This window comes from Paenibacillus oryzisoli, assembly GCF_001653565.1.
Lineage (GTDB): Bacteria > Bacillota > Bacilli > Paenibacillales > NBRC-103111 > Paenibacillus_E > Paenibacillus_E oryzisoli.
In genome coordinates, this window is sequence record NZ_LYPB01000069.1 from 173,015 (window position 1) to 230,685 (window position 57,671).

42 protein-coding genes (2 of these 42 running past the window's edge) are annotated in these 57,671 nt (G+C 44.2%); 3 read left to right on the forward strand and 39 right to left on the reverse strand.

The genetic code is table 11. The annotated features are described in order from the left end of the window. From A8708_RS15445 to A8708_RS15455, 3 genes are all read right to left on the reverse strand, one after another. Nucleotides 1–557, reverse strand: the start of a protein-coding gene (locus A8708_RS15445) for an S-layer homology domain-containing protein (protein ID WP_068664901.1). Its footprint begins 4,774 nt before the window's first position; the window shows 557 of its 5,331 coding nt (coding positions 1–557); its start codon is at nt 555–557; its stop codon lies off the left edge, out of view. Nucleotides 558–849: 292 nt separating this feature from the next. Continuing rightward, complete coding sequence (locus A8708_RS15450; RefSeq protein WP_068664903.1) at nt 850–2,850, reverse strand: methyl-accepting chemotaxis protein; 2,001 nt, start codon at nt 2,848–2,850, stop codon at nt 850–852. A gap of 50 nt (nt 2,851–2,900) precedes the next feature. Beyond that, on the reverse strand, nt 2,901–3,710 hold the full coding sequence (locus A8708_RS15455; protein ID WP_239696704.1) for a putative bifunctional diguanylate cyclase/phosphodiesterase: 810 nt from the start codon (nt 3,708–3,710) through the stop codon (nt 2,901–2,903). 556 nt (nt 3,711–4,266) lie between these two features. On the opposite strand from A8708_RS15455, the gene A8708_RS15460 reads away from it, so the two are divergent. Then, entirely contained in the window at nt 4,267–4,611 is a 345-nt protein-coding gene (locus A8708_RS15460) for a Na-translocating system protein MpsC family protein (RefSeq protein WP_068664907.1), read from the forward strand. A gap of 46 nt (nt 4,612–4,657) precedes the next feature. Next, nucleotides 4,658–5,008 (forward strand): Na-translocating system protein MpsC family protein, encoded by a 351-nt coding sequence (locus A8708_RS15465; protein WP_068664908.1) that lies wholly within the window; start codon nt 4,658–4,660, stop codon nt 5,006–5,008. Between the two features lie 76 nt (nt 5,009–5,084). On the opposite strand, the gene A8708_RS15470 is transcribed toward A8708_RS15465, so the two are convergent. The 17 genes from A8708_RS15470 to A8708_RS15550 form a co-directional block, all read right to left on the reverse strand. Then, entirely contained in the window at nt 5,085–5,387 is a 303-nt protein-coding gene (locus A8708_RS15470; RefSeq protein ID WP_068664910.1) for a Dabb family protein, read from the reverse strand. Nucleotides 5,388–5,574: 187 nt separating this feature from the next. Further along, entirely contained in the window at nt 5,575–6,480 is a 906-nt protein-coding gene (locus A8708_RS15475) for a dienelactone hydrolase family protein (RefSeq protein ID WP_068664912.1), read from the reverse strand. Then, entirely contained in the window at nt 6,477–7,760 is a 1,284-nt protein-coding gene (locus A8708_RS15480) for a carbon-nitrogen hydrolase family protein (protein WP_068664914.1), read from the reverse strand. Before A8708_RS15480 ends, A8708_RS15475 begins: the two co-directional genes overlap by 4 nt. A gap of 66 nt (nt 7,761–7,826) precedes the next feature. Next, nucleotides 7,827–11,048: a golvesin C-terminal-like domain-containing protein gene (locus A8708_RS15485; RefSeq protein ID WP_068664915.1), complete on the reverse strand. Its 3,222-nt coding sequence runs from the start codon at nt 11,046–11,048 to the stop codon at nt 7,827–7,829. A gap of 77 nt (nt 11,049–11,125) precedes the next feature. Beyond that, nucleotides 11,126–12,823, reverse strand: a complete 1,698-nt coding sequence (locus A8708_RS15490) for an extracellular solute-binding protein (RefSeq protein WP_068664917.1) — start codon at nt 12,821–12,823, stop codon at nt 11,126–11,128. A gap of 49 nt (nt 12,824–12,872) precedes the next feature. Then, a complete protein-coding gene (locus tag A8708_RS15495; protein WP_068664919.1) occupies nt 12,873–13,763 on the reverse strand; it encodes a carbohydrate ABC transporter permease in 891 nt (296 codons plus the stop codon). 17 nt (nt 13,764–13,780) lie between these two features. Beyond that, nucleotides 13,781–14,677 (reverse strand): ABC transporter permease, encoded by an 897-nt coding sequence (locus A8708_RS15500; RefSeq protein WP_068664921.1) that lies wholly within the window; start codon nt 14,675–14,677, stop codon nt 13,781–13,783. Nucleotides 14,678–14,879: 202 nt separating this feature from the next. After that, complete coding sequence (locus A8708_RS15505; protein ID WP_068664923.1) at nt 14,880–16,556, reverse strand: response regulator; 1,677 nt, start codon at nt 16,554–16,556, stop codon at nt 14,880–14,882. Further along, nucleotides 16,550–18,325, reverse strand: coding sequence for a sensor histidine kinase (locus A8708_RS15510; RefSeq protein WP_068664925.1), 1,776 nt, complete (start codon nt 18,323–18,325; stop codon nt 16,550–16,552). The genes A8708_RS15505 and A8708_RS15510 overlap by 7 nt, the downstream gene beginning before the upstream one ends. Before the next feature lie 173 nt (nt 18,326–18,498). Then, a complete protein-coding gene (locus A8708_RS15515) occupies nt 18,499–19,794 on the reverse strand; it encodes a Gfo/Idh/MocA family protein (protein ID WP_068665236.1) in 1,296 nt (431 codons plus the stop codon). 47 nt (nt 19,795–19,841) lie between these two features. Next, nucleotides 19,842–20,786 carry an SGNH/GDSL hydrolase family protein gene (locus A8708_RS15520; protein ID WP_068664927.1) on the reverse strand — a complete coding sequence of 315 codons (945 nt, stop codon included), beginning with the start codon at nt 20,784–20,786 and terminating at the stop codon, nt 19,842–19,844. Between the two features lie 19 nt (nt 20,787–20,805). Continuing rightward, a complete protein-coding gene (locus tag A8708_RS15525; RefSeq protein ID WP_068664929.1) occupies nt 20,806–21,141 on the reverse strand; it encodes a hypothetical protein in 336 nt (111 codons plus the stop codon). Between the two features lie 645 nt (nt 21,142–21,786). Beyond that, nucleotides 21,787–23,322, reverse strand: coding sequence for an extracellular solute-binding protein (locus A8708_RS15530; RefSeq protein WP_068664931.1), 1,536 nt, complete (start codon nt 23,320–23,322; stop codon nt 21,787–21,789). 29 nt (nt 23,323–23,351) lie between these two features. Then, nucleotides 23,352–24,218, reverse strand: coding sequence for a carbohydrate ABC transporter permease (locus tag A8708_RS15535; RefSeq protein ID WP_068664933.1), 867 nt, complete (start codon nt 24,216–24,218; stop codon nt 23,352–23,354). A 22-nt stretch (nt 24,219–24,240) separates the two neighbouring features. Beyond that, on the reverse strand, nt 24,241–25,191 hold the full coding sequence (locus tag A8708_RS15540; RefSeq protein WP_068664935.1) for an ABC transporter permease: 951 nt from the start codon (nt 25,189–25,191) through the stop codon (nt 24,241–24,243). A 150-nt stretch (nt 25,192–25,341) separates the two neighbouring features. Beyond that, complete coding sequence (locus tag A8708_RS15545; protein ID WP_068664937.1) at nt 25,342–27,669, reverse strand: helix-turn-helix domain-containing protein; 2,328 nt, start codon at nt 27,667–27,669, stop codon at nt 25,342–25,344. A gap of 84 nt (nt 27,670–27,753) precedes the next feature. Next, a complete protein-coding gene (locus A8708_RS15550; protein WP_239696706.1) occupies nt 27,754–29,220 on the reverse strand; it encodes a sulfatase-like hydrolase/transferase in 1,467 nt (488 codons plus the stop codon). A 203-nt stretch (nt 29,221–29,423) separates the two neighbouring features. Between A8708_RS15550 and A8708_RS15555 the strand changes: the two genes are divergently transcribed. Continuing rightward, nucleotides 29,424–30,242, forward strand: a complete 819-nt coding sequence (locus A8708_RS15555) for an AraC family transcriptional regulator (protein ID WP_204787543.1) — start codon at nt 29,424–29,426, stop codon at nt 30,240–30,242. A 77-nt stretch (nt 30,243–30,319) separates the two neighbouring features. On the opposite strand, the gene A8708_RS15560 is transcribed toward A8708_RS15555, so the two are convergent. From A8708_RS15560 to A8708_RS15645, 19 genes are all read right to left on the reverse strand, one after another. Then, nucleotides 30,320–30,760, reverse strand: coding sequence for a NanQ anomerase/TabA/YiaL family protein (locus A8708_RS15560; protein ID WP_068664941.1), 441 nt, complete (start codon nt 30,758–30,760; stop codon nt 30,320–30,322). Continuing rightward, nucleotides 30,757–31,890: a Gfo/Idh/MocA family protein gene (locus A8708_RS15565; protein ID WP_461824335.1), complete on the reverse strand. Its 1,134-nt coding sequence runs from the start codon at nt 31,888–31,890 to the stop codon at nt 30,757–30,759. Before A8708_RS15565 ends, A8708_RS15560 begins: the two co-directional genes overlap by 4 nt. A 35-nt stretch (nt 31,891–31,925) precedes the next feature. Then, nucleotides 31,926–32,234 carry a carbohydrate ABC transporter permease gene (locus A8708_RS36140; RefSeq protein ID WP_239696708.1) on the reverse strand — a complete coding sequence of 103 codons (309 nt, stop codon included), beginning with the start codon at nt 32,232–32,234 and terminating at the stop codon, nt 31,926–31,928. Next, the gene (locus A8708_RS36145) at nt 32,213–32,761 is read right to left on the reverse strand and encodes a carbohydrate ABC transporter permease (protein ID WP_204787546.1); all 549 of its coding nucleotides are present in this window, start codon (nt 32,759–32,761) and stop codon (nt 32,213–32,215) included. The genes A8708_RS36140 and A8708_RS36145 overlap by 22 nt, the downstream gene beginning before the upstream one ends. Beyond that, complete coding sequence (locus A8708_RS15575; protein ID WP_204787548.1) at nt 32,761–33,672, reverse strand: carbohydrate ABC transporter permease; 912 nt, start codon at nt 33,670–33,672, stop codon at nt 32,761–32,763. The genes A8708_RS36145 and A8708_RS15575 overlap by 1 nt, the downstream gene beginning before the upstream one ends. A gap of 46 nt (nt 33,673–33,718) precedes the next feature. Continuing rightward, a complete protein-coding gene (locus A8708_RS15580; protein WP_068664945.1) occupies nt 33,719–35,083 on the reverse strand; it encodes an ABC transporter substrate-binding protein in 1,365 nt (454 codons plus the stop codon). 278 nt (nt 35,084–35,361) lie between these two features. Beyond that, nucleotides 35,362–36,198 (reverse strand): AraC family transcriptional regulator, encoded by an 837-nt coding sequence (locus tag A8708_RS15585; RefSeq protein ID WP_068664947.1) that lies wholly within the window; start codon nt 36,196–36,198, stop codon nt 35,362–35,364. A 226-nt stretch (nt 36,199–36,424) separates the two neighbouring features. Then, complete coding sequence (locus tag A8708_RS15590) at nt 36,425–37,453, reverse strand: alpha/beta hydrolase (protein WP_068664949.1); 1,029 nt, start codon at nt 37,451–37,453, stop codon at nt 36,425–36,427. Between the two features lie 6 nt (nt 37,454–37,459). Beyond that, nucleotides 37,460–41,656, reverse strand: coding sequence for an endo-1,4-beta-xylanase (locus A8708_RS15595; RefSeq protein ID WP_068664951.1), 4,197 nt, complete (start codon nt 41,654–41,656; stop codon nt 37,460–37,462). 184 nt (nt 41,657–41,840) lie between these two features. Beyond that, nucleotides 41,841–42,842, reverse strand: coding sequence for an endo-1,4-beta-xylanase (locus tag A8708_RS15600; protein ID WP_068664953.1), 1,002 nt, complete (start codon nt 42,840–42,842; stop codon nt 41,841–41,843). 212 nt (nt 42,843–43,054) lie between these two features. Beyond that, entirely contained in the window at nt 43,055–44,560 is a 1,506-nt protein-coding gene (locus tag A8708_RS15605) for a response regulator transcription factor (RefSeq protein ID WP_068664955.1), read from the reverse strand. Next, on the reverse strand, nt 44,553–46,376 hold the full coding sequence (locus A8708_RS15610) for a sensor histidine kinase (protein WP_068664957.1): 1,824 nt from the start codon (nt 46,374–46,376) through the stop codon (nt 44,553–44,555). The genes A8708_RS15605 and A8708_RS15610 overlap by 8 nt, the downstream gene beginning before the upstream one ends. Nucleotides 46,377–46,401: 25 nt before the next feature. Next, nucleotides 46,402–47,919, reverse strand: coding sequence for a response regulator (locus A8708_RS15615; protein WP_068664959.1), 1,518 nt, complete (start codon nt 47,917–47,919; stop codon nt 46,402–46,404). Between the two features lie 281 nt (nt 47,920–48,200). Next, on the reverse strand, nt 48,201–49,112 hold the full coding sequence (locus A8708_RS15620) for a carbohydrate ABC transporter permease (RefSeq protein ID WP_068664961.1): 912 nt from the start codon (nt 49,110–49,112) through the stop codon (nt 48,201–48,203). A 13-nt stretch (nt 49,113–49,125) separates the two neighbouring features. Continuing rightward, on the reverse strand, nt 49,126–50,100 hold the full coding sequence (locus tag A8708_RS15625) for an ABC transporter permease (protein ID WP_068664963.1): 975 nt from the start codon (nt 50,098–50,100) through the stop codon (nt 49,126–49,128). Between the two features lie 70 nt (nt 50,101–50,170). Then, nucleotides 50,171–51,847 carry a type 2 periplasmic-binding domain-containing protein gene (locus tag A8708_RS15630; RefSeq protein ID WP_068664965.1) on the reverse strand — a complete coding sequence of 559 codons (1,677 nt, stop codon included), beginning with the start codon at nt 51,845–51,847 and terminating at the stop codon, nt 50,171–50,173. Nucleotides 51,848–52,170: 323 nt separating this feature from the next. Then, entirely contained in the window at nt 52,171–54,861 is a 2,691-nt protein-coding gene (locus A8708_RS15635) for an RICIN domain-containing protein (RefSeq protein WP_068664967.1), read from the reverse strand. A 271-nt stretch (nt 54,862–55,132) separates the two neighbouring features. Then, a complete protein-coding gene (locus tag A8708_RS15640) occupies nt 55,133–55,336 on the reverse strand; it encodes a hypothetical protein (protein WP_068664969.1) in 204 nt (67 codons plus the stop codon). A gap of 21 nt (nt 55,337–55,357) precedes the next feature. Beyond that, nucleotides 55,358–57,671, reverse strand: partial view of a family 43 glycosylhydrolase gene (locus A8708_RS15645; protein WP_068664971.1) — the 3' portion only. Its footprint extends 1,289 nt past the window's final position; only the last 2,314 of its 3,603 coding nucleotides appear in the window; the start codon falls outside the window, past its right edge — the gene reads right to left on this strand; the stop codon is at nt 55,358–55,360.

Here is a 57,671-nt window from a genome sequence, read left to right on the forward strand (position 1 = left end):
AGCAGATTTACATCGTAGACGGTCCCTGTAACCGTTAATTTTCCTTCAGCATGAATTTCGTTAATTGCGGGCTTATTTGTGTTATCTACATAAAAACTGGTGCGATCGTTATCGCCTGGCGCCTGGCTTACAATCAACTCGCCGTCCTTCATCATTAACCCTAGCGGATTTCCGGATGCGGGATCGATATCGTAAAAATCGCCGTCGACTCCGGCGATGACTTGATTGCCTTTCAGAATTTCCCGGTTTGCCTGACCGCCGATTGTTTCCACGGCACTGATGGTATCGTACGCTTTGGCAGTGATAATCCTCGTGTTCGGATCGGCCGGATTAATATCCAGACGGTTAACAACTACTCGATTGTTTGGTTTATAGTAGTTATTGTATTCCTCAGAGGTAAAATGGACACCGGAGGAAATTTTCTCGCTTTTCAGTACGTTAACGTCGCCCGGCGGAGCTGCATTGGCAGTCAAAGCGCCAATACTTGATATATTCAGTACCGTCGTGATGGCCAACAACATCGCTGGCAATTTTTTGTTTCTTATAAACCTTCTCATTATGTCTCTCCTTTTGTTCTGAATTCTACAATCGTCCTTAACTCAACCATTATTTTATCTATGAAGTATTAACTGAAATCGAGATTTGATGTCGTTTTGTATTAAAATTTAATTTCATTTAATATTTAATTGTCGAAATTATTATTCATTATGTAAAAATTGCTTATATGCTGAACCTAAAAATAGCTAAAAAAAGGAGCAGTTGCCGGCTAGGCAAATCTGCTCCCTGATTGATATTTCAATAACTGTCTCCTTGCTTTTGTCTATACCCTATATCGGAATCATTCTCTACTTACAATTTGAATTTTTCAACCCATGTTTGCAGTTCACCAGCCATATGCGTCAGGGCCTCTGATGATGCTGTGATTTCTTCCATTGAAGCTAATTGTTCCTCCGCTGCTGAGGAGATATTTTGGGTTTCTGCAGACGTTGACTCTGCTATGTCATCGATTTCTTGAATGGATTGAACAACCATTGAGGTACCGGCTGAAATCTGCTGAGCCGCCGCTGCAACCTCACGAACCTGAGTTCCTACCTCATTGACAAACGTTTCAATTTCATGGAATAAATCTCCTGCAGTTTGAACAACCTCAATCCCTACCCTTACTTCCTTGGTGGCAGTCAACATCGAGTACTGGGCTTGATCAATCTCATTACGAATAGTGTTGATCAACATTGCAATCTGCTCAGCCGATTTTGATGATTGCTCCGCAAGCTTCTTCACTTCATTAGCAACGACGCCGAAACCTCGTCCATGTTCGCCTGCTCTTGCAGCCTCGATAGAAGCATTAAGAGACAATAGATTAGTTTGCTGGGCAATGTCGGTAATCGCACCTGTAATCTGATCAATCTCCTGAGAGGTTCTTGCGAGTCCGCAGACTACAACAGCTAGTCCATCAACAGAACTGCTAATTGAACTCATTTGTCCGACAGCCTTCTTAATTGCTTGTCCACCCTCGAAGGACTTCTCTGCTGCATTAGTCGCCTTTTCAGCAACCGACTCGGTACTTCTTGCGATCTGCTCGACACTTGCAGATACTTCATTAATAATTTTTGAGCTTTCTTCTACCCTCTGTACCTGCTGGGTCGCTCCATTTGCTGTCTTCTCAATGGCACCTGCAATATGCTCGGTTGCCTGAGAAGTCTGTTCTGCACTCGCCGTTAACTGTTCGGAGGAAGCTGCCAGTTGACTGGACGACTGACTAACTTCAAATAGTACGGCTCTTAAAGAATCGATCATGTAGTTAAAACTTTTGCCTAACTGTCCAAACTCATCTTTGGATTTAACGTTGAAACGCTGGCTCAGATCACCCTGTGCAACACTTACCGAGGTATCGCTCAATAATTTAAGCGGTCTTGTAATCGAAGGAATCATGAAGAATATCAACACACTACCTGCAAGGAGGGCGATTACAATTACTAGTATCGTCTTATTCAGGATTGGCGCCGCTTCCTTGGTAACCTCGCTTTGAAACCAGGTACCTGATAACTTCCAGCCCGTTAAAGCATTGGTTACGAATACCGCCTTTTTTAGCTTTTTCTCAGGCAACATTGTATATTCTAAGGAACCTGAATCCGAAGCAAATTGTTTCTTTACATAATCTTCTGTCGCTACTTCCCCAATTTTTGCCGTTGGATGAACTAAATATTTCTGACTTCTATCATAAATGACTACATAACCTTGTTGACCGATCTTCACATCTTTTGTAATTTGACTTAACTTGGTCAGGTTCAAGTTCATTCCGACTACTCCATGCCCATCCTGTGTTGCTTTTGCTATTGAGACAGCAACGTTTTGTGTTGTTAGAGAGATAAGCGGGTCTGAGACAACCGCCTCCCCCTTGTTTGCTGTTGCTCTAATGTACCAGTCTCTCTCTCTTGCATCATAATCTGAAGCGAAGTCAATGATTGGAGAAGCAATCGCTCTCCCCGTCTCGGCATTCCCGACATAAACATTCTCTATTTCCGGGTGAGCCGCTTTAAATCTGTCTAATACACCCTTTAACTTTTGGTTTCCTTGATTTGTTCCAAGCTCGCCTGCGTTAAGCTCTTGAGCAAGTATATCAACATCTTTCATTCTAGCTTCGATCATTTGATTAATGGTTTGGTTCAGTAAAATAATACTTGCCGAAGCTGACTGTTCCATCTGGTGATCGATTTTTGTTTTGGCTGTTTTAAAGGACGTCCAACCAACAAATAGACTTGGGAGGAGTAAAATGATAGAGAAATACAAAACTAATTTACTTTTGACAGAATGTACATTATTTGAGGTGAACCATGACTTTAGCTTCACAGGCAAACTCCTTTTCGTATCAAGCTTTATTGGTACAGCAGATATTCCAACTAGAATTTTTCGTCAGGTTGTACATTATTCCCCCTACATAATGTCGTCTCTATATTTGAAAATAATACAGGCTCAATTTCGTCTACCGCTTTGGGGTGGCTGATTAAATACCCTTGACCTTCATCGCAATGCTCTTCAATTAAATATTGAAGTTCTTTGTCATTTTCAATACCTTCAGCCAGCACTTTCATATTCAGACTATGCGCAAGTGAAATAATCGCTGAAGTAATCTGCTTGCCATTTAAATTTTGACTGATATCACCAATGAAGGAACGATCAATCTTTAACTTGTCAAACGGGTATTGACGTAAGTAACTTAAAGAGGTGTACCCCGTACCAAAATCATCAATAGCAATGGACAGGCCTATTTCCTTCAATCGGTCTAGGGTATTTTTGATCTTTGTTACATCATCTGAGAAACTGCTTTCCGTGATCTCCAGTTCTAACAAACAGGGACTCACATTCGTTCGGCTGAGAATATCGAAGACAGTTTGCGCAAATTCCGGATGTTGAAGCTGTCTATAAGATACGTTCACCGCCACTTTAAATGCCGGGAAAGCTTCCATACTCCACTTTTTAATTTGCCTGCAAGCCATCTCAAGAACCCAGTGTCCTATGGGAATAATTTGACCGTTGTTCTCTGCAATGGGAATAAAATCACATGGCGGAATCATGCCGAGCTGAGGATTTCTCCATCGCAACAATGCTTCCACAATTATTACTTTTTTTGTTCTCAAATTAATAATAGGTTGATAGTATAATTCCAGTTCTTGCCCGAAAATTGCATACCTCAAGTGGCGTTCCAGCATGGAGTTGTAGGAAACTCTTTTATCCATATCTTCAGAGTAAATGGTGAGGCCGTCGTCTTTGCTAATGACGACATCACAGCTGTCGGGAAGTCCTGCAGTAGTGGACTGGAACAGCGATTTGTAATACTTCAAGAGGCCAAGACGTTCTTCACGATTGGCATATAAACTGGAGATATAATTTTTAAAGTGATTGATATCGGTCGCACCTCCTGTGCAGGATCTATCATTTCATTTTATTTACTTGAAATCAGCTGATGATGCGGAAAAACAAAAAAATGCCACCACAAACCCTAATGTCTGAACACAGACAAAGGATTCATGATGGCATAGTAATTAAGCAATAGTTTACTTAAGAACCAATCCAACCATATCTTACTTACTAATTAACACCGACCAGGCTCACCTAATCAACATCAATGTATGTTATACTATATCTACATTTGGAAATTTTATCAACTAGTATTTTAGAATCACTTGATAACATAACATATTATAATCAAATTTCAATTTTTTGTCATTTATTATACGTTATAGATGCACACGAAGGGGTATCGGCATGACAAAGGAAACGGGTTTTAACGAACTAATTCGCAAAGTTAGACAGGAGCTTTTTGGAAAAGGCCCCGAACGGATCCATACCACTTTTGCTGATAACATGGCCATTACCATGCTTTATGGAAACTTGACCAAAACCGAACAATTTCTCGTGCTCGAAGACCATGGCAAGCTAGTTGTCGATGATGCTCGAACCAAGATGATTCAGAAGATTTATCCCGATCAGTTTCAGGAACAGATTGAACTATATATGGACAATAAACTTCTCCACCTGTTCTCTGATATTAATATCGAGAAAGATGTAGCGGTATCTGTTTTTATTTTTCAAGATAAAATTAGTGCATAGTCTTCTCCCTCTTCGTCGAGTTCAAACAAGAAAGGACCATGATTACATGAAAAGAGAAGTGGGATTTAATGAAATATTACGTAAAATTCGCAAAGATTTATTCGGCAAAGGTCCCGAACGCATTCATACTAAATTCGTTGACAATATGGCGGTCAGCATACTTTATGGTAATATGACACACTCGGAAAAATTTATGTCTCAGCATGAGAACGGCAGACAAATGATTGATGAAGCGCGTACTAAATGGATTAGAACGATTTGTCTCGGTGATGATTATAAACCTATACTAGAAAGATACATGACCAATAAACTTGTCCATACCTTTCTAGACTTTAAGATTGAAGAAGACATGGCCGTATCCGTATTGGTTTTTGAGAACAAGATTGATCTGGACTAATAATTCTGCACATTAACGGAATAGAGCGCCAACTGATTCATCGACAGCCTAGTTAGTAAAATCTACTGGAACTATTCTATACTATTGGGTAATCAACGACAATGACATTATCCAAAATACCATCCAGCGATTTAACAAATTCCTGATGAGCGGGATGTGGACCATATGAACGCAGCGACTCAAGGTCTTTGAATGTTACCCGCAATCCGAGAGTATAGCCCTTAATATTTTCCGTTTCTTCAGTTACGTTGATGCCTGCACTTATATCACATATCCCGGGGATACGATCCCGAAACGTTAACAATTGATCCAGCAATTCCTGTTGCTTGATTGGCGTGACATTAGCATTGAACTTAAATACAACGAGATGTTCGTACATCGCTAAATTGCTCCTTTTATAAGCTTAATTTTGTGGTGCTATAGTTCTTAGGTTAGCTCAACGAGGAACGAGTGCTCATGGTAAATACCGTCCATACCTACCAGCTTACCTTTCTTTTTATGAAAATCCATTCACGCTTACCATATTGTAGCACATTATTGCGTTAAACTGCCCTGTAATGTACTTTCTATAACCACGCTTGCAAAAAATCAAGCACGCTTTTGCGCATTTCCTTCGTCTCTAGATGTGCAACGTCGAATCTCAATAACTTCCATGATTCAGAATATCCAAGTTTTTGATATACACTTGTTAACTCTTGATCGATCTTGTCTAATCCTTTAACCGGAGTTAAGGGATCCAGATTACCAGCCAAACTCAAATGCGGGCGCGGCGCTATCAATGCATTAATCTGGGCTGTTGTGAAATGATTCAGTAGATCAGGCACATAGTAATATAACCCGTGCCGATCTAGGCCACCCTCCTCCAGCAGAGTCTCAAAATCGGTTAGACAGCAGATGTCAACGGTTACTTGAATCCGTGGATCCAACGCTGCAAGCCACCACGACATTGTACTCCCCATCGACATGCCCAAAGTACCAATTCGATCTGCATCCACATCAGGGCGAGAAACAAGATAGTCGATGGCACGAAGGCTGTCATGAACCATCATGCCCCACATCGTTCTGCCTTGCCAAAGCATCTCTTTGCATAGTGTCGCTTCACTGCGGGTACTCCGCTCTCCAAACGCCCAAGCATCTATACATAGCACAGAGAAGCCCATCTGAGTAAGATTATCCGCGTAGGATTCTTCGTACATATAGGGGGCAGGTGACAACAATTCCTCCTTACCCACCGCGTATCGCCCACCATGCGAGTGGTTGTACAAGATCACCGGTGAGCGGGATCCTGCTAACTTAGATCGCAGAAAATAAGCAGGAACAGGCTCACGGTCATTCAGCTCCAACACTAGCTTCTCCAACATATAGGAGCTATGCTCTTGTTCTTGCAATTTATGTGCCTGAATAGGCTCTGTTCGAGGAGGCAGTTTGCCAAGCAAGCCCAGCAATTCCTCTCTACGACCCTCTACGTTCATGATCCACCGCCTCCATCACTGCTAATGTCAATTAAATCCCCGTAAGTATCTGGTCTTCTTTCCTTTAGATACAAGCTGCGAGGTTCTCCGTTACCTGGACCTACTGACAACCAATATTTGTACAACCTTTTATTCAAATCGAGATCAGCAGCGAAAACACCACTCTCCTCATTCTCTACATGTCCAATAAGTTCGCCACTGGGAGCAATGATCCTGCTGGAGCTAACGCCTCCACCACAACCGGCGACTACGACATGCAGCCCATTATCACGAGCACGCGCTCTTGTTTGCAATAAGCCATTGCCAATTGTAGGAATGCAAATCACTTCTGCTCCTTGAAGGGCCAAGATTCGTGCCGATTCAGGGAATTCCTGGTCATGACAAGTTAAAATCCCTACGCGGCCAAAGTCGGTAGTTAGAACCACATGTTCATCTCCTGGCGTTACACCCATTTCCGCTTCGTACAGCGGGAGATGAATCTTGCGATATTTCCCTGCAATCTCCCCTTCACGGTCTATTAATACAGCCGTATTGTAAATATATGTCCCTTCTCGTTCATACATCGTGTAGAGGACGTAGCTGCGAAGTTCCCTTGCTTTCTCTGAAACGAACTTCGTAAGCGGTCCCGGAATCGCTTGGCATCTTTCCTCCAAAGGAAGCTGTACGAAGCCCTCATAGAAAGTCTCTGTCAGAACAACGAGATCTGGATGATGCTGACCAGCTTTATCTAGCAGATTGAGCATCAAATGGAGATTAGTCGCCCGATCTTCGGTAGGTCTAGCATACGTCGTCACTACACGTACAGCTTTTCGATAGGTTTCTTTGTGCTCCTGAACCGATACGTCCTTCCACACAACGTGCCCTTCTCCACTCCAACGAAAGGAGAGCTCCAACCGCAAATAAGCAGCACGAGAAGGAGATTCCAATTCACGGCGCATTTTCCTCATTGAGACTAGCGCTTCATGTTCATCTACGCGGTCCAAATAATCTCGCTGTATGAGGAGACCTTCTGCATCCATCCAAGTTGCAATCGCATAAATACTTACATGCTCATGCCCAATGTTCCTACAGGTATACGATGCTTGAATCACATAACTGTGATATTCTTTAATACGAATATTCCGGCTATGCCAGCTTCCATAACAACGATGCTTCCCTGCTCCGTGAATCTCCAGACCAAGCCCTTCGGCCGATTCAATGCGTGTATAGGAAGGTGATAGTTCTTCCCTTGGTGTCCAGATTTGCCAATCCCCATCTTCCATTCTCATGATTGAATTCATGGAAGCCCAACCTCCTGTGAAGTCATAATAGTAGGGGAAGCCCAATCAGCTCCCCCTTCAAAGTTGTTACTCTTTCTTGAATTTGATCGCATCGGCAATAACATAGTTACTGTTGGCACTGTCAGTAAGCTCAACGTACCCTGTATTCCCTGCCGCGAATTTGAAGGTTCCGAGTAAAATCCAAGAACCACCTGGAGATACCTGCTCATTAATCAGAAACGTCTGTGACCCACCATTGTAATAGACGGTGAAAGGTGCATTCGTAGCGCGATCGCCATTGCCGTTCGGCAAGTAATAGTACACTTTGTAGTTACCTGCCTCTGGAATCATCGGCTTCCATCGAATGGAGTCCGCTCCGCTCCCTGTTGCATTAAACACATAATCCGAAGCGTAATAATTAGGGAGTGAAGCTGACGAGTTCCAGGTTCCTGTTTTCTCTGCTTGCAGATTATCAACGATAATACTTCCATCAGCAGGAGTGGCTTTCACACTTTTGGAATGTAGACTTGCCAACGTGCTGTTCACAGCTGTTACTACATAATCGTAAGCAGTTCCATTGGATAAACCTGTATCCGAATACGTAGTAGATGTCAAATTGGAGGCAATTGGTGTATAAGCACCCCCAGCGACTGTACGCCGCTTAACCGTATAGCTGGTTGCCCCAGATACACTTCCCCAGCTTAGATTCACTTGTGAATCTCCTGCAACCGCAGTGAAAGCAGATGGCGCAGGCAAGAATTGTGTAGAGGAGTAAGCCAATAAATTATCGAATACAGCGGTGACAGAGTCCCCGTTTTGTCTTGCTTCACCTGTCAGCATGATGCTGAAATCATTACTCCAGGTAACCGGAACACTTGCATATTCCACATCGTCAACAAAGAAATGGACATTGCTTCCGTCATGAACAAGCTTCATTTCATGGTCACCATGATCCGAATTCGTATACACGGTAACATCACTGCCGTCATTTAAGTTATAAGCCCATACTCCTGTATCGCTATTTTGGCTCCAATGAATATTCTCTGTATAGGTACGCCACAGCTTAATGCCACTGCGATAGCCCGTACCAATGCCGTTCGCAGAAACGCGATCTACTTTCACGGTTAGCGGAGAACTTGCCGTCGCCTTGAAAAATGGCATGGATTGTACCCCTTTGCCACCCCAGTAGTTAACACTTGTCGTACCGGAGAATGTCAACGATCCACTGGATTGGTTCGCGCCAATGCCAGTCACGGCTGTCGACCGAAATCCCTTGTCGATGACTCTCCATTTTGTTATATCAATTGCCGTGCCGCTAAAATTATCAATAAAATAATTGCTCGGTGTGACTTCACTTGAATTTCCGTTTTCTCCGTACGCCCCCACGGCAGAGACGACATAGTAATAGAGCGTAACATCCGATATGTCAGAGTCTACATAAGTAGTTGCCGTCACACTTGAAGCAATCACCGTGTAAGGTCCTCCTGGCGTCGTACTTCGTTTAACGTTATAACCCGATGCCCCTTGGGAAGGCCGCCAACTTAAATTCACATTCGGATAATCGCCAACTGCTTTGAGTCCAAGCACTTTGAACTGAATCACAGCTAATCCATATACACTTGGATCGCCGACCCTCGTTGCTTTAACAATGGTTTGGGGCATAGGCGGCATGGCGTTCGGCGCAGTAAATGTCCCGCTGGTCGAGATCGCTCCTTGGGAGCCACCGCCAAGCACAGTCCATGTCGTTCCGTACGTGCTGCCAATGACCGTATCATTGAACGTAGTTGTGCTTCCATAGACAGCAGAGATTTCCCCAGGCGTAATCTCAATCTGCTCAGGTTCCCCAACCGTCGTGTACACGGCTACACTATTCGCAGGTAGATTCGTATCACTAAAAAGGCTTCCAACACTCGTCCAAGAGGCATCACTAGGTATCGTTATAGCTCCTGGTGTAGGCACCAACGTACTGGTATACAAATGCCGGCTTACGGTCTTGTTCAGATTCGAGTCAAACTGAAAGGATACGCTTTTACTATTCGAAGAACTGCTGTTAACAACATACACCGTGTACTCGCCATCCGCTCTTCTCACTGACGTTACATGCAAGTCAGGATCATCCGACGTTGTCGGTAACACCTGCGCATGCGAACCTGTAAAAGTAGAAAACAAGCCAAGCGAATAGTACGAATACCGGGGCATCGTTGATTCCGGCAGCCATGGCCAAGCTCCAAACGAAGTATCGATAAAATTCAGCGGATCGGCCAGCTGTTGATCGGCAAGACGCCAATATAGCATACTGGATACGCCATTTCGCATGCCGGATACCATTAAATCTGCAAGATTAACGCCATACTGATAGGTATTACGATCTTCATTGGTCCCACGAGCAGCAAATTCGGTTAAGATGTGTGGTTTCCCCGTAGGTGTGATATAACTATTGCGAGTTGAAAGCCAAACCGGCAATGTGCTGTAATCCATGTTATAAGCATGACCATCATAAATATCGAGAACATCATTCATATACGTCGTTGCATACGCTGTCCATTCTGAACTCGAACCGGATTCATCAGGCCCGACTAATTGGATCGCCGAGCGCAGGCCATCTGCAATTAACCGATCGTGAATAGCTTGGTACATGTCCTTGTAATAGGCCTTTGGATCAATGCCTGCTGGTGTCTCGAAATCACCGCCACTTGGTTCATTGTAGGACATCACATACTTAATGTTATCATAGCCCTTTACCGTAATCAGTTGGTGCAGCGATGCCGAAACCCATTCGGCCCACTCATCCAGATCGTTCGGGGCGCTATTGACTGGACTCGGTAATCCGCTGAATGCGAGCCAACTCTGAACGGCAGCATCCATCTTCCAACCAGCGACGAGCATGACATCAATTTGTTCGGACTTTAGGAAATCAAGCACTTTGTAAACAGACTGCATTTTAGCGCTATTCGTCTGCATATTCGACCAATTCGTGACGTCAGGGTCGTTGTTATCGTTCGAAGGCTCCATCCAATCGGTCTGATACCACACGCGAAAAAGGCTCGGATGCAACTTGGCTACCCGCTGTTTCTCCACTTCCCACCAGTCATCATTGAAACCATTGGCTACAGCTTCGCTCATGAACTGCGTAGGATCAAACTCGCCACCGAATCCGAGGAAATCATTGTTAACAATTGAAGATGTATCTATGGTTACTGTTGAGCCAGATGCATACGCAGAAGATGCCCCGAACATAGCCGTAATCGCGAAAGCCACCAACATCAAGGTCATTCTCACCCTTTTTACAAGCCATCCATTACATCTCATTATTCATTTCCTCCTTTATAATAAGGGAATGTTGTTTGATTGGAGGACAGAATGTTTCTGCCCTCCTGCAGATTCAATTAGTTGCCTTGATTTTTTTTGTACGCTTCGTTAGCCTCCTGTTCGATCTTACTTCCACCTGACAGTTTCCATTGCTCAACAAACTTATCAAAATCAGAGACCGGTGCTGCATTCATGATAATTTTAGTGAAAACTTCCATCTCCATTTTCGTTAACGTTGAAAGCTTATCGACCATCGTTGGTGTCGGCGAAGAGATAAATTCGTCAAAAACAAATGTTTTCTGCTTATCGTACTGATCAATGACTTTAAAGGCTCCCTCTGGACCAAACGTCCGATCTGAATACCACATCTTGTAATCGCCATTTCTAAACTTGGAAATACGGTCAAAGTGAACAGAGGCAGGGAAATCAAGTTTGCTGCCATCCCCTGTCTTGAGCGCGTCGACAACTTTATACCAAGCTTCTAGATTAAGATTAGGTGATTCTAGTTGCACCGGAGCAAATTTGGCAGGGAAAATCCCGTCTTTCGCAATAAAAGGATTGACTGAACCGGAATAATCGGTTTCTATATATTTTTTCAAATAAGTGTTAAGCAGTTTGACAACAACTTCCGGGTTCTTCACACCTTTCCTGACAACAAAAAACGTTTCTGCCGTTGGATTCGCTTGTACCTTCACCGGGGCGGAGTCTACAGAGACGATTGGATACGTCTGCCAAAGCGGGTAAGCGGCATCCTTGACTTTCAGATAATTAATGTCATACGTTTTGCCGGGTGGATCCCAAAGATGCCCATATATTAAGCCGATTTTCTCCGCATTCACGTCTTCCAGAATCTTGTTCGTATCCTTGACCGAAAACTCTTTGTCTAGAACGCCATTTTTATACAAATCCTGAAGCTTCTGCAACGCGACTTTCATTTCTGGCTGCACCGAACCGAATACGATTTTACCCGATGCGTCTTTTACCCAATAGTCTGGATAAGCATGATATCCGTTAAAAAAGCCCCTGACCGATCCAAAATTCTGCAGCATCTCTTTGTTAATTGCCAGACCGTACGTATCGTTTTTTCCGTTCTCATCCGGATCCATCTTGCTGAATGCTTCTGCAATTTTCATCACATCATCCATTGTCTTAGGTGGTGAGAGATTCACTTTTTTCAGCCAATCGGTTCTAAGCCAGATCATTTCAGTCGAAGCAACGCCTCCGTTTGAGGCTGTGTGTGGGATTGCCATCAATTTACCATTCACGGTCGAGGCTTTGATCGCAGCCCCACCATCTACTGTAAGCGTTTTCTTAGCAAAAGGACTCCCATACTTCTCGTAGACAGCGGTCAAGTCTTCAAGCGCTCCTTCGTCTACGAGTCGCTGCATGGTCACCTTGTCGACTTCAAAGAAGTCAGGCAAAGTGCCCGAAGCAATCGTTACGTTTAATTTTTGGTTGTATTGCGATTTGTCCACAACCCACATATTTTTCACTTTTATGCCAAGTTCATCTTCAAAGATACCGTTCCAAATATTCTTATCCAACGACTCTCCGTCTTTAAATTTAAACCCGGCATCGGTATATCTTACCGTCGATACTTCGATAGCCGGAGTGTACTTACCATTGGTAGGCGTTGAGGACTGCGAATTAGCTTCTTTCGCTGGTTCGGATGGGCTTGGACTCCCTTTTTCATTCGTATCGCCGCTGCATGCAGATAGCGTCATAAGAGCAGAAATCAGAATCATATTCAGCCCGTACACATACTTGCTTTTCATGGACAATCCCCCTGAGAATAATTTAATTGTAGATAAGCCCCTCCGACTTTTAACCTTTTACACTGCCTACAACAATTCCTTTTATAAAGAAACGTTGAAGAAATGGGTACAAGAGCAAAATGGGAAGTGCACCTAAAAAGATTTGTGCTGCTTTGGCTGTCCGGCTTGAAACTTCCTCGTATAACTTGATATTAACAAGATCCAGGTTCCCCATAATGGCATCTACATTATTGACGATGGTGTACAGATAACTCTGAAGCGGATAATTTGCCGGTGAATTCATGAATATGAGCCCATCAAACCAAGCATTCCAATGACCTACAGTAGCAAACAGCGTTAATGTTGCTATGGATGGCATAGATAACGGAACATATACTTTCCATAAGATCTTCATATATCCTGCCCCGTCGATGAAAGCCGCTTCCTCTAACTCTTTAGGTATTCCTCGAAAAAAGTTCAGAAGCAGCACGACATTAAAAACCGGAAGAGCATGAGGAAGAATCAGCGACCAAATGGAGTCCAGCAAGCCCAGCGTCTTAACCGTCATATACAAAGGAATAAGACCGCCCGAGAAAAGCATCGTAAACACCAAGATCCAGACATACACAGTCCGACCTTTAAACTCAGACGTTTCCTTCGACAGTGGGTATGCTGCCAATATCGTAAGCAACATATTGACTGCCACCCCTAGCAGAACCCGCTTCAGTGTAACAAGCAGAGACAATAAAAATTCCGACTTTCTGAGAATAAATTCGTAGGATATGAACGTTAAATCTTTCGGCCAAAGCTTAACCAATCCAGCAGAGACGGCAAGATTCGAGCTAAGCGAGATAGCGAGCACATGAATCAGCGGAAGGATACATAAGACCGCCAGCAGGATCAGAAACGTATAATTGAGGGCAACGAACAACCATCTCGACCAAGAGTAACGATCTACCAAGTTCAACTTCCTTCTCTCTAAAAGATTCTATAGTTCGCAATCCGGTAAGCAAGATAGTAGGACACGGAAATGAGTACAAGCGAAACTACTGACTTCATCATGCCAACTGCCGTTGCCACACCATATTGCGCGTCAATCAAGCCTATCCGGTATACAAAAGTATCAACAATGTCACCACTTTGATAGACAACTGGACTGTAGAGATTAAACACTTGCTCAAAGCCGGCATTCAATATGCTACCGATACTTAACGTAGCCATCAACACGATGATCGGCGCAATACCAGGCAGCGTGATATGAAGCGCACATTTCCAGCGATTGGCTCCATCTATAACGGCTGACTCGTAGAGCGACGGATTGATGCCTGCAATGGCGGCCAGATACACAATCGTACTGAAACCAAATTCCTTCCATTCGTTGGACAACACCAGTGTAAAAGGAAACCACTTATTATCGCCAAGAAAAAATATCGGATCGATACCAATTGCTTGAAGCAACTGGTTCACAACCCCTGCCGATGGGGACAAGATATCGACTAGGATGCCTCCCAAGATGACCCAGGACAGAAAATGCGGTAAATAAACAAGTGTTTGAATGCTTCTCTTGATGAACGTAATACGCATTTCATTTAAGAGCAGTGAAATGGCTATAGGTACCAGAAGCCCCGCTATAATTTTCATAACAGCAATAAGAATGGTATTTAGAATCACTTGAAAAAAGTCGGGCAGATGCATCACATAACGAAAATTATCAAATCCTACCCAATGCGAGCCCAATATTCCCTTCGAGGGCACATACTTTTCAAAAGCCATCACCAAACCGAACAAAGGAATATAACTGAAGATTAGGACTGTAATTATGCCTGGCAAAACCATTAGATGTAAGGACACCTTGGAATTCCATCGATTATTCATTACTTTTCTCTCACCCCCTTCGTAATGCCCTGCTTATCTTTCATATTAAAAGGTATTGGATTGTAAAAATACGAGACATTTCCTACTTCCTTATCTTCTCTCTTGATCTTCATGAAAACTCTATCCCTCCACGTAAAAATACCGCCAAATCAACATCAGCGAGGGGGCTCGCATGTCCGGCGGCAGTTCATTTACGCAGCATTTAATTCATTTCGCGATATTCATTTGGCGTTGAGCCAGTCAGTTTCTTAAATACTCGGGTAAAATAAGGTGCTGATTCAAAGCCAACTTCGAAGGCAATCTCGTGGATTTTCATCGTTGTGTTTTTGAGCAGCTTCTTTGCACGCACCATTCGTTGTTCGGTAACATATTCCGTCAGGTTATTGCCAGTAAGCAGCTTATACAACCGAGACAAATATGGCGGACTGAGATAGACGACTTCGGCCAATCGGGTAAGTGTCAAATCCTCCTTCATAAAGTCATGCACATATTGATGTAAAATACGGATCATTTCATGGGTTCTTTCTAGCTGCAGTCTACCGTTGTAGTCAGCCGCCATCTCCCCTAGCTGTCGAAAATAGGCTAATGCAGCCTCCCAGGAACTGTGGTTATCGAATTGTACATATTTATCCAACTTCATTGGAGCACCAAGCTCGTCAATGAGATTGCGGCGACTGGTATAGGAGAGAAAGAAGGAGGATAGATTAGCGAACATTTCCATGGTTAAATAAGTCAGCTTTATCTCGGACACTTCCATGTTGTTCAGCATCGTAAACTCATGAAAATGTTGAACGAACTGCGCTTTATCCCCGCTATCCAAATGAGCTTCCAACAGGTCTAGTTTCCGCATATGATTGCGCACTGCCATCTCTGCGAAAAAGGTTTTACTGGAACGCTCTAGCCCAGCTGTGTCTGAACTAGGCTCCACTACCAGCTTCTCGACGCTTCGAATCAGTCCACTGCTAAGATTAAGCTTAAGCGAATCGAATTGACCTGCCGTCTTCTCCCATGAACTTGGATTTGAACTTAGCATGAGAGAGATCGGCAATTTTAACAGCTGACTGCACGTCGCTTGTATGGATTCAGATGTTCCTTTAACGAATTGCCGTACACGCTCCCAAGCCACCTCAGCTTCTTCCCCTTGGGAGAGTGGAAATTGCTTGGGTTGAATGTACCAGACGAATCGAAACCGATCGTACAACAGAAATACAAACCGAAACTTGTCAGCCAGAAACTCCTCAGCAATGTTTTGAATGGAGTATGTTAGCAACGTTCTATCTGACGTTGACAGATTCTTTCCCCAGTCGTCGACCCTCCCTACCACTAGGTAAACGTCTTGCTTGGGATCCAAATGAATGCCTAATTCCGTGAATCGTTTCACTCTTGCAGCCTCAGAACCCATCTCGCCGCCTAACATTTCCATGAAGTAATCGCGCCGCATGGCTGGTATGGCTTGCTGCATAAGCTCTTGGGACTTCTTCAGAATGTCCCCCTCATGCAGCTCGGTTTTGATCTCCTCTGCCGCCTTTTCAATCGCTTGAAAGATGAGTTCATCATCTTCAGCCTTCAGAATATAGTCCATCCCCCCCTTCCGAATCGCTTTCTGAATGTACTCGAAATCATTGTATCCGGAGAGGAAGATGATCTTGCACCTCGGCCATAAATCCAGCACATGGTCTGCCAACTCAAGACCGTTCATCCCAGGCATGCGAATATCCGTGAGCAAGATATCTAGTCGGCGTTCTCGAATCCGATCCAATGCTTCATTGCCGGAATAGGCTTTATTAATCGTTAATTCATACTTGCCCCACTCTTCAAGCGCATTAGATAATAAATTAACTGCTACAGATTCGTCGTCCACAATCATTAAGTTTAGCATGGATTTCCCGCCTCCTTCTCAATGCGGATCGTCAAGATGACGCATAACCCTCCGCCTGACCTCGATCTTACTTGAATACCCGATTCATCACCGAATTTTAATTGCAACCGCCGGTGCACATTCATGATCCCGCTGACATCGATATTGCCAGGGGGATTAGTGAACCGATGATTCCATAGCTTGATGTCTTCCTCCGACATGCCAATACCGTTATCTTCGATTAGGATTTTCAAAAATTTTTCTCCAGCTTCTACCGTAATGGTTAACTCTCCGTTTGCCAAAGTATGCTCGAGTCCATAGTTGTAAGCGTTCTCGACCAACGGTTGCAGAATTAATCGCGGCACGAGCAGATTGTGTTTATCTTCGGGCAGCTCGGCAATGGATACTTTTAAGCGATTGGAAAATCTAACATTCTGAATCTCCATATACATGCGCACGTGATGCCATTCTTCGGAGAGCGGTACATCCTCCCCTGCTACCTTCGTAATATAGCGAAAATAATCACCTAAATACTTGGTAAGCCTCAAGCTGTTCTCATAGTCTTCATCTTTCGTGATGCGATACAACAAGTACAGGCTGTTATAGAGGAAATGGGGCTTAATCTGTGACTGCAGCTGATTTAATTCTGCCTGCTGCTTCTGCAGCTGTTTTTCATATACCTCGTATATCAGGGTTCTTAATCTGTCTGTCATCCGATTAAATTGCCTATAGAGATAGTTGAATTCATCCCGACTCTTGTGATGCAGAACAAGGTTCAAATTGCCTGACTCCATATTGCGGAACGCACGTACCATTTTAGAAAGCGGCTTATGAATCACCTGATAGATCCAATAAGAAACAAGCACAATCAGTACAATGGTTGCGATGGACATAAGCAGAATGAACTTTTTATATTTCTCCAGCGGTCCTAGTATATCTGACTCCGGCACGAACACAAGCAGTGTTGTGTTCGAATCTGAGGCGTACTCGAAGGCCGTAATGTAGTTTTGATTGTTCACCCGGATATTTTCGATCCATCTTCCGTTTACTAATTGCTTAGCCACCTGACTTTGAACACGCTCAATTATTGGCGTCATAGCTTCATTGTTCTCATCGCTCGAAATCCGCCATGCATCACTGACGAGAGCCGATCCGCTCTTCTTAAAGCTAGATATTTGCAGGAGGAAATTTCGTAGTTCATTTACAGAAATCTCCGTCTCCAGAACAAATACAGGATCACGTTCAGTCGTTACTGCTTTGGTGGGGTAAAATTCCCGAATAAACAGCTTGTCATCCTTATAATATATAGGCGTACCGTTCGTAAATAGCTCTCGTTCTCTTTTTAATTGTTCAATTTGACCTGAGGGAAGCGCTGTTGTGAGATCATCTGTGCTTATGATTCGTTGAAGTGACGGGATATAAGCTTTCGCTACTGTTGCGTAGATGCCGGAGCTCTTGATAAGATTCAGCTTAAGTTGGAGTTGTCGCATCATCAGTGAACGGTCATAGTCAGGTAGACCTTCTCCAATTACACTGAGGTTTAGCAAATCATCATCAACCACATATTGACGTTGAAGTTGAATCATCCGATCGATTTCTTTGTTAAGGGAATTATGGTAGAAGCTGATTTGTGCTTGAAGCGAGGATGAAATTTCATTGCTGACAAGGTGCGACCCAGACTCGTTACTATGAATGGCCATCGCATACACAGGTAATATCATAATGAAGAATAAGGCCAACAGCTTTGTGAAAATGGAAAACCACCAATTCTGCCAGTTTAAGTGCATCATGTTGGCATACCCCCCATCGTATTCAATAACCTCTACTAATTATTACCAGCATAGTTGACAGAACTATTCGACATTTACCTACACTTTCCTCTTGTATCCAAATAAACGGTTACACAAAAATCCGCTCGAGTTTCGAATAGCTCGAGCAGACAGTTTCGTTCTCTATATGTCGTTTATGCATGAACGACTAAGGAGCTAATTTCCACAATGGTATTCTCAGCTCTTGAGCGTTCTGCCGCAAAGCCGATTTGGTGGCCATACATCGATTTCTCCAAAGATGTTGAAGACAGAGAAGGTTTATTTCCCCGTAAGCTGCGAACAAAATCTGCAACCAGCCGCAAATCGCCCCCACCATGCATGTCAGATGTGACATTCGTCTCGATCCGTTCTTCCTTATACAAATGACCAGGCCTTGTATCAGGTTGCCTAACCAAGAAGTAACCTTCCTCCATCGTACCGAAAATTTCACCTTTCGTCCCCGTGATATGAATCGTTCTACACGACTTGGAGGTGGCTCCTGTTAGATTGTGCGATGCTGTACTTCCGTCTTCGAATTCGATGATGACGGTTTGATGATCAACAACATCATTATCACAGCGCCATACGCAGCGCCCGTATGGATTGGAAGTTCGCAGCGATTGGATTTTTTCTTCGAGGGTTGGATTACTGCTTACATATCTAGTGTCCCACGCATAAACGCCCCATAAATCTCGTTCGATATACATGTTATTCGCGGAATAGATACATGTGGCTTCAATTGGACAATCAACAAGACACCTAGTACCAGCGCCTTCCGGGGCTTTGTCCGCTCGAAACTGGAATAATCCTCCGAAGCTAGTAACTTTCCTCGGTCGTACGCTGCCTTTCATCCAAGTAATCATATCTAAGTCATGGCAGCATTTGGCTAATAGCATGGAGGAGTGACAATTCGCTAAACTATTCCATTTCCCCCGCACGAAAGAAGTCGCCATATGGTGGTAACTTACATTTTCCTCTGTCTGTATGGCTATGATATCCCCGATTACTCCGCTTTCGATTTGCTTACGGATTTCCAAATAAAATGGAGCATGCCGCATTACATGACAAATCATCACGGTCCGTTGATAGAAGTTCGCGGCTTCGTACAGTTCAAGTACTTCCTCTTCACTTACGCCGATCGGCTTCTCCAACAGAACATCGTATCCCGCTTTTAAAAGTGGCAGCGTTGTTTCAAGATGCTGTTGATCCATCGTCCCATTAATAGCTGCATCCGCTAATTGGGGATGAACAACAAGTTCCTCAACGGATGCAAAGCAGTTGTCTGGAGAAATATCGAAGCGTTCCGCCGTTAATTGCCTGCGTTCTTGATTAGGCTCAACAACGCCAACGATTTGCAATTCATCTGAATGCTGCAAGGCATACGAAGCATAAATCAAACTTCGGTTGCCAGCACCAATAATGACAGCCGTAATAGGCCGATCTTTCGACATACGTGATGGACCCCTTTTCATATCCATATTCTTGTACCCTTCTACTTTTAGACGCTTGGGATTATGAACTTCTTAATGATTTCCTGATAGAACAAGGAAGCCAGTACACCCTGCCCTTCATCGCCCGGATGTACGGTATTCTCTGGCTTATTCAAATACGTGTTTCCTAAGGTTGGGCTATACATGTCCACGCACGGAATCCCTTTCACTGCGCATGCCGCTTTCACTTCGTCTACTTTGACGATGTTTTGTGCCGATGTGTAATAAGTATTATATTGAATCGTGGCCACGATGATATCGGCATGGGGGAGGTAAGCTTTCATTTTATCTAAACCAATTTCTAAGGAAGCCTTAGGGTTCGTATTGTTCATGCCTGTTAGCCATAACACCAAGTCCGGATTTCTAGATGCGACAACAGACTCTATCACATTGCTAATCGTACTGACATCCGCTCCGGATAAGCCATGGATACTGACAGGACGAAACAACATTTGCTGCAGCTTTCTACCGTATAAGTTGTCTGGTCTTACAGAGACGTTGGCTCCGAAAGTAATGGAATCACCGATGCAGACGATACTTTTATACTGAGTTTGCTGCGGTTGTACCAATTCGGCATACAAATAATCAATTGAAATGTAGTTGCCTGTTGAGCTGGGATTTCTCGTTTCTTTCTTACGAATTTCTATGGTATGGTAACCTGCAGACAGTTCGATGACCTCATAGATCATAATTCCGTACTGCGCAGTGGGAGCATAATAATCCACTTCACCATGAATGACCCCATCAATATAAATATCCGCCATTCCGAAGGTTGGTGCCTTCAGTGCATAAATTTCTATGCTCGTACAATAAGCCTTCCATATTGCCGACGCATTAGCTGTTGCAGTTCCGTCTGAATCGTGCCTGCTATCCATGCTTCCGCTCGTTGTGCTGACATGTGTCCATGTACCCGAATAGCTCAATGCCATATCCTCGATCTTCATCCTCGCCATCACAGCAACCTCCTTCTCATCACCAAATTGGTACTACCCAGATCGTCCATTTGCCAGTTAGATTCGCACATTTCACCTTTACAAATCGTGACACATTATCTAGGACATACGAAGTTGTTCCGTTAATTCCAGTCTTCACCGCATTGATACTTAATTCATCCGTATACATTCCGCCTTCATTCGGCGCGCCGCTTATAGCAACATCAATTGTGCCTTCAACGTTTGCTTGTACATAGATTCTGCATTTGGAGTACCCTTTTAAATCCATCGGATTGCTGATTAGCGTCGAACCCGTCGGTAAATAAACAAATGACTCCGGGGGGGCTGGGTGTATGCTAGCGTGATCCTCCATCATTTATCACTCTCCTTATAGTTACTTATTTCTCAGTTCGATAACCTTTAAAGCATCTTGCCTCTTCTATTAAGAGTAGAATATGCGGTCATGCATTTCTACGAGATTCTATGAACATCCTTATCTTTTCTTGTCCTTTTTGCGAGCAAATTGACCATTTAAAGATAACCGGGTACGCCGTCCTTCAGCCGCCTACTTCCTCTATCCCTATTAGTCGGAAATGAGAGATTGTCGATTAATGAAAAGGTGCATCGCATGCAAGTTGAAATAAGGTTCTGCCATAACGTTATTTGCTCTATATGCATGTTCAACGAACAAATAGCACTACGAAATAACGCTATTTTGATCAAAACCGATAAAATTCGTCCATTTAGCTCGAAATAACACTGTGTCGTAACGCTATTCTTCGGAATTCTCTACCAAGCGAGCAAATAAGATGATTTCATAATGTTATTTTTACGCATGAGGATCTGTTCCATGGCATGGAAGCGATAAGTTGGTGCTAGGATACTCACAATAATTTGTTAATCGACAGTCTCCAAAATCGGACTACGCTCACTATCAGCGTTTTGCACCCCAATGCAAGAAAAACCGTCAGGAAGTTCATCCTGACGGCCCTTTTTAGGTTGCACATACCAAGCGATTCTCTTACTTCTTTTGCTGTGCCTGATATGCCTTGTTAACTGCTTCCAGAACTTTGTTGCCGCCTTGATCACGCCATTTCTTGGATAGCTCGGCTAATCCAGTGTCAATGTCCTTCTTGCCGGCGATCATGTCGAGATAATATTGACCCAATAGCTCGCCCAAAACGCTGCCCATCTCTACTTCCTCTGCGGTCGTCACATTGACGAGATTAGGGACCAGGTATTTGGTCGCAATATCTACGGATTGCTTCGCACGGTCAGCCTGAGGTTCTGTTTGAGGCAAATAATTTTCTGTAAGCGGCCAAACGACACTGCCCCACGCGAGAGGATGCGACCAGCCGCTAGAGGCAAACCCGTCTTTGGCCCGTTCTTCTTCATTGTACGTAATTTTATCGCCTGCCTTCGTATAATGAACGCCTTCGATGCCAAGCTCCAGCAAGCTTCGACCTTCCTTAGAAAGCATAAATTCGATTAGTTTCGCCGCTTTTTGCGGATCTTTGGCGTTTTTGGTAATGGCTGTGAACAGCCCGCCCTTCGGCGCACTCGCCATGCCTCGCTTGCCTTCCGGTCCAGCCGGCGGTGCCATAAATCCAAGCTTTCCTTGCGGATTCACTTTTTGTAAGCTCGTTTCCAGACGGTTCACGTGACGGAACAGCGGAGTACCCATAAATCCGACTTTACTTTGGAAAAACTTCTGCTCCCGCTGCTGCGTATCGTTCAGCAGAAATTCCGGATCAATCAGCTTTTCGTCCCACAATTTACGCAAATATTGAACACTCTGTTTAAAAGCAGGATGCTCAAATATGGGAACGACCTTACCTGCACTGTCCAGCACCCAATCGCCATAAGGTAAACCATAACCAAACATGACGAAATTGAACGATCCGTTGAATCCAGTGCTTTTGCTGCCTGTCAGTCCGTACGTATCGGCCTTTCCGTTTTTGTCGGGATCTTTCGTCGCGATTTCTTTGAGCACCGTGTAGAAGTCATCCAGCGTCTGGGGTTCCTTCAGACCAAGTGTTTCAAGCCAGTCCGCGCGGTAAGCGACCGTGGTGTTCGAGCGCTCCTCAATGAAGGGGTATCCGTAATACTTACCATTAACGGCAGTCCAGGACAGTTGCTTCTCGAGCTTCTCCTTCACCGTCGGCATGACAGACAAATAGTCATTTAATGGCAAGAGCAAGCCTTCGGTAATCCATTGGTTCAATGATGGAGACGGATAGTTGATGGTCACGATATCAGGCAAGTCTCCCGTTGCCATGGCAACGTTGATTTTCTCAAAGCCGTTCTCCGGCACGAGTTTGACTTCCAGATCGATCCCGAGCTTCTTATTGATTTCGGAAATAATTCGGTCCCCTGCATTAATTGCCTTAGCGGCTCCGTCACCCGGGGTCAGAAATACGATTTTGACCTTTTGGTCTTCCTTATTCGTTCCAGCAGCGCCGGCTACAGACTCATTCTCGGAATTTCCACAACCGGATACACATACCGCGAGCACCCCCGTAAGGGCAATTGCAAGCCATTTATTATTTTTTAGCATCGATTATCCTCCTCTTCTATTACGAACCCTTATTCCTTAACTGCTCCCAGAGTGACCCCTTGCACGAAATATCGCTGAAAGAAAGGGTAGATAAGCATGACTGGTATAGTAGAAATCATGATCGTTGCCATCTTAATCGATTGACCGAGCAGAAAGGGACTGTCCCCTCCAGATTGAAAAGCGGCCTCGTTATCAATGAGCATGGACCTCATAAATAACTGAAGAGGCCATATTTCCTTATCTGTCACATACATAACCGCTGTGAAAAATTCGTTCCACTTCGACACCGCATAAAACAAAGATATGGTGGCGATGGCTGGCATCGACAATGGGACGATGATGCGCAGCAATATGCCAATATCATGGCAGCCGTCAATGCGGGCAGACTCCTCCAAGCTTTCCGGAACGGATGAGAAAAAGCTGCGCATCAGAATCAGATTATATGTCTGAATCGCTGCGGGAATCATCATGGACCACATCGAGTTAATGATTCCAAGCTGTTTGACTACCAAATAGTTCGGGATGATCCCCCCGCTGAACATCATCGTGAATACGATCATGAACATGATGATACGTCCGCCAGGCAATTGCTTCTTGGAGAGTGCGTAAGCAGCCAAAGTGGTTGCTATCATAGAGATGGCTGTCCCAAATATCGTAATGATGAGACTGACTTTGTATGAAACCCACAACTGCTTCAGACCGAGAATATAGCTGTAAGCTTCGAATGTAATCGCTTTCGGATAGAGATGAAGGCTGGATGACATACTCTCTTGCATCGGTGTGATCGAGACGATGAGCGAGTCCCAGAACGGGTACAGTGTCAACAGCGTGATCAACGCCAAAAATATAACATTCGTTGCGTTAAATAATTTTCCGCCGAGACTGTTACGAACCATGCTGCATTCCTCCTTTTCCGTTTTAGTAAATACCTTGCTCACCCATCATGCGCGCCATTCGATTTGCAATAATTAGCAGGACGAAATTAATTGCCGACTTAAATAATCCGAGAGCTGCAGCCAGGCTAAACCGTCCCTCAGTTAGCCCAATCCTATACACATAGGTGTCGATAATATCAGATGTTTGATAAACGCCGGGATGGTACAACACGAATATTTGTTCGAAACCTGCCTCCATCAAGTGGCCAATTCGCAAAATCAATAAAATAATAATTGTGCTGCGAATGCACGGCAGCGTAATATGCCAGATTCTCCTCCATCGGTTGGCCCCATCCACCAATGCGGCCTCATACAACTGTGGATTGACTCCTGCGAGTGCGGCCATATAGATGATTGTGTTCCAACCGAACTCCTTCCAGATCATCGACCAGACGAGCGTGCTGCGAAAATAGCTTTCATCCGTCAGGAAGCCTACCGGATCTCCGCCAAGCGAACGGATCGCGTTGTTCACAACACCGCTGTCGGTAGACAGCAGATTGATTAACAGCCCGCCCAGAATGACCCAGGAAATGAAATGTGGCAAGTAAATAATCGTTTGCACCGTGCGCTTAAATACCATTTTACGTACTTCATTCATTAATACCGCCACCAACAACGGCAGCGGAAAGCCGAAAACAAGCCTGTACAAGCTGATCACAATTGTATTCCAAAACACTTGCCAGAACTTATCGAGCGCGAACAACGCCTCGAAGTGCTTCAATCCTACCCATGGACTTCCGATAATCCCTTTCGTAATGCTAAATTGCTTGAACGCGATCAGGGCGCCATACATCGGGTAATAATGAAAGACACCATAATAAACAATCGCAGGCACAAGCATCAAATAAATAAAGCGGTTGGATACGATGCGTTTCCATAACACCCTTCTCTGAATATTGATTTTTGCCCACGATGTGGTCGCTGGTACTGCCATAGACCAAACTCCCCCTTTCCTTATGCTTGTTATCTGCAGGTTTTGTATGCAGTTCGAGCATAAAGTGAAGGGGGAGGCGTCCTCAAGATTCAATTGTTAGTAACGGTTTCATTTGTCGTTTTTCTTAGGTATCAATTGATCGGATTGGATTCAATCGTTCCTATTCAAGCTCTCCAATCGGTCTAATACGTCCCGATTCCGATACTCGGTCGGCGTCTGACCTATTATTTTTTTGAATGTGCGAATCAAATTCTGCTTCTGTCCGAACCCCGTTGCTTCGGCGATATCATTAATATTGCGGTCCGTCTCCTTTAAGAGCCGGCACGCTTCACGGAAGCGCGTATCCGTCAAATAATCGATAAACGTAGATCCCGTCATTTCCTTAAACAGCTTCGAAACATAGTGGCTATTCATGTAGGCCATATCGGCTAGCATCTGAAGACCGAGTGGCTCACGGTAATGATTATGGATATACGCCACCAACTTGGCGATAACTTCCGCGTTTTTATTATCTCGCCTATGCGCCAGATCATCAGCGATATATGTAATAATACCGTCTAGCCAAAGACTGATTTCTTCTAAATTTTGAAGTTTGGCGAATTCGTAATGCCATCGGTTGACTTGCTCAACTGGTTCTTCACCGTATACAGCAAGCTCCACCCATACCGTCAAGAGTGCGTTCAGCAAGTGAAACAAGATCATATTTTTGTAATTGAGTCCGAAATGACCGTCATGTTCGAGTTGATTAATGATGCTATTTTTTGTGTCTTTGACTTTGTCTAAATGGCCAGACTTCAGATCGCCGACAAGTTTATCTACATGCTGGCGGTACGCGATAAAGTGGTTCCGATTGGCACGATTGACGTTCAAGTCGTGAATGGACAGTATGTTTCCAATCCCCGCGATTCTTTCGTGCAGAAGTGCTTCAGTTGCTTCATTATAGGAAAGCGGTATTTCCGTAATAAGCTCGTAGTTCCCGCCAATTCCGAATGTAACGTTGACACCTTCCAGTTTCGAAGTCACCTCGCTTTTGACGCGAAACGCAAGTTCCTTCGCCTTGTCAGTAGCAGGGGTGGTCAAATCACAATGTCCCGTGTTGAGAATGATGACGTCATGCTTATGAAACCAGCTAATGTAGGCCCCTTTGCCAAATAAAGCGATAGCGTCCTCGCAGATGGTGCGAATCTGGAAGTGGATCAGGTTACGTAACTGTTCGTCAGGAGACCTGAGCATATCTCCGTTCAAATGAACCCGAATTGCCATCACGAGAAAATGGGTTGGCTCTAGATCAAGACGATAATAGTTCAACTGCCTGATCATTTCTGCCTGATCGGCGGTTTTGCCTGAGAGCAGATTCAGCAGGAAATGATCCCTTAATATGAGTTCCTGGCCGCGAAACTTAGTCTTGAACTCCTCATTTTCATGATGCAGCCGATCGATCGATTCGCGGATAAATCCGAACTCATCCCCGTATTTAGCCTTTGGCAGTGGCTTCTCCATGTAAGATACGAGCGCTTGCACCATATTCTGGACAGGCTGATAATGCCTTCTCGAGACAACTACCATTAGGAACACGCCTACTGCCAAGCTGATTACTGAGATGAGAAGTGTAATCCGTATCACTTCATTGGAGCGTTTGAATAGCTCCCCGTGTGGATTTAACGTAATGTATATCCAGTTGTTGAACGATGAGCTCAGAAATGATACGAACACCTTCTTACCACCGATTGTTTCCACGAAATAGCCTTCTTTATCATGGCGAATTCGTTCGATATCCGCCTGCTCGAACGGTTCGAGCAGCATGCTCTTATCTTTGTAAGACAGCACTTCGCCGTTCCCATTCAGAACCGCGACATTGCCAAGTTTCCGGTTGTTCGTATTAACAACAGCATTATAGAGCACATCTTCCTTAAGGTTAATCAGCAAGACGCCTTTCTTATCCACGCTATTGAACGGGACGGTAATTAGAAAACTAATGACGTTTTCTCGAACCCCTTCGGCATTCAACATGCTCGCCGCTACCCAGGCTGATGTGCTCCGCCCTTCTACAAAACGTTCCAATACCTGTCGGTATGAAAAGTCGGTCATGTCGGTAATACCTGAACTCGATATTAACTTCCGATTGACAGAACTGTACAAATAAATGGAGTGCATATAATTGGATGAATTGATTCGTTCATCGAACAGGGCTCCTGTATTTTTCAGAAACCGATATTCTTCTTCTAAATTCCACGGAAACCAAACTGATTTCTGAACATCACTGTTCAATGCTAGCGTCGTAGCGATTTGCTGAACTTCGCCAAGCGATTGATCGACAATCTTGCTCGTCTGCAACAACAATTCGTTATTGGCACCGATAACTTCATCCTTCAGCATAGCTGTCGTGTAGCGATATACGAGCGCCCCCGCCAGACAAGTAATCAGAACGACAGCAACTGTCAAATGAAACAGCAACCGGATATAGATGGATCGTTTCATCGGACCCCCCCCTCATCTGTGGCCGTTTCAGCGACAGCTTATCGTATGGCATGCACCATGTGTGCAGCAGACAGCATTTCAAATCTACGATTTCACTAACGGCTTAAACGCACTACTTTCTATCACCCCTGGCGCGAGCGGCCTCATCTGTCCGAGCCCTGTAACTGGCGCAGAGATACCTTCCTTCCCTGGAATGGCATATTTGCTAAACCAAGTTCCCAAGCGCATTCGGAGTTCTTCTATCACAGCTTGATACTCACTCTCCTCAGCCTGATTCATATTCTCATCCGGGTCATTCACTAGGTCATACAGCTCATGTGGCCCATACGGATAGTGATGTACGTATTTCCACTCTCGGGTGCGAATCATTCGAACGGGCCCATACTCGTCATAGATGACAATGTCCTCTCGACCTTCACCTGTACGCTCTACTAGTAGATCGTAAAAGCTTCGACCTGGCAGCCGCTCTTGTTCGGGATTAGATAACCCAACGTAGTCGAGCAATGTAGGGAACAGGTCATATTGGCTAATCAACTCATGCTGTACTTGCCCCGCAGGAATAACACCAATATGGCTAAAAATAGCAGGTACCTTTACTGATGTATCATACATATTGAAAGGGAATGTACCATTTCCCTTTCCCCATATTCCATGATGGCCCATGTTCATACCATTGTCGCCCGTAAACACGATCAACGTATTATCACGGAGCCCCCGTTCTTCCAACATGTCCATGATCTTGCCAATTCCTTCGTCCATGGCTGTGACGGATGCGTAATATCCACGCAAGAGCTCATTACGTTTATCCCCTTCTCCTGTCGGTGCGGTGCGTGCCTGGTTCGGATGTAACGGCAGCTCAGGCACTGAATTGAACGGGCAATCTTCATAGAGCGCGACAAAAGATTCCGGATGCTCTGACCGATCCCAAGGCGAATGCGGCGCTGTATAATGAACGCTCAAATAAAATGGAGAGCCCAAGTACGACATTTCGTCCAAAAATTGCATTGCGTTGTCCGTAATCATGTCGGTTACGTACCCGTCTACGATTTTTACCTCTCCGTTCTCCACGATATCGGGCCTCATATAGGAGCAGCCGCCTCTGGCGATTGAGAACCAGCGATCGAATCCTTTTCTCGGGACTGTACTGTTGCCCAAATGCCACTTGCCGCTTAATGCACAGGCATATCCGGTTTGAGCCAGCAGCTCCGTATATGTCGGCTGCTCTGCTAAATAATCGACCGCGGTCCGCTCATCGGCAAACACAGGTTCCGTTCGTACCTGTTCGTTTAATTCACTCGTGTTGACATTGCCTGAGCGAATCCAATCATGAACCCCATGCTGGGACGGGATTCTTCCAGTTAATATCGACGCACGTGCTGGCGAGCAGACCGGCGAGGTACAAAAGAAGTTATCAAAACGCATGCCTTCCGCAGCGAGTCGATCTAGATTTGGTGTACGTATTTCACTATTACCGGCACAACCAAGCGCCCAGCTTCCCATATCGTCTGCAAGAATAAACACAATGTTTGGTTTCTGATTGGTTTTTTCCACGAAATCAACGCCTCCATAAGTGTAATGTACAATAATTTCCCCAACTATAACGTACTATTTACAACACGTAGATTCCATGTCACAATCAACGGTATATTTGACAATTCTTACGATGTCTGCGAGTGGGAGGTCCTCTATTGTTTATTCTGTATCCTGATTCACAACGGCTAGAATTTAGTTTTCAACCCACTTGGATTCGACATATGTTAAAACCACATGATTTCAGCTTCGGTCCTGTAAGAAATCCAATCCCCGTCTTCTGGCTCATTCTAGATGGGATTCGTACGATTCAAATCGAGGATGAGATGCATATTGTTCGTAAAGGCGATCTCATTGTATTTCCCCCAGGTGTACCCTACCAGCTTCACGCGGAACAGTCTGGCGATCCTATAAGTTACTTATCACTCAGCTGTATGATTAAGCTTGGACCGTTCAAATTTCATGAATCATATGAATTTCCGTTAATTACCAAATTGACAGACAGTAGTGCTGTTACTCGACTTTCTGAACTATGGATGACATCTGTCGTCTTATTCGAGCAATTTGCCACCATACTGCAAAGACACGTTGACGCGCACATTCAACTAATCACATCACTCGGACTGCTTCGGGTTCAAGGAGCTGTCCAGCAATGGTTTGCACTATTAATGGAATTACTTCTACCACAACTGCCGAATCCACTTCCCACCATCGATCCTCGGATTGTCAAAGTATGTGCTTATATCCAGGAGCATGCTTATGAATCACTCCCGCTAGAAAAGTTGGCTGCTCATGTTTATTTAAGTGGAAGTCATTTCAGCTATTTATTCCGGAAAGAGATGGGACAACCACCTTCTCAGTATGTGCGAAACCATCGAATCCAGATTTCCGAGGAGTTGCTCGTTCAGACTGATTTGTCCATTAACGAAATCTCTCGACGTGTTGGTTACAACGAACTTAGCGAATTTAGTCGCGCTTTTCGTAATACTGCTGGGATGAGTCCACAAGCCTATCGGAAACAGATGCGATTAACGGTTTATTGATTTGCGCAAAAGGTAAAGGGCACAACTAGGCTTACCCCATTGTGCCCCTGAATTTATGAGTTCATTTCTTTCTCCCGTTAGAAAGCAATTTTATAAACGATTTTGGTTACTTCAACTTCTCGATGCTCGTGCGCCCCCACCAAATGCGTATCTTCCGGGAAACAAATCAGAAAGTATCCATTTTCTAAGTACCCGGTAAATTTATGTTCTGAGGCTACATCGCCAAAATGGATATCACTCTGGCTATCATATTCCGTTAGATTGGTTAAACAATCCGTATTGGAAACTTCAACATACTCTCTTCCTTCTAAAACCAAGTGAATATCAATGTATTTCTTGTGCGCTTCAAAACGTTTCTCTTCTTTCGGACTTGTTGTAAACGTGATTTGGTTCTTGGTAAAACTTGTTGTTGCAAACGTCATTTCTCGTAGGTTGCTTTGAATATCCTGAACGGCTTCCATAAGTCTCGGGTTGGCAAAGGCATACCGATCCAAATTCGTTATCTTGTCGTAGATCATACGTTTACCTTCCTTTTATCGGTAATTTCCTTCACGCTAACCTTCCTGTCTTCCTTTAGCGATATAGTTAAGGCGTCTGCAGTTGCAATCGCCGCTCTGGCTGCCGTTCCATCCAACAGCGGTTTGAATTCATCTTCCACAGGCGATCCTTGCATAATGCCATGAAAATAAACCATTTCCTTCTGCATAATGCCGCTCAGCCATAACGGAGGTATAGCGCTCGGTTTTCCATACATAATCGCTCCATCCATCTCCAACCCTTTGTAAATACGCGTGCGATCTTCATCCACTTCCTTCGATTCGTGAAGCAGGAATCGTTCTTCACCTTCCGGCGTTTTCAGGACTACTTTGACATCCTGCATATCGATGAGAATGGCTCCTTTGCTTCCTTGAATCTTGACGAAATGATCGCTCCATCTGAATGCGGAACCGTATTGCAGCGTTGCGTATCGATGATTGGCAAATTCTAGAGAAATGAACAGCATATCGTCCTCGTCGCCGAATCGCTCTCCTTGATGAGCAACATTCCCCCCTGTCATACAAACTCTTTCGGCAGGTCCCATGAGAAACTGGATAAAGTCCAGTTCATGTATATGATGATAGAGGTGCCCCCCCGAAATTTCTCTCTTCTTTTTCCAGCTTACCTCGGTCTGCGCTTCCTCCCAGCCGTTGCGCTCAGAATGGCAGAACAGAATGTCGCCGATTCTTCCTTCATTGATTAATTTCTTCGCAGTTCGCACACCGTTCATGAAATTCATAACATGGCCAGCCATGAAAATAAGTCCGTTTTCCTTTGTTATCGTAATCATCTCATTACAGTCCTCGTAGGATAGCGCGATTGGCTTTTCGCAAAATACATGTTTCCCGTGGGCAGCTGCGCATACAACAGGCGCTTTATGGTATCCGTTAGGGGATGCTACAATAACGGCATGTACGTCGGGTCTGCTGCACAAGGATTCAATATCTTTTTCAATATCACAGTTTAACTCGTTGGCAACCGACTCCGCATGCTCCGGATCATACACCGCTACAACCTTGGCACCTTCCAACTGATTAATTAATCTGGCTAACCCTGCACCAAAATAACCTGTACCTATAACGCCATAATTCACTGTGCTCATTGTGCTCATAGATGAAACTCCTCCCGAAAAATCACTTTATATATTTATTTAACAGAACCGTCTGACAGCCCTCCGGCAATCTTCTTTTGAATCAACATGAAAAATACGATAGATGGAACGATAACAATAACCGAAGCTGCCATCATCTCTCCCCAATCCAGAATTTCCGAACCGGTCAGTGAATATAACGCCACGGAAATCGGCATTTTTGCTGAACTGTTGATGAGCAGCAAGGCGAATAGAAATTCATTCCATGTATTAATGAACGTATAGATAGCTGTCGCTACAACGCCTGGTGCGACAATCGGAAGCACAATTCCAACGAAAGTTCTTAGTTTCCCAGCACCATCCACTCTGGCAGCCTCTTCAATTTCAACAGGAACGGTTGGAAGAAACCGGTCAGCATCCATATGGCATACGGAATGGAGAAGGATAAATAGGTGATGACAAGCCCTGTCCATGTATTCATCAATCCGAATTTGACGATTATTATCGAATAGGGCACAGCTAGCAAGATAGGCGGAAACATATACGTTGTAATTAAAAGTTTGGTCATCTTCCTCCCTGCCCTTGGGAAAAAACGAACAATACCATAAGCAGCCAACGAGGATACGACTATCGTGATTAATGTCGCCGATAAGGAAACCAGCAAACTGTTTTTAATATTGGTCGTGAAGTGCATATTGTTCAAAACCCTGTCATAATACGATAACGTAAAAGACTTTGGAAAAAACGCCAATGGATGACTGGCCATTTCGCCGGACGACTTGAAAGAGGATAGGATAATCCAGATCAAAGGAAAGACCGCTATAAGGGCAAGTACCGTGAGTAAAACATATAAGAAGGACATTGCGAGCTTACTTGAGCCTACACGATTCATTAGCGATCCTCCTTTTCCCATTTATTCAGGAATCTGAAATATACCAAACAAACACAAAGCAGAAACAGCAGCAAGATAATCGTTATCGCAGAGGCTACGCCAAGCTGCTTCATCCCCCAACCAGCTTTATACGCGAAAATGGGCAAGGTCGTGGTAATATCCGATGGGCCACCGCCCGTCATTAAATACAGAAGATCAAAGTTGTTGAAAATCCAAATGGTTCTAAGCACTAGCAATAGCCCGATGACGCCCCTAATATGGCGAACCGTAATCGACCAGAACGATTGCCAAGCTGTTGCCCCGTCCATGACAGCAGCTTCATATTGCTCACTTGGAATTGTTTTGAGCGCAGACAAGATATTGACCATAAATAAGGGATAACCGAACCATATATTGATACAAACTACCGCTGCAAAGACATAGTCAGGTTCTGCAAAAAGGTTAATATTGTTCTCTGTAATCCCCATCGTAGTTAACAAATTTGGAATGAAACCATAGACATCGTTTAAAATCCATTTCCATGAAAATGCGATGACTATAGCTGGGAATGCCCAAGGAATGATTAATAAGGTGCGATAAATGCCGGAAAACCTTGGAATTTTATTGAGCGCCAGCGCGCTGGCAAAACCAAGGAACAACTGACCAATGATTGAATATACCGTCCATTTGATGGAGTTCACAAATGCATGGTAAAAATCCGGGTTGGTAAGAACCCATGTAAAGTTATCTAACCATACCCACGTATAATTCACTTTAATCAGATTTTTCGAGGTAAAACTGAAGTAAACGCTTGAAATAATAGGGTAAATCAGCAGTACTACCACAATTAGAACCGCAGGCAAGATGAATAATAAACCCGTCGAATTCAATCTTTTCAACCTTCTAGTGTCCATCCGGTTCACTCCACTCATGAGAAGTTAATAAAGAGGAAGAGGAAGCCCCTCCCCCTCCATTTAACTATTTGGTTGCCGTTTGAAATAAATCATTTAATTTCTTCTCGGCTTTTTTAGCTTCCTCTTCAATACTAGTCTTGTCTTTCTTCAGGATAATATCTTGAAACATCATTTCAATCACATTTTGACTCGTAATTATACCTGATTGGACTGAAGGACCATTTTCCATACCGATCGCAGTTCCACTGTTTATTGCATTACCGATAACTTTCACTGCATTGTTGAATTTCTTGATCGTCGGGTTGTCGAGGAACGCTGGATCTTCGGCAATATCCTTCATAGCTGGCAGCATGCCTGCAGGTACAGAATGTAAGAATTTAATGTACTTGTCTTTCTCATACAAGCTTTCAATAAAAGCTTTGGCAATTTCCGGGTGTTTACTGTTTTTCCATACGACCATTGGAATATTGGAAGTTTCGATGCCACGGTCCGCATCACTAGCATTTAACTTCGGCATTGGAGCTGCATCAATCTGGTCTAATAAAGCAGGGGAGTTCGTTTCAACCCCGCCAATCTGGAAGCCGCTATTAAAGTCGAAAGCCGTCTTGCCTTGATAGAACAACGTAGCTTGATCTAATACCTTGAAGTTAATTGAACCGGTTGGAGATGTCGCTCTATACATATCAACCCAATATTTAATTCCGTCGAGTGCGGCTTTACTTGTCAGATTCGCTTTCCCATCTTTCGTAATCAGCGTCTCTCCAGCCGATTTCACATAGAAGTTCAAGAATCGGGTTGCCATCAAATCACCAGATCCAGTTGGAACGGACAAACCATAAACGTTTGGCGGATTGTTAACTTTTTTAGCCGCTTCAAACAGTTCGTTCCATGTTTTGGGCACTTCCAGGTTTGCGGCTTTTAACAAATCTTTGCGATACCACATAACTTGAGCGTGCGAGTAGATCGGAATGGAGTAATTTTTACCATCCTTCGTGCCTTCTTTCAGAGGAGCTTCGTAGAAACGACTTCTTCCAATCTTATCAATCACATCGTTAATTGGAATAATGGCCTCGGAATTCAACATTTCAACGACATGATTCGGAAGGGCTGTACTCACATCAGGTACTTGCCCTGACAGCAAACCCGTTGTCCATTTCGTGTAAAATTCCCCCCATGAGAATGTCTCAATTTTAATCTTGACTTCCGGATTCTTTTTCATAAAATCTTCAGCTGCTTGTTTCATATAATCGTTTCTTGGCCCTTGCGTAAAAGAATGCCAGAGTACAATTTCCCCTTTTAGTGGCGCTGCCGACGTCGTAGTTGCTCCTTTGTTGACATCGGGCGAAGCATTAGATTCCTCATTCCCATTGCTGCAAGCGGTTGCAAGTACGGTTGAAGCGAGTAGGACGAGCGCTAATTTCTTTTTCATTGTTTGACCCCTCTCCGATACTGGAATATAACAAACCCCTTAAAACTTACGATCAAATAATGCTACCAGAAATGAACATTACAATTGTAACCTTACTAAGAAAGGCCCCGAACACCAATTACCTCCAATAGCGTATACGCTGATAATCGCCTATTAATTGGCATTTCACTTATCAACATTCATTTTCTATCCCTAATACTAACGGAAACAAATCCGCTTTAACACATAGCAAACCAACCAATACTAGCACAATTCGATCATAATAATGAATAATCTGACTATTCTCTTGCCAACTGGCGATATGAGAACGGCGTTACTCCGAAATGCTTTTTAAACACCCTAGAGAAATAATTCGGATCTTCGATTCCGACTTGATACGCAATATCGGAAATCCGCTCGTCCGTTTCCAATATTTTCTTGGCCGCTACAACCATTTTAAGATCAGTAATAAAGTCACTTGGCGATTTACCTGTGTGCTGTTTAAACAATCTGCGAAAAGAAGAGGTGCTGAGACTTACCATCTTGCTCAATTCTTCGATGCTAATCGTGGTTTTATAGTTGTTCAGCATATATTCCAAAACGAGCTCTACCCGGTTATCGATTTTTCTATCCAATTTCAATTTTTTATGTTTATTCGGTTTCACTGAAAATGCTTCAGATGAACTAATAAAATAACCTACAATTAATTCCAGGTAACCCCTAAGTGTATAATGCTTCCCCCTGTTAGTTGAATCCTTCTCTCTGATAATGCTGTGAAAATAATAGTTGATTTGTGGATCTGTACACGTCAATTTCGTATCAAACCCAAAGATTTCAGACCAAACTTCACTATCAATGAGTGGAAAAGTAGCTGTGAAACGTATACTCATGAATGTAAAATCATCCGTCAACGCCTGACACGACAGTGCACTTCCTTGAGGAATGTAAATCATATCATTCTTATCCAGTTGATACGTATTTTCGTCAATCATAAATATAGCCTTACCCTTTTCAATAAATCGGATCATCGAATACGGGATCATCGACTCGTGAAAATTCCACCCTTTAGGGAAACTATATCTCTCTGCATACAAATAATTTAACCGCAGCGCCTGCAAGATATCGTTTTCTGGCATCGTAATCACTCCTGGTTTATTTTTAGTCTCTCCTACAACAATGGATGGTTTAAAATAGTATACCAAAAGTAAGTTTAAATTAAATCTTTCCCTGCTATTTATCTACACCAGCTCGATATCCTCGCTACCGAGGACGTCGAACAGCATAGCACTCGTTACCCCAAAAATAAAACCGAGTTCCCCCAAAGGAAGGAACGCGGTTTTCATCGACATATTTCCGTATCTCTTAATTCCTGAATAGCAATCGACTAAAATTGTAGACACCATGATTCCAAACATGGAAATCATGAACGCCATCCTTAATCAGGATTTGATAAAATTGATTAAGCTGTTGCCCCGATTGAGATTTAAGTTCACCCACTGATTTGGTATAGCTGTCAACAGCAATTCCGTCTGCATCGCCGCAGGTGAGGTATAGCAAATGAAGCTTGTGGACGGATGATGCTAGACTGTCTCCAAGTGTCTTGCCATCGCTTGATGTAGGAGCGTTTGAAAAAGCTCCTACATAAGCGAACAAATCTATCATCCCTGGTGCGAGCACCGTCTTATCCAACCCGTTGTCCCAAGGACTCTTCGTGTGAGTAAATCGTATCGAATCATGCCGGTAACCACCAAGAATCAGATTCAAGGCTTGCATGCCCCCCATCGAAAGCCCCGCAATTGCTCTGTGCATTCGGTTATATATAATGGCTTCATGGGAGGTCGCTGTTATATCTGCGGAGGTTAGGTAATTGGATTCTATAAATGGGATCAGATCATATCTCAACTCATAATCAAAGTAATAGAATCCGAGCATATGGGTTCCTTCCGCATTAAAGGATGTGTCTATCCAGTCATGCGCACTTCTTCCGTTAGGGAATACGACGATTAATGGATCAATTTCACCTTTTGCAATGAGATGGTCCAATAGATTGCAAATGACAAATCGACCGTCCACTGTCACGTTGCTGCTTAACCACTCATACTGATCTCCGCCTACACCATGCAGCAAATACATGACATTGTATCTGACAGAATGGTCATTTGGGTTATAAGCAGCAGGTAAGTAAACGTTGCATTTCTTCATTATGCTTTCTCCTGCAACCGTTTCTCTCCCTGCTTCACTCCTATTGATATTCCGATCTGTTACAAACTGTCGAGAAAAATCAATATAGTTGCCTACCTGATAGGAAACTTCCTGTACCGTCCCCCGAAGCTCCTCCATAACTGACCTCGAATACTCGATAGGCACTGCCGTCGCATTCATATTGTCCATGGATTCTTATTGTCCCTTCAAAATCCTAATGACAATAACCGCCGCTTCCGCACGAGTGCTATAAGCCTTCGGCTTCAACGTACCGTCTTCGTAGCCGTTCAGTATACCCTTCGTTGTCAAAGCCGCAATTGGTCCTTGTGCCCAGGCGGAGACGTCTCCACTATCCTTATAGTCCAAACTGTTGGTGGAAGATGCCAACTGTGCAGCACGTGCAAGGATTACGGCCATTTGTTCCCGGGTGATGTTGTCATTGGGAACGAAAGTCCCGTCTTCATAACCGTCTACGATACCCAGTGCGGATGCTATTGCAATGGCGTCCACCGCCCAATGGCTGCCGGTATCGGAGAATCCAGTTCCTCCTGTTGCCGTCAGGTGAAACGCTCTGACGATCATGGCTACGAACTCGGATCTTGTTACCGTTGCATGAGGCTGGAATGTGCCGTCTTGATAGCCGTCTATCACTCCTGATTTTACAAGTTCTAGGATATCTGCTTCCGCCCAATGTCCTTTAATATCGGTCAAGGTCGGAAGTTGGACAGATGCGGACTTTTCTGTTGCCAATACGGCAAACTTGGTGAAGTGCGTCACACTGCCAGAAACCGTGCCTTTCTCTCGGTCAATCTTACTATCGTCCAGTTTGACCCATTTGCCGGTTTCTTCGTTGTACCAGTACACTGCCAGTTCATGCTTATCGTCCAACAAGCTGGTGTTGAACGGCAGGGTGATCGTAACTGGTTTCTGGAACGGTCCTGCTACGTCTTTGATAATTTCGTACACATCTCCAGCAAGCTTCAAATCTGGGTCGGGCTTCAGCTGTGCAGTGTCGCTCAACTTTTTAATACTAACAAATATGTCACTGCCTAAGGCTCCTGCCGGCAAGCTAACTGCCGCCCCATTATTTGCTACCTTGCCGCCTGTATCTGCCTGCACCTTAACCGCCCCTTCAGGTACGGGTGTAGTGACAGAGGACGTATACGACGTCGACGAATCAGATGCCTGAACTTGTTCAAGCTTCAAAACGCCAAATCGCGAAGTGTTCTGGTAGGATTGCCCTGTCGGATCATTCCAAGAAAATACGCTGTCACGGCTTCCTCCGTCCTGATCATTGTTAACCTGGAGGTCAAATCCAATTACGTTTCCAGCTTGTGGCGTAATCGTATCGAGCGCTATAGCTGCTTCTACAACGTAACCTCCATCCACAATTTTGGTAGCCGATGTATAGTTATTAGAGGTGGCATGGCCGCCAACGGTCTTGCCATTTTTGAAATTGATCCGGTATTGACCATCGTCGCCTTGATAGATGTCGGTTTTTCCGTTGTTCTGGTCAACGAATATTTCCACCGAATCCTGCTCCCATGCATTGGCATTGGCATCGCTCAAATTGCTGTCTAACACAATGGCATAGACATAGAGGTTTTGAACATCCCACATGGCACGCAATTGAGCTTTCGCGACTGCATTGTTATGCTGCTCCACTATCACATCAGTCGTATAAACGGGTGCGTTCGCCCACTTGCTGTCCATTTCACCATCGATTACAGGAGTTCCATAAGAAGCACTGGCCGCTTTTACCGCATCGATATACGTCAGGATTCCATAGCCAAGTACATCGTTATCCTGAATGTTCCGTGGATCACTCCAAGAAACGATGACGCCGTTGCTCCCATGCTCCGTACCGTCATTAAACCCCATATCGGTAACTCTTGCATCGAACTTCACTTTGTTGCCCAAGGCTCCTCCTGCCAATGGAATATCGGCTTGAAGCACATAACCATCGGTTTCTTCCGTAATTCGAGCATCATTTCTTGTGAAGGTATACTTCTTGATTCCATTGTTATCCATGAAGAGTTCTATGTGATCCGTTGCCGTTACGCTCATGTCTTTGACCGCTACGCGGGCGTACATATTTTGTTCATCCCACAAAGTTTTCACTTCAGCTTGCAGGGTGCCTAATTGTTGCGTTTTCAATGCTGGAACCGTGTTCCAAACCGGATCTGAAGCATGAGTGGGTGTACCTTTCGCTGTATGTGCTGTCTGCGCAGTAATCGGAAGATGAGATGGTGTCAGCGCCTTTACCGCCTCAATCATACCCCAATAAGCATATTTGGCTTGATACTGCACATCGAATGGGAAAGGAGCATCTTTGCGGGTTGCACCTTGATTATCAAGCCAAGTATGGTCATCTGCAATCCCCCATATCGTAACATTGCTGATCCATCCGTTAGGATTATAGGCCTGCGTGTTCGAGGCAGCATGTTTCCCCTCATTGTCCAGCCTAACAAGCTCTTGGAACAATTGCTTATAACGGTAGCCTTGTTTCACAAGGCTGGACTCATCATAGCTAGTAGAGTTGCTGTCGGTATAGACCGAAATATCAAGTTCCGTTATTTGATTGTCGAAGCCGGCTTCTCCAAATTTCCGTATGGAATCAGAAATTTGCTCGATGGAGGGGCCGCCAATGCTGATGTGCGTTTGATGACCCACACCGTCGATTGGAACCCCCTCGTCTTTCAGTTTGGTCACCAAATTAAACAAGTAGTCGCGTTTGGCCGGATCCTGCGTACTGTAATCGTTGATATACAGTTTAGCGTCTGGCATCTCTTGACGAGCAACCCTGAAGGCTGTACGAATGAAATCCAAGCCAGTCAGCATATACCACTCGCTCTTGCGCATGCCGTCCGGCTGTCCAGGATCAATCACTTCGTTGACCACATCGACGGCATGGATCGGCACATCCATAGATCTGTAGTGACGCGCCACGGTTTCGATATACGCAGTCAAACGGTCCAGCACCAACTGTTTATTCTCTGGTGTAGCTGCAAGCGGTTGACCTTGCTCATCCTTAAACATCCATTCCGCAGCTTGCGAATGCCAAGCAAGCGTATGCAGTCGGAAATTTAAATTGTGGGCCTTGGCATATGCTGCGATCTTGTCTGCCTCCGTCCAGTTCCATTGCCCTTCCGCCGGTTCTAGAGAACCCGGCTTTGTAGCATTCTCAGCTACGATGGAACTGTAGTGATAATCCAGAAGCGTGTGAACATCGGAAGTAAGCTGATCTCCCGTTACGGCAGCACCGATTACGAAGTTGTCTGCATAGATATCCTTCAGGGGATCAATATCCGTCTGAATCGGCTTTGGTCCTGATACTTGACCCCCATAGGACAAATCAAAATCGTCCGTATAGAAGGACCTAGCATCTTCGTACTTGTTCGCTACTTCCACGTAGGCATTCATTACAGTCGGAGTGGTTGCCACGGTAAAAGTACCCGTTAACTGTGCCCATTGATCAGAAGTTACCGTCACGTTTGATGAAACATTCGTATATGTACTATCCCCGCTCTGAACTGAGAGCCGCAATACTGTTGGAGACTGCCCGGGAGCCATCTTGACCCACGCGGACAAATTGTACTTGTAGCCCTTAGACATCTTGCCAAGGACATTCAGTAAAGGACCGTCATATTGTTCTGATACCGTGGTTAGCAAGCTCTTGGAGCCGCCTGTAGTGTGATTGTCGGAGGTTGATATAGCCATATTTCCGGACCCGTTTCTGCGCACCCAATTTCCTTGTCCATCCTCAAAAGCGGATTGGATTCCAGCTTGGTCAACTGCTCCCGAATCAAATGGTGCAGTCGGCGTGACGTCCGTTACTTGTACTTCATCAATAAAGAGATCCTCCGTAGTGGTGGAAGCTGCATCCGATTCTATCCATATTTTGAAGCCCTTTGTATCCCCCGGCAGCTCGTATCCCTTCACTTCAAATGTGGTCCAATCGGTGGAGCTAACCGATGTATTACCTACCAGCCAAGGATACTTATTGGTAAGTGAAGCAGCATCAATATTGGAAGCGATATGGAAAGAATCGATGCCTCCTCCGACTTTAAGCTTCAGAGATAAATCGTACGTATGGCCAGCTTGCGTATAAGAAGTCAAATCCAGGAGCGGGGAGCTATTGCTCCCAGCCCGGTTCGTCATCGACAAGGATTTGGAGCCATCAGAGGCTGTCGCAGACGTCACGGCAATGGTTCCATCTCCCATCCAAGATACCTTAACCCAACCACCAGATTGGTCGTCTTCAAAGCTTTGGTACAATACGCCCGTATTGCCGGCAGCCGATGCCATAACGGGCACTAGAAGTGGGGGCAAGCTGAACCCGAACAGCAGTACAATTACCATCCATAAATTAAATTGTTTCCTCACAAGCATTCTCATCCTCCTCTTTATTGCAATCGCTTACAAGTCTGATCAACTTCATTCTACAACTTAGTTTATTGGCTTTACATACTCAAAATAAAGCATAATCCCCCTGCAATTATGAGGAGAATGCCTAGTGCAAGCACCATTCTTACCGTCTGAGACCTGTCATCGAAGGTGCCCTTGACCATTTCGCTCAGTTTACCTCCCCAATTACACGCCAAAATGCCTTCTTAGGCTGAAATTCCTTATCGAATAGAAAGGGCCAATTCTTTCGGCCCCGAACAGGGAAGTTGTCCAACCAGGTATAGTTGTCAGCAGCTCCCCAGAACGTTACCGACGTAATGACATCCTGATATTCTTTAAATAGCCTGAAGATATCTACATATCGTTGCTCCTGCAGCTCTACCATTTGTTCAGTAGGTACCACAAGATCAGTCCGACTATCTTCAAAATGAAACATGGATAGATCCAACTCGGTAATGTGAAGCTCTAGATCAAGGGATGCGTAAAGCTCTATGGCTTGACGAATTTCATCCAAGGAAGGACCGTAGATATTCCAATGTCCCTGCATGCCGATTCCATGGATCGGGGTCCCCTTATCCTTCAAGGAACGAACCAGGTTATAAATCTTATCCCGCTTAATCGGTTCTGTCTCGTTGTAGTCGTTATAAAACAGTCGTGCATTCGGATCGGCATCATGTGCGGCCTCGAAGGCAAGGCGAATGTAATCCTCACCAACAATCTCCAACCACTGGGTGTTTCGCATCACGAGGTCTGCTTTGTCTTCTATCGCTTCATTAACGACGTCCCACGCATACACCTTGCCCTTATATCGACCGACGACCGTACGAATATGCTCCCTCATCCGCATAAGCACCATTTCTTTGCTAGCTATACCGCCAGATGGGTCATCAAACACCCAATTAGAAGTTTGATTATGCCAAACCAACGTATGCCCCCGAACGGCAATACCGTTCTGCATTGCGAAATCCATGATCTCATCCGCTGCCTCAAATGTGTACTTCTCTTCCTCTGGATGGATCTCCCCGAACTTCATTTGATTCTCCGCTGTCACGCTGTTATAATGCTGGGCGATGAAGTTTCCATCGGATCGGATGGTCTTCGTGCTAACAGCAGCCCCGATTCTGAATATCCCCTGATATGCCTCGTGTAAACTCGGTACCTTTATGTTCATAGATGGATAAACCTCCTCATCATCTCCTGTTTAAACAGGCTTTCTAAGTTATATGATATAGAATCTGACTACACTTACCATTCACAGATTAAAGAACTCTCCCCCCTTTTCTTAAAAATCGTATAAGAGGGTAAGCGACGTACGCAGTCGCACTCCTAGCAAAAAGACGTATATTTCTTAGAAAAGAAATACACGTCTTTCATTGACATCCATTATGCTTTGCTTAACTGTCTGAACACACCGGGTTTCTCAGACACACGTTTCTCAAACTCTTTGAGGAAATGATGATAGTGAACGTATCCAATCTGCTCCGCAATTAGACGAATCGTTTCATCCGTTTCGCATAGCATACGCTTCGCCGCGGTAATCCGCAGGTCATGAATATACTCGATGATGCCTACACCGTTTCTCTTCATAAACGCTTGGCCTAAGTAAACTGGGTTCATGAAGAACCGTTCACCGATATCTTTAATCGTCAGCGCTTCCCGGTAATGCTCCTGGATATAACGCTCAATAACGCGAAGGGGGTGACCGGAGAACTTCTCTTTATACTGCTTCAACTGGCTCATATACTGCTGTACATACGTCTGCAAGGACTCCTCTACTTCCTGCAGGGAACGATGCTCTCTTCTCAAAAAATCGCGAACACGTGGCAGCCCCTCTGAATCAATACCCATCTCCCGCATGACAGCAGCGCTCTTCATAACAATGCGTATGACCAGCAAATGAACGACTTCCCGAGCAGTTTTGTTAGCAAACAGGATGACAAACATTTGCTTAATCAGATCCTCAACCCGCTTATCCTGAAGCGCCTCAAGGGCACTTTGAATATCATCGACGATAGAAACCGCATGAAGATCATAGCTAATGGGATTGTGATGAATCTTATCGTAATGAAGTGGACCACCGGACATATGAAAGAAATGATGCACGGACGTCTCTAGCGCACCTGCGTATGAATCTGCTATATCTCGGAGGGAGTCCACCTGTGGTCCAATTGAAAGGCAGCATTCAATGCCTTGGTCTCTTAGGTCTTCGAATACGCCTTGGGCCCATTGCTGGATCTCAGGGAATGACGCTATAACAAGCCCGTTTTGGCTCCCGAATAAGTCGATTGCATATGCTTTTCGCGAGGGGAAGTAACGATCATCCAGCTCTTGTTCTGAGCCGCTAAGCCATTCGACATGCATATATCTCCAACCATGTTCTCCTTGTGCCAAGGGATCCAACATCTCCCCTACGTTCACGTCTGTTACCGATATTTCCCCTCGCAGCAACTGAGCAAGGAGAGTCGGTACTAGACGGTCGGCAACGAGATCTTGACGTACTCTTTGCTGTTCTTGGTGTTGCAACTCTTCAATAACTAATTGAATGACAGCCTCCCATTCCCTATCCAAAGCCGGTTTAAGCAGATAATGCTTTACCCCATACCTTAGCGCGGACCGAGCATATTCAAAATCATTGTAGCCGCTTAAAATAATGAATATGGGATCGTAACCCGCCGTTTGCACCCGATCGATTAATTCTAATCCGTCAATTACCGGCATCCGAATATCTGTCACTATGAGATTAGGCTTGCAGGCCTCAATGCAAGCCAAGGCTTCTTCGCCATTCTCGCACATGGCTACGATTTCAAAGCCTAGCTCTTCCCATTCGACCATGAGCTTGATGCCCTCCAAAGCGAAAGGCTCGTCGTCTACCAAAATAACTTTATACATGCGGGGAAATCACCTCCTGTTTCTTTAGGAGACTCAGAGGAATTTGTATGGTTATACTTGTTTTCTCGAAGGGGATGCTTTCCACTTGGAACAGGGAGCGTTCTGCATAAAACAGATTTAAACGGCGATACACATTGCGAAGTCCAATGTTCTTGCCGTTGTCTTCCCCCTTATACAAACTTTGAACAATTTCATCCAGTTTCGCGCTGTTCATGCCGATTCCGTTGTCTTCAACTTTCATGAGCATATTCATCCCTGCTTTCTCTACCGTTATCCGAATTCTTCTATTTCCCTTCACGGATTGAAGGCCATGCTTGCATGAATTCTCAACCAGGGATTGAATACTCATCTTCGGAATCCGATACGACAGAACAGAATCGTCAACGGACAATTCATAGTGAAACCGATCCTGAAATCTGAACTTCTCGATCTGAAGGTACATGTCTGTGAAACTTAACTCTTCTTCTACCGTTACCAGATCCTCTTTCCAGCTTAACAGCCTTCTCAAAATTTGAGACAAATTTTGAATAATCTCTATCACATGCTCATAACGATATTTCTTGCATACGACAAGTATCGCGTTCAACGTATTGAATAAGAAATGAGGGTCAACTTGGCTTTGCAAATAATTCAACTCAGCCTGTACACGTTCTAGCTCCAAGTCTTTTTTCTGAATTTCGAGTTTATACACATCGTTAATTAAATTGCGAATTTTCTCTGTCATCAAATTAAAACTGCGAAGCAGGTGACCGATCTCATCTTTCCCCTCATACATCGTAATGGGTTCAAACCTCTCGTTTTTCACCAACTGCATGTGTTTGGATAGCTTTCTTACCCGGAAATTGAAAGAGTGCATAATAATGTAAATTAATACCGTGGGAATGATCGTACTTATAAGCGTTAACCAGATGAAGAAGTGGATTACCCCTTTTCTCTCCTCCGCGATCCGACTTCCCTCTGGAATTCCAACCAAACGCCAATTAATTACATAACTTGCATTACTTAGCGGGATGACAAAGCTCCTCTCAGGCAAACCAGTCAACTGGAAATCCTTTGTCACAGCCAAGGTAGGCAGCAAGGGGTCACTTCCTTTAAACGCACCTGCCGATTCCAGAACAAGCCGATTTTCCTCATCCACGAGCTTAATTAACAAATAATTATGCTCTTTATCAAACAGCTCCAGCAGCTTATCCATACGAATATCGATACGCAAATATTTGGAGAATTTCATAAGGTCAGGGAAATTGTCCAACTTGCGAATGATGCTGACATAGACCAATTTCTCTTCAGGATTCATGGGATTGGTATCCAAGTAGGAGGTCACTGTCACCTTATCCCTCTTCTCGTTCATCTTCTGATACCATTCACTCCGCAGATCATCGGGCTTCAGCATAAAGTAACTTCCACCGTTAGAGAGCGTTGGATTCGAAGTATATACGCCAATCCAAGAGATGTAAGGATAAATATTCGGATACTGCCCCAATTTGTCCCGCAGGTAGCTGTCATATTCTTCGTAATATGCAACATTATCCGAGTACGAATATTCAAGCATCTCATTGAATGTACGATCCGCGGAAACAGCATTGCCAATGACGACACCTGAGTTTACCATTTGCATAATTTCATTACCGACCCTGTCTAGAGAAATCCTTAAGTTATCCATCTCTCTACGTTCGGTATTTTTGCTATCCTGCAAGAAGAACAAGCTATTTATACATAGTATCGGTAGCAACACACACATGAGGTAAATGATCAGAAACTTGAATTTCAGGGGAATATCATTAACACTATGCAACAGTTTCCATTTCCGGCTCATATTCGCTCTCCTTGTCAGTCATACGTTAACCCTTCTTGTAAGCAGAGGGCAATAGGCCAGTAAGTGCCTTGAACTTGGTTACGAACTGTTCAGCATCCGAATACCCAACGCGATCGGCGACATCGGATATTTTAAGTTCTTCACGCCGAAGTATTTTTTTGGCCTCATCAATACGTACGACATGTAAATATTCATTAAAGGTAAGGCCAACTTGCTTCTTGAACCTTTGCCCAAAGTATGCGGCATTCAGCCTAAAATGCTCGGCAACAACCTGCAACTGCAACTTTTCCCTATAGTGCGATTTAATATATTCACCCGCTGCCGATACGACTTCATCCTGCCCTGCGCCTTTCTTTTGGCCAATCCACTCCGCAGCTAACAGAATTTCGTGTGTTACCTTGCGTTCCAAGAGGCACATATCCATTGGCGTGGCGGGAGTTGACCAATTCGGAGCCCACATAGGATTACCACCGAATTGCGAGAGCGTCTTCTGAATTTCAAGCAGAATATTGCTCAAACATGCACTCACCCAAGACTCAGAAACAGACTGCTTCGTTAAAGCGATGAATAAGTGGTGTACATGGGCTTTCACCGTTGCGGGGCACCCCTTGCCTACGGCACCTAGAATCGATTCCGTCATACCAACAAATGCAGGAAGCGTATCTGCTTGCCACTCCCCTTGATAGATATAGATTCCTTCAATTTCAGTAGGAATCTTACACATCTCAGCCATAAGTCCCTCACGAAATGCTTCTTTTAATGCATGCAGTCCCTTGTGTTCGCCACTAAGCGAAAAGGAGATCGTTCTGCCCCACCTATGTCTAAAAGTGGTCATAACCTCTGGTAACATCAAGGAATACAGAGTGCGATCCTCGGGTCCTGTGACTAGCATGAATCCCTGACGTTCTTTCCCTATTCCGAATGGAAGCATCATCGCTTGAGTACATTTAATCCTATCTGCAATCATTTGCCTCAAATCCAAGAGTTCTTGACCTTGAATGTCAGGTTCAAATAAAACGCAGCGATAACTAGAACGTTCATCCAGATTCAATAAGGTGTTCGCCTGCTCAATCCATTTCTGCTTAATTTCCCCTTGCAATAAATTCGAAACCGTTTCCAACCTTAGGAAATCCAAAGCAGCGCTTTCATATTGGCGATGTGCTTCGCGCTCCCTGATGGTATTCGCGATCTCTTCAACTGCAGCTATAAGCTCATCTTCAAGTAAAGGCTTCATCAAATAATTGGCCACGCCATACCGCATCGCTTTTTTGGCATATTCAAAATCTGCGTATCCACTCAAGATAATAAATTTCATTTCTGGATACAGGCTAGACGCTTGTTTAATCAATTCCAATCCATCTATAACAGGCATTCGAACGTCCGTCAGCACCAAATGAGGTAAGGTTGACGCCATTACAACCAATGCGTCTTCACCATCCGCTGCCTCTCCGCATATTTCAAAGCCAAGTTTGTTCCAATCCATCATCAACCGCAATCCCTCTAGCATGTATGGCTCGTCATCCACAAACATGACCCTTAACATCGGATTCACCTCATTTCAGTAAGTAGATATGAACTATTATAAAGGATAAGATGTACTTACATGAGAAAAACTTCTATCAAAGTCATTCGAAGATGAGCGACCACGGTTTAGCGGAGAGACTTTGGTCTCCGACCAAAGATCCCTATATATGGTGGTTTTTATTGCCAATAAGAATTTGTATTCCCGAGCCTCGGAAACTTATAAATTCTTATGTGGAAAAGCAAAAACCGTCCCAGCACCGAGCTGAAACGGGGAATGTGTATGGATTCACTTACTTAGTCTTACTCTTTGACGCTTCCAAGGTTCATACCGACCACAAAATACCTTTGTAGAAAAGGATACACGAACAGAATTGGAACCGCCGCCACAATGGTAATCGCCGCACGTATGGACGCAGGTGTAACCATGGCCTTGGTTTGATTCGTGTTAGCTCCAGCCAGAAGACCTGGATCATTGTTGCTATTCATCGTAGAGCCAAGCAACTTCATCATTTCGTATTGAAGTGTACTCAACTTCAAATCAGATGAGGCATATAGGAAGGTATCGAACCAGGAATTCCAAGAGCCAACTGCAATAAACAAGGCGATGGTCGCAAGTACAGGTGTACACAGAGGGAGAATGATTCGTAAGAATACGGTGAAATCACCTGCTCCATCCATTTTCGCAGACTCAACCAAGCCAGATGGAAGGGTACGGATATACGTCCGAATGACAATAAGATTAAACGCACTTACCAACCCTGGAAAAACATATACCCAGAAGTTGTTTAACAGTCCTAAACTTTTAATCAGAAAATAATTAGGAATGAGCCCTGCATTGAAATACATTGTCAACACAAATATTAAACCGATTATTTTACGAAAAATATATTGGGGCTGGGCCAGTGTATAAGCAAGCATCGAGGTGAGAAATACACCCAGTACGGTTGTTGTAAGTGTCCGAGCTACCGAAATCCATGCCGCATGATAAATCGTACCGGAAATGAAAATCGCTTTGTAATTTTGCAATGACCAGGATCTCGGCCACAGATAAATGCCCCCACGAAGCGCATCATTACCTTCATTAAATGAAATCGTTAAGGTGTGAAGGAAAGGATAAAGCGTAACTATAGCAAGAAGGAGCATGAAGATACCATTTATCGTATGGAACAAAATAGGCTCAATTCGAGCTCTGCTAACTGTTGTTGTCCCCATCATCGATTCTCCTTTATATCAACCGCTCTTCACCAAGTCGCTTGGCGGTAGAATTTGCAATTAGAATAAGGACTATGCTTACAACCGTTTTGAAAATGCCTGCCGCAGTTGCCAGCGAATAATTACCTAGCGCAATACCGTACTTAAGCACGAAAATATCAATCGTTTGCGACCAGTCGACGACTAACCCGTTGCCGAGCAGGTATTGAATCTCAAAGCCTGCATCCAGAATGTGCCCAACGTTCATAATCAATAGAATAATAAAAGTTGACTTGATCCCTGGAAGTGTGACGTACAGGATCTTCTGATAACGGTTTGCACCGTCGATTCCGGCTGACTCATAAAGGGACGGATCAATTGAAGTGATTGCTGCAAGGTAAATGATGGTATTCCAACCCACTTCTTTCCACACATTAGACAAGCCCACAATTCCCCAGAAATATTTCCCTTCACTAAGCCACATCACTGGTTCCTTGATGATATGCAACTTCATTAACAGTTGGTTAACGATACCATCATCAATCGATAACGAAGTTGCCACGATTCCCGCAGCAATAATCCACGACAGAAAGTGAGGCAGATAGGATATCGTTTGGATAGACCGCTTCCAGAAACGAACTTTGATCTCATTCAGCAATAGAGCTAGTAGAATGGCTGTTGCAAATCCTAAAACCAAATTGATTATACTCATAGCAAGCGTGTTGCGAAGCACCGTCAAGAACGTATCATCTTGAAATAGAAATTTAAAATGCTTCAGTCCCACCCACTGCTGTTTGGAAAATGGCAATGCAGGGCGATAATTTTGGAACGCCATTAACCAGCCCCAGATCGGTACATAATTGAAGATCAGAACATAGATCACGATGGGAAAAGACATCATAATTAACTGCTTCTGATTCCTTACCGTCTTCCAATTTAAACCGACGCCGATTTCCGGATCAATTTTTTGCTTTTTCTTTACTTTTTTGGGCAGTATGGTATCGGCCATCGACATTCCCTCCTAGGAAGTAAAGCGGAGAAGACCTGAGTCTCCCCCACTCCACTGTATGTTCTATCCTTTATTTACTGCTCCAGTTCTTAATACGCCAGTTAATTTGATCATTAATACGATCTTCGTAGGCTTTGTAGTTGCTTTTGGAAATTTGATCGACATAATCCTTCCATACACCTTCAAAATCATCCGGCTTGGCCAAAATGGCTTTCGGCAAATATTTGACGGCAAGGTCGGTCATCTTCGTATTGGCCACTTTCGCAGGTGAACCATCTACCAAATCAATACTCCATGCTGGATAGTATACGGGATTCTCGACTGGTGTTTTGAAAAACTCGGCCCATGTCTTATGGTTATACGCTTTCAATACTTCTTGATCTAGTGGCTTCAAGCTGTCGAAGAATTCTTGTGGCTGTGTGCCTGGATCTGTTGCATTTCCGTCACTATAGGTCCCTTGCATTTTAGGGGAGTTAGCAAAGAATGCTTCCGCTTTATTGGCGAGCTTCCATGTATTATCGTCTGCTTTGGCCCGTTGTTCAGGCGTACGAGCATACTTCCCATCCTTCACTGTATAATCCTCGCCTTGAATCCCCCATTGAAGTGTCTTCTGCCACTCTTCCGTCATTAGTGAATCCAGGAATTTGATAATTTGAACAGGATCCTTAGCTTTTGTTGAAATCCCGTATCCGCGATTGATGTTCAGTACTGGACGGTCGCGATAGTACTCTTTGGCGCCTGGGTACAAGAGAGGGAAACCGACGTAAGTACTGCCAATTTTATTCTGTGAAATCAGTGAACGTTCGCCATCACCGAAATTCCAGTGTTGATCGAACATTCCAATAACACGTCCGCTAGCAATTTTCGCCAGATACTGGTCGTAATTCTGCACCAAAGCTTCTTTATCCATTAAGCCTTGCGCATTGATCTCATTTAGCTTCTTGTAATAGGTCTTGGCAATATCCTTATCTGCAAATATCTGCGCTTTCCCATTGTCGACAATAACCCCGCCGTCATTCGGGTGACCCGCCAAATGCTCTGGCGGATTCAGCAGTGGGAAGTTTCTCCAATCGAAGTTCAGTGTCTCAAACCCAATCATATCGGGGTGTTTTGCTTTGTATTTTGCAATAATATCGAAATACTCATCCAATGTTTTAGGCGTTGGATAGCCCATGTCTTTGAGAACATCCTTTTGCAAATAGAAACCTGGTCCTTCATAAGCAGTTTCGTTAAATTGGCCACTGAACACATTGTAATTGGGAAGGACATATAAATGGCCGCTTGCAGGATCCTTCATCTGATTCCACACGCTTGCATAGTGTTTCTTTAAATTCGGGGCGTACTTTTCAATTAAATCCTCGAGAGGTACAAAAGCACCCGCCGCAATTAATTTGTCGTTTCCTGTCATAATATCTGCATAATCGCCACCAGCTATCATGACACCCAGCTTCTGCTGAAGGTCACCAACCAGAAACTCCATTTTCAAGGTAACACCCGTCTTTTCCTTAATCATCTTGTAGATCTTGTTGTCAGGCGTCGGCTGTTGATAAGGACTGTCTATAAATAAGGACAAGGTGACTGGCTTAATGGCATCGCTTTGCGTTGCCGCAGGTGCCGTCTGGCTTCCGCTTGGCGAAGTAGTGCCGTTTGCCTCATCCTTCGAGTCGCTGCAGCCTGCCAGTGTTAATCCTAAAGCCAAAACAGGTATCATAGTTGCTAAAACAGGACGTTTTATTTTCTTTACCATGTTTCTAATCCTCCCTTATTGTCACCATGAAGATGCAGGTTTGTATAGGTCAGTCATTTATTTGCTTACACTATTTATTATACGCACGAAGAATGCGCTTACAATTCACAGACTAAAGATATTACACCTATGAATTACAGTCGTTATTATTCAGTTATGACACTATTTTACACTAAACAAAGTCAAGAATACGAATACAATCTTTATAGGAGGATTGAATAAAGTTATATATTACCAAAAACCCAATAAGCCAATGTCATCCTAAGAGGGACATATCGCTTATTGGGTTTCAATGTTTCAACTAATCTTTCAACAAAAATAGATTACTGAATCTGCCATTGCTGATTACTGCTTGTGCTGTCGCTCCACTGTCCTACAATTGAACCGTTGCTAGTACGTCCCATACCGTCAAGGTACAAGCCAGTCTGACGGTTTTTAAACCGCACATTGCTACCGGAAGTTTCCATGGTCCATTGTTGATTGCTGCTGCCACTGTAACTCCATTGTCCGCAATTGACGCCATTTCCAGTCCGAGCCATACCATCAAGGTATAGTCCAGTTTGTCTGTTTTTAATCAATACATAACTACCCGAAGTTTCGATTGTCCATTGCTGGGCATTGGAGTTGCTGGCGCTCCATTGTGCAGCGTCGGCGCCATTCGTGGTCGTGCTCATTCCGTCCATGTAAAGTCCGGTAGCTGCATTGCGAATCCTGACATATGAACCAGTGTTCACCCGTACAAGCGAAGCGGATTCCAATGAGCGATTGCCTTGAGCATCGATGACGAACAGTTTGTAATTGCCACCTGTCTGAGGAGCAGCAATGGATGTTGCATTTCCATTCGCTTTCGTCATAGATGCGCCTTCAGTGAAACTCGTCGTTCCCGATGGAGCAAGCCAGATGGATTTGCTCGCATCGCCGGTAGATCGTATGCCGATATTTGTTGATCCGGATACGAACACACTCGCAGGTAAAACATAATCTTGAAGGGGAACGCGTGAAGGTGTAACAAGGGTCTTATATCCATCTTCAACACCCGCATTCACTGCAACATTATAGGCTTGAACAGGCCATACATTATCGGAATATGTGCTAACATCGTTGATAACGCTATTCGGAAGATTATAGTTGGAGATTTTATTGACGTTCGCATAATTCTGAGTGAAGGTCAAGTCGTGCTTGCTGCCAAAATCATCGGAATTCAGCGTCCAAGTTACCCCGGAATTAATATTCAAGACGTTATTCTGGATCGTTATATATGCGGAGCCTTCATCCGGATGCATACCGTATTTATGTCCGGAAGGAACACCTTTAATATAGTTATTTGAGATTACAGTGTTAGGCTGGCTTCCGAGTGTGTAGATCGGAGCTGTATCGTCCAATATCTGCACAGTATCAATAAATTGGTTATAACTAATACTATTGTTTTGAGCTGTCGTAGTTGGTGTCCCAGGTCTAATGGAACCGGAAGTTCCGTTAAAATTCCACCATCCCCAACCGAGAGAGATGCCTGCCCATGGCGTTTTCTCAATGACGTTATGTTGGAAGTTAAGTGTATCTGTGAAATAGCCAGAGACGGCAGCGCTTCCGTTGAACAATACTGCTGAATCATAAATATAATTGTTTTTGATATCGATATTTTTACAAACGCTCTCTAAACTAACCGTAAACTTTTCACGATTTGAAGAGGTGTAGTCCCCAATATAGACATGCTGCGGATGACCCACATTAATCGCAGATCCCCCAATATCGCTAATAAAATTGCCAAGCAATTGAGAGTCTTTGACATCATTAATCAAAGAAATACCGTCCGCTCCAGTGTGCTTAATGGTATTTCTCTCCATGCGTATTCCGTCCGCATTCGCGATTTTCACTATGCCCGGCATCAAGTCCAAATTACGATACGTATAGTCATGAAAATTCTTTTTAGCATAAGCTGTGTTCACTAGATTGCCTTGCTGCGCTTGTTTGAACGAGGATCCATCGACATTGGCTAAGTTCCAATCCGAATTCAAAAGTGTGATGCCGGAAAACGTGATATTGCGAACATGATTACTCGTTGAGGACCCCTTCAAATTAAGGATTGTTTCTACGTTGTTGGGGGCAAAAACCGTTGCCGTCGTCATGTTCTCGGAAGAGTTTTTATAATAGTAGATGGTTTGGCTAGTTTTATCAAAATAAAACTCACCTGGAGTATCCAGAAATTCATATGCGTTCATGAGCTTGTGGCTACCGTTGATCTGGAAGTTGCCATTGAAAGCTCCCTGCGCTATTGCCGCGCCAGGCTGCTGGAAAAGCGCTACACGATTGGAACCATTAACAGTCACTTGGCGAACTCCGACAATAGAAGTCGTCCAGGTCGTCCGCGTTTCGATCTCAATATCATCTTGGTTGGACGCTATCGCTGGGAAGTCACTCAGACTGTATTTAGCCCCATCACATTGTGAGCCCGTTTCCCATGCCCAAGGTGCTTGACCGGAGGTAATGCTATATGTTCCGTAGCATCCTGCGGAACTAACTGTCTTCGTAGCCATCACAGCTCTCTTATCATCCACGTATAGCGCACGCAATTTATTGCTTCGAGCAAGCGACGCCTTCCATATATTCCCACTGTGTTGCGACCAGCCTGTAACTTGGACGCCAGCATTTAGAATCGGAGTTTCGTTAGGATATGCTTGGTAGATAATTCGATTGCCATTCGTACCGGAGTCGCTAGAAGTAAAATCAATAGAACTCGTCACGGGATAGTTCCCGCCACGTAGATTTACGATGATATCGCCCGTCATACTTCCGTTAATTGTCCGTACGACATCCCTAGCTTTCTGTATAGTTTTGAAAGGAGCAGCTAGCGTTCCAGCATTGCTATCACTACCGTTAGGCGAGATATAATATTGGGCTTGTGTAGCTGCAAATGTCGGTGCAGGAACCGTAATGAAGCCAATCAGGATAGCGAAGACAAGAAGCAATGCTTGCAAGGATAACTTTCTTTGTTTTGACCAAATATCTAACAACATACTTTGATCCCTCCTCAGATTTAAATCCTGAAACTGTCTTGCTATGTCCTAATTAAGCGTTCTGTTCGAATCGCCTCCTTTCTTTTTCCGCTTAATTGTAAGCGGTATCATTCCTGAGATCATTGTAAATTCCCGCGACACATGCGTACAGAGACAATACTACGGACAGAAGGAATTTTGTAGGAATATCGACATTGTTGTTTCGTGACATACCCAAAACAAAAAAATCTCCTGATTATCAGGAGACCTAAATAGTAACGTCCAATTCAAATTATTTCTGATCAGCAGCGATAACAAGGATATTCTCTTGTATACATGCATAAGCAGTAAAAGATAGGCTATTCCCTGATGTGAGCTGGTTATCACTTATTAACTTATCCTGCAATTTGGCTAAGAGCCCTTTCGCGTTGCTAGGATCCACTCTGGCTGTTACGGTATATTGATGCTTGTTTATAATATTATCCATGTCCATCATACTATTCCCTCCCATAAAGAATTATATCTTGGATGCCACATACGCAAGATCCATAATATCGATCTTATTATCGTTATTCATATCAGATATCTTGGCAGCTTCCCAATTTGTTTCGGTGGCATTCTTACCATAATAGTAAGCTACCATCGCAAGGTCACCTACATTGATGCTTCCATCCTTGTTAAGGTCTGCAGACTTCATAACCTGCTCCACTGATATGCGCTTACTGCCAAGCTCCGCTTGAATCACGATTCCCTCTGGAGCCACACCAAGCTTGGCCTGTGTAGCCGCAATCGTTCCACTGGTATTCTGAACACCGGGCTTTACCTTGAAGGTCAGATTCAGAAGCAGCGTGTTGGCTCCAGATATCCCTCCTCCCGTATTAGCGGTAATGAACCTCACTCTCCCAGGAATAGCTTTATCCTCGGATACGATCTGGATGTTGTTATTGGCACTTGCCGCACCCACATAGTCAAATACGTTGGAATCATAAGACAGGGTGATGTCCTGGGCATACACACTTTGTGCTGCATTGCTCAGGCTAACGTCTACTGTAAAGCTGCTTCCAGCGTTCACACTGCTGGCTGCTGAAAGTACAGTTGCAGGTACTACTGGCTGCGGTCCTATTGGATCAAAGCTGGATCCAACCAATTTGTCATCTACTTTGAAACTATCGAAGTCGACGTACCCACCTGTTAACCGGGTTGAATAATTGAATAGGGCAAAACGGTAGCCCATGAAATGCGGCAGTGTATATGACATTTGAAGCGTGTTTCCTATGGATGCCCAACGCTCACCGTCAAGACTATAGTAGAAATTTGCTTTATCTGTCCTATTCTTATAATCCAATTCACTCCTTAGATAAATGGTATTCTGAGCGAGTGGGACACTTGCTATTTCCATTGCTGACCCTGAACTTCCATTCACCATAACAACCGATTTGGTAGTGCCGGACATTTTAACACCCACAAACCCGTAGTTCTGTTGGAACGCGGAAATTCCCGCATAATCACCGTCTTTCATATGACTAACATCGATCGCAATGGTTCCTGAACTTTCGGGTCCGAAGGTTCTTTGTGTCAGCGTATTTCTGGCATCAAGAATACTGGTGCTCATTCTTCCAGTAGTGAGTCTTAGATACCCTGGTCTGTCGGTAAGAGACCAGAATCTATTGTCAGGATTATGGTTCCACTGCCAGATGAGAGCAAGATTGGATCCATTGTAGTCATTTTCTCCGCCTGCTACCTCTGTATGATATGCTCCAACTTTCTCTGTTCTCTGATCAAAGGTATCCGATGATACCCAGGACTTTGAAAGTACAGCAGGAATTCCTGTGTCATTGACATCACCGAATACAGGCCACCCATCCTGGCTCCATGTCATCGGTACAATGTAAGGTATACGTCCGACAGATCCATAATCTTGGAACAACATACCGTACCAGTTACCGTCAACGGCTTGAACAATTCCCCCCTGTGCTACCCCGGCACTGTTGGAGGTACTACCCGATCTTACAGCAATCTTTCCTTCATAAGTGCCATCTATGGTATCCGCCCTGTGTACTAATTCAGTACGAATATTCCCTGATGGCCATGAAATATGGAAGATGTAATACTTACCATTTATTTTATAAATGTGCGAGCCTTCAGCTCCAAGACCGCCGGATCCTCCAGGAGCGCTAGCATTTTGAATAATTGTTGTATTCATTCCACCGGCTTTAATCGCTGTGGCTCCTGAAGTAAGCTCAATAATCTTAATGGCTCCGCTGCCATATACCATATATACACGTCCGTCATCATCAAATAGCAACGACATATCATGATACACGCCACCGGCAAGCTCATACTTCTCCCAGGGTCCCTTTTCTATATCGGTGGTTTGAAAAACATACGTTTTCCCTGTATCGTTCGAAGCAAATGCAATATAAAACTTGCCATTATTATACCTAATGCTGCTTGCCCATGAGCCTTTCCCGTAAATGTTCTGCCCATTTGAAAGCGTTTGTTTATCCGAAGACGCAAGAATATCATACACATAATTGACGATTTCCCAATTCACGAGATCCTTGGACATCATGATAGGAACACCTGGATTCATGTGCATGGTAGTACTGGTCATATAATACGTATCCTTGACTCTGATCACATCAACATCTGGCACATCTCCCCATATGATTGGGTTCTTGGCAGTCGGTGTATAAACGTCTGCATAGAAAGTTGTAACACTCTTCCCCTTAAGCGTGGTTGAAAATGAACTTCCATTTACCGTGGTATCACCTACATTTGCAATATTCTCACTAGATGAGGTTCGGTAAGTCGTATATGACTTTACTGCT

What these genes read in the sequence shown, in the direction of transcription:
- A8708_RS15455 (WP_239696704.1), bottom strand. Translation starts at nt 3,710, where the DNA reads ATGCTGGAACGCCACTTGAGGTATGCAATTTTCGGGCAAGAACTGGAA.
- A8708_RS15460 (WP_068664907.1), top strand. Translation starts at nt 4,267, where the DNA reads ATGACAAAGGAAACGGGTTTTAACGAACTAATTCGCAAAGTTAGACAG.
- A8708_RS15465 (WP_068664908.1), top strand. Translation starts at nt 4,658, where the DNA reads ATGAAAAGAGAAGTGGGATTTAATGAAATATTACGTAAAATTCGCAAA.
- A8708_RS15470 (WP_068664910.1), bottom strand. Translation starts at nt 5,387, where the DNA reads ATGTACGAACATCTCGTTGTATTTAAGTTCAATGCTAATGTCACGCCA.
- A8708_RS15475 (WP_068664912.1), bottom strand. Translation starts at nt 6,480, where the DNA reads ATGAACGTAGAGGGTCGTAGAGAGGAATTGCTGGGCTTGCTTGGCAAA.
- A8708_RS15480 (WP_068664914.1), bottom strand. Translation starts at nt 7,760, where the DNA reads ATGAATTCAATCATGAGAATGGAAGATGGGGATTGGCAAATCTGGACA.
- A8708_RS15485 (WP_068664915.1), bottom strand. Translation starts at nt 11,048, where the DNA reads ATGAGATGTAATGGATGGCTTGTAAAAAGGGTGAGAATGACCTTGATG.
- A8708_RS15490 (WP_068664917.1), bottom strand. Translation starts at nt 12,823, where the DNA reads ATGAAAAGCAAGTATGTGTACGGGCTGAATATGATTCTGATTTCTGCT.
- A8708_RS15500 (WP_068664921.1), bottom strand. Translation starts at nt 14,677, where the DNA reads ATGAATAATCGATGGAATTCCAAGGTGTCCTTACATCTAATGGTTTTG.
- A8708_RS15505 (WP_068664923.1), bottom strand. Translation starts at nt 16,556, where the DNA reads ATGCTAAACTTAATGATTGTGGACGACGAATCTGTAGCAGTTAATTTA.
- A8708_RS15510 (WP_068664925.1), bottom strand. Translation starts at nt 18,325, where the DNA reads ATGATGCACTTAAACTGGCAGAATTGGTGGTTTTCCATTTTCACAAAG.
- A8708_RS15515 (WP_068665236.1), bottom strand. Translation starts at nt 19,794, where the DNA reads ATGTCGAAAGATCGGCCTATTACGGCTGTCATTATTGGTGCTGGCAAC.
- A8708_RS15520 (WP_068664927.1), bottom strand. Translation starts at nt 20,786, where the DNA reads ATGGCGAGGATGAAGATCGAGGATATGGCATTGAGCTATTCGGGTACA.
- A8708_RS15525 (WP_068664929.1), bottom strand. Translation starts at nt 21,141, where the DNA reads ATGATGGAGGATCACGCTAGCATACACCCAGCCCCCCCGGAGTCATTT.
- A8708_RS15530 (WP_068664931.1), bottom strand. Translation starts at nt 23,322, where the DNA reads ATGCTAAAAAATAATAAATGGCTTGCAATTGCCCTTACGGGGGTGCTC.
- A8708_RS15535 (WP_068664933.1), bottom strand. Translation starts at nt 24,218, where the DNA reads ATGGTTCGTAACAGTCTCGGCGGAAAATTATTTAACGCAACGAATGTT.
- A8708_RS15540 (WP_068664935.1), bottom strand. Translation starts at nt 25,191, where the DNA reads ATGGCAGTACCAGCGACCACATCGTGGGCAAAAATCAATATTCAGAGA.
- A8708_RS15545 (WP_068664937.1), bottom strand. Translation starts at nt 27,669, where the DNA reads ATGAAACGATCCATCTATATCCGGTTGCTGTTTCATTTGACAGTTGCT.
- A8708_RS15555 (WP_204787543.1), top strand. Translation starts at nt 29,424, where the DNA reads ATGTTAAAACCACATGATTTCAGCTTCGGTCCTGTAAGAAATCCAATC.
- A8708_RS15560 (WP_068664941.1), bottom strand. Translation starts at nt 30,760, where the DNA reads ATGATCTACGACAAGATAACGAATTTGGATCGGTATGCCTTTGCCAAC.
- A8708_RS15565 (WP_461824335.1), bottom strand. Translation starts at nt 31,890, where the DNA reads ATGAGCACAATGAGCACAGTGAATTATGGCGTTATAGGTACAGGTTAT.
- A8708_RS36145 (WP_204787546.1), bottom strand. Translation starts at nt 32,761, where the DNA reads ATGAATCGTGTAGGCTCAAGTAAGCTCGCAATGTCCTTCTTATATGTT.
- A8708_RS15575 (WP_204787548.1), bottom strand. Translation starts at nt 33,672, where the DNA reads ATGAGTGGAGTGAACCGGATGGACACTAGAAGGTTGAAAAGATTGAAT.
- A8708_RS15580 (WP_068664945.1), bottom strand. Translation starts at nt 35,083, where the DNA reads ATGAAAAAGAAATTAGCGCTCGTCCTACTCGCTTCAACCGTACTTGCA.
- A8708_RS15585 (WP_068664947.1), bottom strand. Translation starts at nt 36,198, where the DNA reads ATGCCAGAAAACGATATCTTGCAGGCGCTGCGGTTAAATTATTTGTAT.
- A8708_RS15590 (WP_068664949.1), bottom strand. Translation starts at nt 37,453, where the DNA reads ATGGACAATATGAATGCGACGGCAGTGCCTATCGAGTATTCGAGGTCA.
- A8708_RS15595 (WP_068664951.1), bottom strand. Translation starts at nt 41,656, where the DNA reads ATGCTTGTGAGGAAACAATTTAATTTATGGATGGTAATTGTACTGCTG.
- A8708_RS15600 (WP_068664953.1), bottom strand. Translation starts at nt 42,842, where the DNA reads ATGAACATAAAGGTACCGAGTTTACACGAGGCATATCAGGGGATATTC.
- A8708_RS15605 (WP_068664955.1), bottom strand. Translation starts at nt 44,560, where the DNA reads ATGTATAAAGTTATTTTGGTAGACGACGAGCCTTTCGCTTTGGAGGGC.
- A8708_RS15610 (WP_068664957.1), bottom strand. Translation starts at nt 46,376, where the DNA reads ATGAGCCGGAAATGGAAACTGTTGCATAGTGTTAATGATATTCCCCTG.
- A8708_RS15615 (WP_068664959.1), bottom strand. Translation starts at nt 47,919, where the DNA reads ATGTTAAGGGTCATGTTTGTGGATGACGAGCCATACATGCTAGAGGGA.
- A8708_RS15620 (WP_068664961.1), bottom strand. Translation starts at nt 49,112, where the DNA reads ATGGGGACAACAACAGTTAGCAGAGCTCGAATTGAGCCTATTTTGTTC.
- A8708_RS15625 (WP_068664963.1), bottom strand. Translation starts at nt 50,100, where the DNA reads ATGGCCGATACCATACTGCCCAAAAAAGTAAAGAAAAAGCAAAAAATT.
- A8708_RS15630 (WP_068664965.1), bottom strand. Translation starts at nt 51,847, where the DNA reads ATGGTAAAGAAAATAAAACGTCCTGTTTTAGCAACTATGATACCTGTT.
- A8708_RS15635 (WP_068664967.1), bottom strand. Translation starts at nt 54,861, where the DNA reads ATGTTGTTAGATATTTGGTCAAAACAAAGAAAGTTATCCTTGCAAGCA.
- A8708_RS15640 (WP_068664969.1), bottom strand. Translation starts at nt 55,336, where the DNA reads ATGATGGACATGGATAATATTATAAACAAGCATCAATATACCGTAACA.